45 protein-coding genes and 1 tRNA gene (2 of these 46 running past the window's edge) are annotated in these 57671 nt (G+C 70.2%); 20 read left to right on the top strand and 26 right to left on the bottom strand.

Annotation, left to right across the window (positions count from 1 at the left end):
- The 3 genes from AB0I10_RS07195 to uvrB all read right to left on the bottom strand — a co-directional run.
- Positions 1-920: the start of a TerD family protein gene (locus AB0I10_RS07195; protein ID WP_363151315.1), read on the bottom strand. It extends 1075 nt beyond the left edge of the window; 920 of the gene's 1995 nt are visible here — the first part of the coding sequence; its start codon is at positions 918-920; the stop codon falls past the left edge of the window.
- Between the two features lie 105 nt (positions 921-1025).
- Positions 1026-1604, bottom strand: a complete 579-nt coding sequence (locus AB0I10_RS07190) for a TerD family protein (RefSeq protein ID WP_363151314.1) — start codon at positions 1602-1604, stop codon at positions 1026-1028.
- 217 nt (positions 1605-1821) lie between these two features.
- Positions 1822-3954 (bottom strand): excinuclease ABC subunit UvrB, encoded by a 2133-nt coding sequence (gene uvrB, locus AB0I10_RS07185; RefSeq protein WP_363151313.1) that lies wholly within the window; start codon positions 3952-3954, stop codon positions 1822-1824.
- A gap of 550 nt (positions 3955-4504) precedes the next feature.
- Here uvrB and AB0I10_RS07180 point away from each other — a divergent pair.
- From AB0I10_RS07180 to AB0I10_RS07170, 3 genes are all read left to right on the top strand, one after another.
- Positions 4505-5389 (top strand): glycerophosphodiester phosphodiesterase family protein, encoded by an 885-nt coding sequence (locus tag AB0I10_RS07180; protein ID WP_363151312.1) that lies wholly within the window; start codon positions 4505-4507, stop codon positions 5387-5389.
- A 195-nt stretch (positions 5390-5584) separates the two neighbouring features.
- Positions 5585-6088 carry a methylated-DNA--[protein]-cysteine S-methyltransferase gene (locus AB0I10_RS07175; RefSeq protein ID WP_363151341.1) on the top strand — a complete coding sequence of 168 codons (504 nt, stop codon included), beginning with the start codon at positions 5585-5587 and terminating at the stop codon, positions 6086-6088.
- Positions 6089-6135: 47 nt separating this feature from the next.
- Positions 6136-6678 carry a DUF1697 domain-containing protein gene (locus tag AB0I10_RS07170; protein ID WP_363151311.1) on the top strand — a complete coding sequence of 181 codons (543 nt, stop codon included), beginning with the start codon at positions 6136-6138 and terminating at the stop codon, positions 6676-6678.
- Between the two features lie 56 nt (positions 6679-6734).
- On the opposite strand, the gene AB0I10_RS07165 is transcribed toward AB0I10_RS07170, so the two are convergent.
- The 4 genes from AB0I10_RS07165 to AB0I10_RS07150 all read right to left on the bottom strand — a co-directional run bounded on the left by AB0I10_RS07165 (position 6735) and on the right by AB0I10_RS07150 (position 10335).
- A complete protein-coding gene (locus tag AB0I10_RS07165) occupies positions 6735-7196 on the bottom strand; it encodes a type II toxin-antitoxin system PemK/MazF family toxin (RefSeq protein ID WP_363151310.1) in 462 nt (153 codons plus the stop codon).
- Positions 7197-7333: 137 nt separating this feature from the next.
- Positions 7334-7972 (bottom strand): uridine kinase, encoded by a 639-nt coding sequence (locus AB0I10_RS07160; RefSeq protein ID WP_363151340.1) that lies wholly within the window; start codon positions 7970-7972, stop codon positions 7334-7336.
- 326 nt (positions 7973-8298) lie between these two features.
- Positions 8299-9234, bottom strand: coding sequence for an IclR family transcriptional regulator C-terminal domain-containing protein (locus AB0I10_RS07155; RefSeq protein ID WP_363151309.1), 936 nt, complete (start codon positions 9232-9234; stop codon positions 8299-8301).
- 156 nt (positions 9235-9390) lie between these two features.
- Positions 9391-10335 carry a zinc-binding dehydrogenase gene (locus AB0I10_RS07150; RefSeq protein WP_363151308.1) on the bottom strand — a complete coding sequence of 315 codons (945 nt, stop codon included), beginning with the start codon at positions 10333-10335 and terminating at the stop codon, positions 9391-9393.
- A 716-nt stretch (positions 10336-11051) separates the two neighbouring features.
- On the opposite strand from AB0I10_RS07150, the gene AB0I10_RS07145 reads away from it, so the two are divergent.
- Entirely contained in the window at positions 11052-12599 is a 1548-nt protein-coding gene (locus AB0I10_RS07145) for an FAD-dependent monooxygenase (RefSeq protein WP_363151307.1), read from the top strand.
- Between the two features lie 25 nt (positions 12600-12624).
- Here the strand turns inward: AB0I10_RS07145 and AB0I10_RS07140 are convergent, their stop codons facing one another.
- Positions 12625-13158, bottom strand: coding sequence for a hypothetical protein (locus AB0I10_RS07140; RefSeq protein ID WP_363151306.1), 534 nt, complete (start codon positions 13156-13158; stop codon positions 12625-12627).
- A gap of 223 nt (positions 13159-13381) precedes the next feature.
- On the opposite strand from AB0I10_RS07140, the gene AB0I10_RS07135 reads away from it, so the two are divergent.
- Positions 13382-14458: an RNA ligase (ATP) gene (locus AB0I10_RS07135; protein WP_363151305.1), complete on the top strand. Its 1077-nt coding sequence runs from the start codon at positions 13382-13384 to the stop codon at positions 14456-14458.
- A gap of 32 nt (positions 14459-14490) precedes the next feature.
- On the opposite strand, the gene AB0I10_RS07130 is transcribed toward AB0I10_RS07135, so the two are convergent.
- Genes AB0I10_RS07130 through AB0I10_RS07120 form a run of 3 tightly spaced genes read right to left on the bottom strand, consistent with a single transcriptional unit; the run spans position 14491 to position 20863 of the window.
- Entirely contained in the window at positions 14491-16449 is a 1959-nt protein-coding gene (locus AB0I10_RS07130) for a helicase-associated domain-containing protein (RefSeq protein ID WP_363151304.1), read from the bottom strand.
- Positions 16446-17927, bottom strand: coding sequence for an SWIM zinc finger family protein (locus tag AB0I10_RS07125; protein ID WP_363151303.1), 1482 nt, complete (start codon positions 17925-17927; stop codon positions 16446-16448). Before AB0I10_RS07125 ends, AB0I10_RS07130 begins: the two co-directional genes overlap by 4 nt.
- Positions 17924-20863: a DEAD/DEAH box helicase gene (locus AB0I10_RS07120; RefSeq protein WP_363151302.1), complete on the bottom strand. Its 2940-nt coding sequence runs from the start codon at positions 20861-20863 to the stop codon at positions 17924-17926. Before AB0I10_RS07120 ends, AB0I10_RS07125 begins: the two co-directional genes overlap by 4 nt.
- Positions 20864-21353: 490 nt before the next feature.
- Between AB0I10_RS07120 and AB0I10_RS07115 the strand changes: the two genes are divergently transcribed.
- The gene (locus AB0I10_RS07115) at positions 21354-22973 is read left to right on the top strand and encodes a UvrD-helicase domain-containing protein (RefSeq protein ID WP_363151301.1); all 1620 of its coding nucleotides are present in this window, start codon (positions 21354-21356) and stop codon (positions 22971-22973) included.
- 46 nt (positions 22974-23019) lie between these two features.
- The gene (locus tag AB0I10_RS07110; RefSeq protein WP_363151300.1) at positions 23020-23334 is read left to right on the top strand and encodes a DUF6343 family protein; all 315 of its coding nucleotides are present in this window, start codon (positions 23020-23022) and stop codon (positions 23332-23334) included.
- A gap of 194 nt (positions 23335-23528) precedes the next feature.
- Here AB0I10_RS07110 and AB0I10_RS07105 read toward each other — a convergent pair whose 3' ends face one another.
- The 4 genes from AB0I10_RS07105 to AB0I10_RS07090 all read right to left on the bottom strand — a co-directional run bounded on the left by AB0I10_RS07105 (position 23529) and on the right by AB0I10_RS07090 (position 26231).
- A complete protein-coding gene (locus tag AB0I10_RS07105) occupies positions 23529-23912 on the bottom strand; it encodes a tetratricopeptide repeat protein (protein WP_363151299.1) in 384 nt (127 codons plus the stop codon).
- Between the two features lie 152 nt (positions 23913-24064).
- Positions 24065-24445 carry a cupin domain-containing protein gene (locus tag AB0I10_RS07100; RefSeq protein WP_363151298.1) on the bottom strand — a complete coding sequence of 127 codons (381 nt, stop codon included), beginning with the start codon at positions 24443-24445 and terminating at the stop codon, positions 24065-24067.
- A gap of 23 nt (positions 24446-24468) precedes the next feature.
- Positions 24469-25059, bottom strand: a complete 591-nt coding sequence (coaE, locus tag AB0I10_RS07095; protein ID WP_363151297.1) for a dephospho-CoA kinase — start codon at positions 25057-25059, stop codon at positions 24469-24471.
- Between the two features lie 224 nt (positions 25060-25283).
- Complete coding sequence (locus AB0I10_RS07090) at positions 25284-26231, bottom strand: PAC2 family protein (RefSeq protein WP_363151296.1); 948 nt, start codon at positions 26229-26231, stop codon at positions 25284-25286.
- 413 nt (positions 26232-26644) lie between these two features.
- Between AB0I10_RS07090 and AB0I10_RS07085 the strand changes: the two genes are divergently transcribed.
- A complete protein-coding gene (locus tag AB0I10_RS07085) occupies positions 26645-27622 on the top strand; it encodes a sheath polysaccharide-degrading enzyme (protein WP_363151295.1) in 978 nt (325 codons plus the stop codon).
- Positions 27623-27754: 132 nt separating this feature from the next.
- On the opposite strand, the gene rpsA is transcribed toward AB0I10_RS07085, so the two are convergent.
- A complete protein-coding gene (rpsA, locus tag AB0I10_RS07080) occupies positions 27755-29272 on the bottom strand; it encodes a 30S ribosomal protein S1 (protein ID WP_363151294.1) in 1518 nt (505 codons plus the stop codon).
- Positions 29273-29641: 369 nt separating this feature from the next.
- Here rpsA and AB0I10_RS07075 point away from each other — a divergent pair, with 369 nt between their 5' ends.
- Both AB0I10_RS07075 and hrpB read left to right on the top strand, forming a co-directional pair.
- Positions 29642-30460 carry a methyltransferase domain-containing protein gene (locus AB0I10_RS07075; RefSeq protein ID WP_363151293.1) on the top strand — a complete coding sequence of 273 codons (819 nt, stop codon included), beginning with the start codon at positions 29642-29644 and terminating at the stop codon, positions 30458-30460.
- A 52-nt stretch (positions 30461-30512) separates the two neighbouring features.
- Positions 30513-33131 carry an ATP-dependent helicase HrpB gene (hrpB, locus tag AB0I10_RS07070; protein ID WP_363151292.1) on the top strand — a complete coding sequence of 873 codons (2619 nt, stop codon included), beginning with the start codon at positions 30513-30515 and terminating at the stop codon, positions 33129-33131.
- 22 nt (positions 33132-33153) lie between these two features.
- Here the strand turns inward: hrpB and AB0I10_RS07065 are convergent, their stop codons facing one another.
- The 3 genes from AB0I10_RS07065 to AB0I10_RS07055 all read right to left on the bottom strand — a co-directional run bounded on the left by AB0I10_RS07065 (position 33154) and on the right by AB0I10_RS07055 (position 36424).
- Positions 33154-34158 carry a DUF3068 domain-containing protein gene (locus AB0I10_RS07065; protein WP_363151291.1) on the bottom strand — a complete coding sequence of 335 codons (1005 nt, stop codon included), beginning with the start codon at positions 34156-34158 and terminating at the stop codon, positions 33154-33156.
- Positions 34159-34176: 18 nt separating this feature from the next.
- Complete coding sequence (locus AB0I10_RS07060; protein ID WP_363151290.1) at positions 34177-34311, bottom strand: SPW_0924 family protein; 135 nt, start codon at positions 34309-34311, stop codon at positions 34177-34179.
- 256 nt (positions 34312-34567) lie between these two features.
- Positions 34568-36424 carry a lytic transglycosylase gene (locus AB0I10_RS07055; protein ID WP_363151289.1) on the bottom strand — a complete coding sequence of 619 codons (1857 nt, stop codon included), beginning with the start codon at positions 36422-36424 and terminating at the stop codon, positions 34568-34570.
- A 174-nt stretch (positions 36425-36598) separates the two neighbouring features.
- On the opposite strand from AB0I10_RS07055, the gene AB0I10_RS07050 reads away from it, so the two are divergent.
- Positions 36599-37564, top strand: coding sequence for a DUF4184 family protein (locus AB0I10_RS07050; RefSeq protein WP_363151288.1), 966 nt, complete (start codon positions 36599-36601; stop codon positions 37562-37564).
- 46 nt (positions 37565-37610) lie between these two features.
- On the opposite strand, the gene polA is transcribed toward AB0I10_RS07050, so the two are convergent.
- Positions 37611-40346, bottom strand: coding sequence for a DNA polymerase I (gene polA / locus AB0I10_RS07045; RefSeq protein WP_363151287.1), 2736 nt, complete (start codon positions 40344-40346; stop codon positions 37611-37613).
- A gap of 278 nt (positions 40347-40624) precedes the next feature.
- Here polA and AB0I10_RS07040 point away from each other — a divergent pair, with 278 nt between their 5' ends.
- From AB0I10_RS07040 to AB0I10_RS07010, 7 genes are all read left to right on the top strand, one after another.
- The gene (locus AB0I10_RS07040; protein WP_363151286.1) at positions 40625-42952 is read left to right on the top strand and encodes an FdhF/YdeP family oxidoreductase; all 2328 of its coding nucleotides are present in this window, start codon (positions 40625-40627) and stop codon (positions 42950-42952) included.
- 117 nt (positions 42953-43069) lie between these two features.
- Positions 43070-43543, top strand: a complete 474-nt coding sequence (locus tag AB0I10_RS07035) for a hotdog fold thioesterase (protein ID WP_363151285.1) — start codon at positions 43070-43072, stop codon at positions 43541-43543.
- 478 nt (positions 43544-44021) lie between these two features.
- Complete coding sequence (locus AB0I10_RS07030; protein ID WP_363151339.1) at positions 44022-45227, top strand: branched-chain amino acid ABC transporter substrate-binding protein; 1206 nt, start codon at positions 44022-44024, stop codon at positions 45225-45227.
- Positions 45228-45409: 182 nt separating this feature from the next.
- A complete protein-coding gene (locus tag AB0I10_RS07025) occupies positions 45410-46339 on the top strand; it encodes a branched-chain amino acid ABC transporter permease (RefSeq protein WP_363151284.1) in 930 nt (309 codons plus the stop codon).
- Positions 46340-46344: 5 nt separating this feature from the next.
- A complete protein-coding gene (locus tag AB0I10_RS07020; protein ID WP_363151283.1) occupies positions 46345-48159 on the top strand; it encodes a branched-chain amino acid ABC transporter permease in 1815 nt (604 codons plus the stop codon).
- 7 nt (positions 48160-48166) lie between these two features.
- Positions 48167-49054: an ABC transporter ATP-binding protein gene (locus tag AB0I10_RS07015; protein WP_363151282.1), complete on the top strand. Its 888-nt coding sequence runs from the start codon at positions 48167-48169 to the stop codon at positions 49052-49054.
- Positions 49051-49767, top strand: a complete 717-nt coding sequence (locus AB0I10_RS07010) for an ABC transporter ATP-binding protein (protein ID WP_363151281.1) — start codon at positions 49051-49053, stop codon at positions 49765-49767. The genes AB0I10_RS07015 and AB0I10_RS07010 overlap by 4 nt, the downstream gene beginning before the upstream one ends.
- Before the next feature lie 84 nt (positions 49768-49851).
- Here the strand turns inward: AB0I10_RS07010 and AB0I10_RS07005 are convergent, their stop codons facing one another.
- Complete coding sequence (locus AB0I10_RS07005) at positions 49852-50514, bottom strand: response regulator (protein WP_363151280.1); 663 nt, start codon at positions 50512-50514, stop codon at positions 49852-49854.
- Positions 50515-50603: 89 nt separating this feature from the next.
- Here AB0I10_RS07005 and AB0I10_RS07000 point away from each other — a divergent pair.
- Both AB0I10_RS07000 and AB0I10_RS06995 read left to right on the top strand, forming a co-directional pair.
- Positions 50604-50686, top strand: a tRNA-Leu gene (locus AB0I10_RS07000).
- An 83-nt stretch (positions 50687-50769) separates the two neighbouring features.
- Positions 50770-51558, top strand: coding sequence for a helix-turn-helix domain-containing protein (locus AB0I10_RS06995; RefSeq protein WP_363151279.1), 789 nt, complete (start codon positions 50770-50772; stop codon positions 51556-51558).
- Positions 51559-51610: 52 nt separating this feature from the next.
- On the opposite strand, the gene pyk is transcribed toward AB0I10_RS06995, so the two are convergent.
- From pyk to pepN, 5 genes are all read right to left on the bottom strand, one after another.
- A complete protein-coding gene (gene pyk / locus AB0I10_RS06990) occupies positions 51611-53047 on the bottom strand; it encodes a pyruvate kinase (protein WP_363151278.1) in 1437 nt (478 codons plus the stop codon).
- A gap of 145 nt (positions 53048-53192) precedes the next feature.
- The gene (locus AB0I10_RS06985; RefSeq protein WP_363151277.1) at positions 53193-53936 is read right to left on the bottom strand and encodes an SIMPL domain-containing protein; all 744 of its coding nucleotides are present in this window, start codon (positions 53934-53936) and stop codon (positions 53193-53195) included.
- A gap of 308 nt (positions 53937-54244) precedes the next feature.
- Positions 54245-55708, bottom strand: coding sequence for a SidA/IucD/PvdA family monooxygenase (locus tag AB0I10_RS06980; protein ID WP_363151276.1), 1464 nt, complete (start codon positions 55706-55708; stop codon positions 54245-54247).
- A complete protein-coding gene (locus AB0I10_RS06975) occupies positions 55705-57126 on the bottom strand; it encodes a pyridoxal-dependent decarboxylase (protein ID WP_363151275.1) in 1422 nt (473 codons plus the stop codon). The genes AB0I10_RS06980 and AB0I10_RS06975 overlap by 4 nt, the downstream gene beginning before the upstream one ends.
- Before the next feature lie 192 nt (positions 57127-57318).
- Positions 57319-57671: the 3' end of an aminopeptidase N gene (gene pepN, locus AB0I10_RS06970; protein WP_363151274.1), read on the bottom strand. The gene runs 2230 nt beyond the window's last position; only the last 353 of its 2583 coding nucleotides appear in the window; the start codon falls outside the window, past its right edge; its stop codon occupies positions 57319-57321.

Below are 57671 nucleotides of genomic sequence, written 5' to 3'. Positions count from 1 at the left end.
TAGGCCGCGACCGAACGGGCCAGGTCCTCGAACATGCCCCAGACCTGGTTGTAGAGCCGCTCTTCCATGCTCCATCCGGAGGCGTCGCCGGCCACCGGCGCCGGGGCGCCGTCGGCTCCCCCCGACGGGGCGTTCGCGCCTGCCGGGGCGGGCACCGGCTTGGGCTCGGTGCGGCGCTTCGGGTGCCGGTAGTCGATGGGGCCGCCGTTCGACGGGGCGGCGGATGCCGGGGTGTCCGCGGCGGGACCGTCCGCAACCGGGGTGTCCGCCGGGGCCGGACGGCCCGTGGCGGCCCCGGCCGACGCGCCCGCCCCGGGCTGCTCGGACCGGCTCGCCGCCACGGGGGCCGGCGCGGGAACCGCGCGTGCCTGCCCCAGGCTCACCGCTTCCTCGATCTCCGCGGCCAGCTCCGCCGCCTGCGGCAGGCCCTGATCGCGCAGCATCGCGACGAGGCCGTCGGCGTAACCCTGGCCCACGGCACGCACCTTCCAGGCGCCCTGCCTGCGGTACAGCTCCACGGCGACGACGGCGGTCTCGGCCCCGAGACCGGTGACGGTGTAGCCGGCGATACCGGTGCCGTCCAGGCCGGTGACCACGACGGAGGGCGCGGCGGCCGCGCCGAACCGGGTCAGCCCGCCGATACCGATGGGCAGCGCCAGCAGCACGCTCACCCGGTGCACGGCCTCGGACAGCGCGTCGAGGTCCACCGCGATGCGGTGCTCGGCGGCGGCCTGACGGGGAACCTCGATTCCGGTACGGCGTGGCGCCGCCGGGTGGGCGACGGCCTCGGTGCCCAACAGCCTGCCCTGCTCGTCGCCGAGGGTGACCCCGACAATGACGGGCCCGCCCGCCGCGACCCGGATCTCCACACGGGTCCGGTCCAGTGGATGGTTCTGCCCCCGGACCAGCTCGGCCGTCATCGAAGTTCCCCCTAGTTGTCGTACGTACCGGACCGGGCGACGGGCACACGGCCCGGAGTGCGGCGGCCGCGCGGCCCGGTGCGCGCTGCCGCTACGGCGTGCCTGCTACAGGTACGGCACCATGGCCGGCACGACGTCCTGGAACGTACGGCCGTTGGAGGGCTCACCGATGGCGGTCATCGCCCAGCCGTTGCCCGCGCGGTGCACCTTGGACATGATCTGCGCGGTGTAGTTGCCGCCGCCCGTGAGGGTGTAGCGGGCCAGCTCCTGGCCGTTGGTCTCGTCGACCAGACGGCAGAAGGCGTCCTGCACCTCGGTGAAGCTCTGACCGGTGAACGAGTTGACGGTGAACACGATCTGGTCGATGTGCACCGGCACCCGCGCCAGGTCGACCAGGATCGCTTCGTCGTCGCCGCCCTGGCCCGCGCCGCCGACCACGTTGTCGCCGGTGTGCCGGACCGAGCCGTCATCGCTGATGAGGTGCTGGAAGAAGACGACGTCGATGGGCTTCTTGTCGGCGAACAGCACCGCCGAGGCGTCGAGGTCGATCTCCTGCGTACGCCGCCCGAACAGGCCACGGCGCGGCGCCGAGCGCCATCCGAGCCCCATCCGCACCGCGGTCAGCGTCCCTCCATCGGACTTCTGCAGGCTGATGCCCTGTCCCTTGGACAAATTGACCGACACGCGCCGTCCCCTCTCTGTACTGCTCTGAAACTGTCCCCGCCCGCCTTTTGGCGACCCCCTCGACCCTACGCACCAGGGCGGGCCGACGACGCATCAGCCCCACCGTTTGTGGCGCTTCTGCAACACTCAGGCCGCCCGTCGTGCGGCGAAACCCTCACCCCGGGGGCGGGCGTCTTCCGCCGGACGGACCAACGGACACGCGCGCCCCCGCTGCCCGTCACCTCACCCCGGCCTCCCTCATCTGCCGCAGTTCCTTCTTCAGCTCACTCACCTCGTCGCGCAGCCGGGCGGCGACCTCGAACTGCAGCTCGGCCGCGGCGGCCCGCATCCGCTCCGTCATCTCCTCGATGAGCTCGGCCAGTTCGGCGGCGGGACGGTCCGTCAGGGGCGCGCCGGCCTTGGCGGCCTTGCCCTTCGCCGCCTTCGCACCGAGCGCCGGGACCGGCGCCTTGCCCTTGGCCTCCTTGGCCTCGGTCCCCTTCCGGAATCCCGTGCCCAGCAGCTCCTGGGTGTCGATCTCCTCGCGGGCGATCGTCGCGACGATGTCGCCGATCTTCTTGCGGAGCGGCTGCGGGTCGATGCCGTTCTCCTTGTTGTACGCGAGCTGCTTCTCCCGGCGGCGGTTGGTCTCATCGATGGCCTTCTCCATCGCCGGGGTGATCTTGTCGGCGTACATATGGACCTGGCCGGAGACGTTGCGCGCCGCACGTCCGATCGTCTGGATCAGAGCGGAACCGGACCGGAGGAAGCCTTCCTTGTCGGCATCCAGAATCGCCACCAGGGAGACCTCGGGGAGGTCGAGGCCCTCACGCAGCAGGTTGATGCCCACCAGGACGTCGTACTCGCCCGACCGCAGCTCGCGCAGCAGTTCCACGCGCCGCAGGGTGTCCACATCGCTGTGCAGATAGCGGACCTGGATGCCGAGCTCCAGGAAATAGTCCGTCAGGTCCTCGGCCATCTTCTTGGTGAGGGTGGTGACCAGGACCCGCTCGTCCTTCTCCGTACGCGCCCGGATCTCGTGCACCAGGTCGTCGATCTGCCCCTCTGTGGGCTTGACGACCACTTCGGGGTCGACCAGGCCGGTCGGGCGGATGATCTGCTCCACGAAGCCGTCGCCCCGCGCCAGCTCGTACTTCCCGGGGGTCGCGGACAGGTAGACGGTCTGGCCGATGCGCTCCAGGAACTCTTCCCACTTCAGCGGCCGGTTGTCCATGGCGGACGGCAGCCGGAAGCCGTGCTCGACCAGGGTGCGCTTACGCGAGGCGTCGCCCTCGTACATGGCGCCGATCTGCGGGACGGTGACATGCGACTCGTCGATGACCAGGAGGAAGTCCTCCGGGAAGTAGTCGATGAGGGTGTTGGGCGCGGAGCCGGCCTCACGGCCGTCCATGTGCATCGAGTAGTTCTCGATGCCGGAGCAGGAGCCGATCTGGCGCATCATCTCGATGTCGTACGTGGTGCGCATCCGCAGCCGCTGGGCCTCCAGCATCTTGCCCTGCTTCTCCATCGTGGCGAGGGTGTCGGCCAGCTCGGCCTCGATCCCGGCGATGGCCCGCTCCATACGCTCGGGGCCCGCGATGTAGTGGCTCGCCGGGAAGATGTACAGCTGCTGGTCGTCGCTGATGACCTCACCGGTGAGCGGGTGGAGCGTGGACAGCGCCTCGATCTCGTCGCCGAACATCTCGATCCGCACGGCCAGCTCTTCATAGACCGGGAAGATCTCGATGGTGTCGCCGCGGACCCGGAACGTACCGCGGGTGAACGCCACGTCGTTCCGGGTGTACTGGATGTCGACGAAGCGGCGCAGCAGCTGGTCGCGGTCGATCTCGTCGCCGATCTTCAGCGGCACCATCCGGTCGACGTACTCCTGCGGAGTACCCAGGCCGTAGATGCAGGACACCGATGCGACCACGACGACGTCACGCCGGGTGAGCAGTGAGTTCGTCGCGGAGTGGCGCAGCCGTTCGACCTCCTCGTTGATGGAGGAGTCCTTCTCGATGTACGTGTCGGACTGCGGGACGTACGCCTCGGGCTGGTAGTAGTCGTAGTAGGAGACGAAGTATTCGACGGCGTTATTGGGCAGCAGTTCACGGAATTCGTTGGCGAGCTGGGCCGCGAGGGTCTTGTTGGGCGCCATGACGAGCGTCGGGCGCTGCAGCTTCTCGATCATCCACGCGGTGGTCGCCGACTTGCCGGTGCCGGTCGCGCCCAGCAGGACGACATCCTTCTCACCCCCGCGGATGCGCCGCTCCAGCTCGGCGATGGCCGCCGGCTGGTCGCCATTGGGCTGGTAGGAGCTGACGACCTCGAAAGGCGCCACCGTGCGTTCGATCTTCGATACGGGCCGCATGGGATCCACCGTACGACCCACCACTGACAACCGGCGTGGCAGCTGCTCCGACCAGCGGTTTCGCTGAGGGCTCGGGGCTGCGGGGACGTCGCGGCTTACGCCGGCCGGCTCGGCCGGCGGCGGCCGCGGCCCGGTGACCGGCACCTCGCGTGTCCCCTGCGGTCCCTTCCTTGTCTCTTGTTCCAGTGTCTCCTGTTCCGCGTCTGCCGTGTGCTCCCTGTGCACTCGCCCGCAGCCAATAGCTGCGGCCATCACGGGTCGCAAGTCCAAAACCGGTCAGAAGGGCGATGGGTGACGAACCGTCGGCCGAGATGCGCGGATGCCGTGGCTCCGGCAAGTTGGACGACGTCGGGGCGTACGTCTGTTGCACGGCCATTCCGGGCATCCCGTAACGGCGTCGCTCAAACACGTAACACCGGCCACTTCTTGTTCAATATCTGGCCATCGCACGCCTACCTCCCGCTCCAGCCAGGCTGCGAACCTCTGCCCGTCCGAACGGTTTCACGTCGCTTCACGTCAGCTCACGTCCACGACGTCACGAGGAGTCCGTATGCGTATTCGCCCTGTCGCCACCGTCGTCGCCGGTGCGCTCCTGGGTCTGTCCGCGCTCGTCCCCTCCGCAAGCGCCGCCCAGACCTCCACCGACAAGCACCGAACGGTGACGGTCGCCCATCGCGGTGCCTCGGCGTACGCACCCGAGAACACGCTCGCCTCGATCGACGCCGCCGACCGGCTCGGGTTCCGCTGGGTCGAGAACGACGTCCAGCGCACCAAGGACGGCGAGCTGGTCATCCTCCACGACAACACGCTCGCCCGGACGACGGATGTCGAGCAGGTGTTCCCGGACCGCTCGCCCTGGAAGGTCGCGGACTTCACGCTCAACGAGATCGAGAAGCTGGACGCGGGCAGCTGGTTCAGCCCGGAATTCAAGGGTGAGCGTGTGCCCACCCTTGAGGCGTACATGGACGAGGTCGAGAAGAACAGCCAGAAACTGCTGATGGAACTCAAGTCGCCGGAGCTCTACCCCGGCATTGAGCTGCAGACCCTCGCCGAGCTGTACGACGCGGGCTGGCTGGACAAGAGCCATGTCAAGCGCCGCCTGGTCATCCAGAGCTTCAACGCCGACACCATCAAGAACGTCCACCGCCTGCATAAGGACGTCAGAACGGGCTTCCTCGGCAACCCATCGGTCGCCGACCTCCCCAAGTACGCGGAGTACTGCGACCAGATCAACCCGCACCACCGGGCGGTCACCGCTGACTACATCGCCGCCGTGCACGGACTGAGGGGCCCGCACCGCCGTCCGATGGAGCTCCACACCTGGACCATCGACGACGGTCCGACGGCGGTCAAGGTCGCCGAAATGGGCGTCGACGGCATCATCACCAACAAGCCCGACGTGGTGCGCGACGCGCTGGAGAACAGCGGCCGCTGAGCACGCGGCCGACGCCGAGCGGGCACGGGCGCGTGCGTCCGGCCCGCTCACCGTCGCATTGTCAGTGGTGGGTCCTACGCTGATCACGTGAAGAATTCAGAGCGGGAGCCAGAGCGGGATCCAAGGTCGGCGACACCGACGGACGCGGGTCCGCACGCAGGGCACCCGACCCCGCGCGACTGGGGCTGGACGCAGCTGGAGACCCCCATCGGCCCCCTGCTGCTCGCCGCGACCCGGGAGGGCCTCGCCGAGGTCGTCTTCCATTCCGACGGGCCGACGACCCGCCGCGCACTGACCCGTCTGGAGCAGCTCTTCGGCGCGGCTCCGCTCCCGGAGATACCCCATCTGGAGACGGCGGCCACTGAACTCACCGCCTATTTCGCCGGCGAGCTGCGCGCTTTCACCGTCCCCCTGGACTGGTCGCTGACCTCCGGATTCAACGCCCGGGTCCTGCACGCCCTCGCCGCCGACGTCCCGTACGGCAGCGTCGTCGGCTATCAGGACCTCGCCGACCGGGTCGGGGAGCCGGGGGCCGCCCGCGCGGTGGGCGCGGCGATGGGCTCCAATCCGCTCCCGGTCGTCGTCCCCTGCCATCGTGTCGTGGCGAGCGACGGCGGAATCGGCGGCTTCAGCGGCGGTCTGGAGACCAAGCGCCTGCTGCTGGCGCTCGAAGGTGTCCTCCCTGCGCCCCTGTTCTGACCACTTCCGGTTCCCCGCCGACGTCCGGCCCTACGAATGGCAGTGCCATGTCCCGTCAGATCGCCCTGCTCCGCGGCATCAACGTCGGAGGCCATAACTCCTTCCCCAAGGCGCGGCAGCTCGCGCTGGCCGAGTCCCTGGGGTTCGAGGATGTCTCCGTCCTGCTGCAGACCGGCAATATCGTCTTCGCCGATCCCGGTACGCGGCCGGAGGAGACCGCCCAGGCCATCGAGGACCGTATCTCCGCCGAGCTGGGACTGTCGGTGCCGGTCATGGTCCGTACCCGCGACGAGCTGGCCGCCACCATCGCCGCGAATCCCTTTCCGCAGGCCGTACCGGAGCCCAAGAGCCTGCATGTCACGTTTCTGTCGGCGGTGCCCGCCGACACCGCCCAGCTGGACGCGCTCGATCTCGCCGCGTTCGCACCGGACCAGTTCCGGCTGGTCGGCCGGGAGCTGTATCTGTGGTGCCCCCACGGAATAGGCCGTTCCAAGCTCGCCGGGGTGGTGAGCCGCGCCCCGCTAGGGGTGACGGCCACCGCGCGCAACTGGAACACCGTCACCAAGCTTCTGGCCTTGGCGGACGCCTGAGGTCCCGGTGAGCCCGTGAGCCGCGCCCGGCAGCGGCCGGGCGCGGCGCTGTGCCCTCAGTGCCAGCCGTAGCGCTCGCGGAGCCGGTTGACGACCAGGTTGAAGCGGCCCCGGTCCAGTGCGCAGGCCTCGCGCCGCATCCCGTCGGGATGCACCCGCAGCACCCGGTCCACGTCGACCCACGAGTCGCGCCCCGCGCGGTCCCACGGGCCGGCCCCGATGGCGACCCATTCCCGGTCGTGGCTGTGCCGCTTGCTGGAGAGCTGCACGGCCAGCAGCGTCCCGCCCGTTTCGCGGGCGACGACCAGCACCGGCCGGTCCTTGCCCCGGCCGTCGTTCTCCTCGAAGGGCACCCAGGTCCACACGATCTCGCCGGGGTCCGGGTCGCCGTCGTGGTCGGGTGCGTAGGACGTTCGTATGGTGCCGACGGCGCGGGGCCGGGCTTCCACGGTCGCGGTGGGCCCCTGGCTGCCGGGCGGCGCCGTGGGCTCGTCGGATGCGTTGAATGAAGTGGTCACGCGCCCACGCTAGCCGCCGGTGCGAAGACGCTGATCGGCGGTCAGTGGGCGGCGGGCGGAGGCCGATTGTCAGTGGTCGGCCGTACGGTTTTCAGCAGCGGGGGACTCGGGCAGCAGCGCCGGTCCGGTCCTGGCTCTCAGCCCGGTCCGCTCCAGGCCGGCCGGCGGGGATCGTCGGCCCGTACGACGACATCGGCGACCTCCTCCGGCCGCGTCTCGTCCTCGTAGCGCGCGAAGGCGGGCAGCATCCAGCGCTCGTCCTCCGGGGTACGGCGGGCGAGAGCGGCCGGCGACAGCTTCAGGTGAACGGAGAGATCGAAAGGAAACCAATGGCCGAGCAGCAGGGGACCGTGCAGCAACAGGACGCCGCCGGGCGGCAGTTCCACGTACGGGCTGCGCGTCGCCCGGTCCGCCGCCGGATCCCACAGATCCGGGAGCACCCGCCCGGAGCCGCCCGGATCCAGCGGCTGGAACACCTCGCGCCACAGGGCCCGCCGGTCGAACCACTCGTCGTGGTAGGCGTCCGGGTCCTGGCGGCCGTACTCCAGCCGCAGGGAAGCGGGGCGCAGAAAGCCGTACGCGCCGGCCTTGTGCACGGCCCGCCCCCGGATACGCAGCGCCTCGGCGAGCCGGTCCGCCAGGTCGTCGGGAGAGGCGGCGGGAGCCCCGTCCACGGCCACCCGCAGCCACGGGCTCCCGTCCTTCGCCGTCATCACGTCAATGCGGTCGGCGAGCGTGTCCGTCAGCCGTTCCCAGGTGATCGCTTCGAGCCGCACCCCGCCATTGTGCCCGGCCGGGCGGCGGGCGGCGCAGGGGGTCAACCGGGCCCTCAGTTCGGTCGCGGCGGCCACCACCCCCGCCACCGCGTCCTCGTCGCCCTCCTCCTGGGCCGTTACCGGATCGGCGCGCGAGGCCTCCAGCTCGCCTTCGAGCGCCTCTTCGTCCGCCATGCCCCGGTGCCGGGCGAGGAAGGACGCCACTCTCCGACGGGCCGTCGCCCATCCGTCCGTCGCCATGTGCGTCCTGCGTTCACCGTCCGGTTCGGTGCCACCGTGGAGAAGCGGGCCGGCTCATGACCAGGTGGAAGGCCGGCCGCCGCGGCTCAGGGCTGGTCCGCGGAGGGCCGGGCGGCTCCGTAGCGGCTGAGTTCGGCCGCCGCCTCCTTCGTCGCCTCGATGACGCTTTCGGGGGGCACCGGCATCACGGACTTGAGCTTGAGGAGCAGGACCGCGCCCATGATGGCGCCGTCCCACATGATGGGCGCCGCGCAGGAGTTCCATCCGGCCATGCACTCCTCGTAGCCCAGCGCATGGCCCAGGTCGCGGACCTCCGCCAGGGACGCCAGCAGGGCGTCGTTGTCCCGGAAGACGCCGGGTCCGGCCTGGTCGGGTACGGGCTCGGCCAGCACCCGCTGCTGGAGCACCTCCGGCAGGTAGGCGAGGATCGTCCGCCCAGAGGCGCCGGTCCGCAGCGAACGCGTCACGGACAGCACATCGCGGGGCGTCATGCCCAGCTCCGCGAGGTCGGAGTCGCCGACGGCCATGTCGACGCACTGCCGTTGCGCGCCGGAGAACGGCGCCACCATGTAGAGGAAGGCCAGCCCTCCATCGGTCGCCATCCGCAGTTCGCGGAGCACCGTCTGCGAGGTCGCGCCGTCGAGGCGGTGGTCGAGCGCGGTGAACGCGAGCTGGGCCGCCGAGGTCCGCAGGCGGTAGAGGCCGCGGTCCACCCGTTCGAATATGCGCTGATAGATACCGGACTGCAGGATGCGGTAGACGACGGAGTCGTCCAGGCCGGTGAATTCCGCTATCTCACCAGGTCCGTGGGCAGATCCGCCGAGTTCGGCGAAGGCCGTCTGGACGAGGAAGACCCGTTCAGCATGGCCGGATCCCGACGTCCGGGAGCCCCCGCTCTTGGATGCCTGGCGCGCGGTCTTGGCGCGGCCCGGGGTGCGCTGCGCCGTGCCGTTGGTGCCCGAAGCGGAGACGGAAGCGGCGGCCGAAGCCGAAGATCCCGACGCTGTGGTGCTGTTGCCCATCGTGTGCTCTCTCCCCTGGCAGTGATCCGCGCCCGAAGGCGCACGGCAATTCCGGTGCGGGCCGGCGTACCCGTCGCCCGCGGCTCCCCCCGCGCTGGTTGGCCGACGGCCCCAGGGTGCCCGCCCGGAGCCGCGGTGCCCGTCCCGTGCCCTGCGTTACCGGGCGACGTCGAGGGCGAGTTTCCCGGTCGGGGTGCGTGCGGCCAGATCGTGGTGCGCCCGGGCCGCGTCACCGAGGGCGTAGGCGGCGCCCGTCTGCGGCTTGAGCGAGCCGTCGGTGACCGCGTCGAACAGGGCCCGCATGGAGGTCGGCAGAGCCGTACGGTCCGCGTAGAGCTGGGGCAGCCAGAAGCCCGAGACGGTGATGGACCGCTCCATCAGGTCCCGGGTCGGCACGCTCGCCATCTCGCCGCCGGCGAAGCCGTACACCGCCAGCCGGCCGCGCGGTGCGACGGCGGCGAGGGTCCGCTCGAAGGTGACGCCGCCGGTCATCTCCAGCGCCGCCTGGACGGGGCCGCCGGCCGCCTCCACGATGCGCTCCGTGAGGTCCTCCGCGGTCGAGTCGACGACTGCGTGAGCGCCCAACTCCTCGGCCAGCTTGCGCTTTTCGGCGGAGCCGGCGAGGCCGATGACCTTTGCGCCGGCGTGCGCGGCGAGCTGGACGGCCAGCGTGCCGAGACCGCCCGCCGCCGCCGGTACGACAACGGTCTCGCCCTCGGTGACGCGCAGCGAGGTGAACAGCAGGTGCCAGGCGCTGTTGCCCTGCAGCGCCAGCGCGACGGCCTGTTCATCACTGATGCCGTCGGGCACGTCCCAGGTGACCTTGCGGTGCAGCAGCGCCCGCTCGGCGTAGCCGCCGCCACGGGTGAGCCCGACGACGCGTCGTCCGCCGTCGAGGGTCCCCACGACCTCGTTGCCGGGTATGTACGGCAGCTCGACGGGCGCGAGATAGGAGTCTCCCCGTACGTGCACATCCGCGTAGTTGATGCCGGCCAGAGTCACATCCACCAGCGCATGGCCGGCACGGGGCTCGGGCTCGGGAACGTCCTCAAGTCGCAGCACATCCGGGCCGCCGAATTCTCGCATCACGATCGCGCGCACGACTCTCCCTCTGGTTCTCACGTGCTGTGCCCGCACAGAGTAGGCATGGTGTTCGACTACCCGCGGGAACCCGATCATTTCGCGCCAACCCTGTGTCCATTTGCGGGCCCTCGATCCGCGCCTCCCGAGAAATCCCAGGGAGCTTTCTCTCCTCGCGAGAAAGCCCTGAATCCCTTTCTCCCGATTACAGCGTTTTGCTTCGGATATACCCATCGGTATCCGGTGGGTGGCTCCCGCGCGCCCCTCAATCGAACACGGCTACCGGATGTGATCTGCGCCGCCTACGATCCGGAATCGTGTCCACCGTCGACCGGATGTGACGGCTTCGTTCCCCGGGGCAGGGCGCCTCCGCCAGGCGGACGCGCGCCCGTACCGCCCAGTGTCACGGGGGCTGGAGAGCGCCGCCGTGCATGTGGCGGGGCGGGCATGGCCTGAGGGGGAATCATGATGGGTAAATCGGGGGGCGGCAGGCCGGCGTTCGCGCCGGCCTGCCGGGAGCCACAACGGGCACAACCGGTTCCACCTGCGCCTCTGCGCATCCTGCGGACCGCTTCCGCTTCCCTGCCCGCCTCGCTGGCGGATTCGCTCACGGCCGCCGCCGACGCCGTCATCGCCGCCGCACGCAGACGGTCGCGCCCGTATGCCGTACCCCTTTATCTGGACGCGCCGCGCCCCCGCCCGGGAATCGCGCTCCACCGCCGAGAACGGGACTGCCCATGAACGCGTCGAGCAGTACGAGCAGCAGCAGCCTCCAGTTCACGCACCCGTATCTCGCCGTGGTGCTCGGCGGCGGCTTCACGGGGATGCTCGCCGCCGCGGCGCTGTCCGAGCACGCCGATGTCATCGTCGTCGAGCGGGACCGACTGCCGCGGACTCCCGCTCTGCCCACGGACCTTCCGCAGGCCCGGCACGCCCATCTCCTGGCCACGGGCGGCGCCCGTATCGTCGAGGCCCTGCTGCCCGGCACGGTCGAACGATGGGTGGCCGAGGGCGCCCGCCGCATCCCGCTGCCGTCGGGTCTGGTCGGCATGCCGCCTCAGAGCCGGTTACGCCGCGGCCCGCGGGTGCAGCATCTGATCGCCTGTTCCCGCGACCTGCTCGACCGGGTCATCCGCCAACAGGTGCCGGCCCTCCCCGGGGTGACCGTCCTCGACGGAACCGAGGCGGAGGGGCTGACGGGCACCGCGGAGCATGTGACCGGGGTGCGGGTCCGGGACACCGTCACCGGCGAAACGTATCGGCTGGATGCCGACCTCGTCGTCGATGCCACCGGTCGGAACTCCACCACCCCCGGCCGGCTGACCGGGCTGGGGCTGCCCGCCGTCCACGAAGAGGTCGTGGACGCCGGGGTCGTCTGTGCCACCCGTATCTTCCGTACCCCCGTGGGCGCCGAGAACTGCCCCCCGATCACCGTCCGTTCGGACGCCGGAAGCGCGGCTCCCGGGCACTCGGTTCCCGGACATTCGGCGACACTGGTACCCATCGAGGACGGCCGCTGGCTGGTCACGCTCACCGGCGCCGGGAGCGGCCGCCCGTCCGAACACGCCGACCGGTTCGTGCCGTTCGCCCGCCGCATACCGAACTCCGTCATCGGCGATCTCATCGCCGATGCCGAGCCGCTGAGCGAGGTACGGCTGTCCCGCGACACCGCCAACCGCCGGCGCCGCTATGAACAGCTGCGGTCCTGGCCCACCGGATTCGTCGCCCTCGGCGGGGCGGTGGCCGCGTTCAACCCCGACTACGGCCAGGGCCTGTCCATCGCCGCCCATGGCGCCGCCGCACTGCGCGACGCGCTGCACCGGCACGGTCTGGACGACCCGGTGCTCGCCCGCAGCCTGCAGCGGAGCATCGCCCGCATCGTCCAGGCACCCTGGACGCTTACCACCGGCCAGGGCCTCCCCTCCTCCCCCGTCGCCACCGTGCCAGGTCTCTCCTCGGCCTCCCGGCTCGTGCGCGACACCGCGAACCGCGTCCTGCACACCGCCGTCGCCCGTCCCGCCGTCTGCCGCGCGTACGTCGACATCGCCACGCCCGCCGCTCCTGCGGCCCGCTTCCTTCGCCCGGCGTCCAACAGCTCGCCGGTTCCGGCAACATCGGCGGTATCGCCGGGTTCGCCATCCGAGGCGTCCGGTGCCTCCGCTGCTGTGCCGGCGGTCCCCACTGCCGCGGCGTCCGCCTCCCGGCGTCTCCCCCGCCCGCTCAGCCTCGGCCCGACGGCGCTGAGGCGCATCGGCGGGGGTACCAGACGGAAACCGGCAGGCTGACACCTCCGAGGCCCCGCGATGATCGCTACTCGTCAGGCACCGCGTCCGGTATGAGGGGGGCCACCCAGCTCAGGAAGCGCTCCCCGAACTCCGCCTGCGCTGCTTCCATGACAGCGTTCGGATGATCGGCCGGCGCCAGTCCGAAGTGCTCCTTCAGCCAAGAGACGTACTCCTCGTGGCAGGCGCTGGGTTCGTAGTCGTCGTCGCGGCCGAAGCCGGCGTCCTCCCAATCCACCCAGATCTCGCTGTCGTAGCCGATGATCTGGAACAGTTCCGGAAGGTCGCGGGCGACGAGATGGATTCCGCCCTCGTCCCCGAGCACCACGATCGGCAGCGTGGCGAGGTCAGGACGGTCGTCGAGCCGCCACAGCGCGTAGAGGGAACCGGAACCGTTGGCCTGGGCGAAGGGGATCAAGCGGTGGATGAGCTCCGGATCCTCCAGAAATCCATTGCGCCCGTACTCGGACAGATCAAAGCCGTCGGCATAGAGGTCATCGAGGCGATCCTCGAACTCCTTGAGCAGATTCAATTCGGGGACGGGCGAAAACGCGTGACTCACGGGACCTCCATGAGCATGGGTCGCAAGCGGTTCAGGGCGGTTGGGTGCGGTTGGGCGCGGCATCAACTCCGTACGTCAAAAACGCTACTTGACGCCACTGACAACGCGGCGGCGACGAGCGCCGGTGAAATTCGCTCGCCGGGCCGCTCCGGCGTCGCTCACAGTGGTGGCGGGGCGTCGCACCTGCGGCGACTCGCGGAGTGAGCACGAACGGGGAACTGACATGTCGACGCTGCGCGTCACGGTCGAGCGACTGACGATCCATGAGCATCCGAATGCCGACGCACTGGAGCTCGCGCAGGTGGGCCTCTATCGCGCCGTCGTCGCCAAGGGGGTCTACCGGACCGGCGACTTCGCCGTGTATGTGCCGGAGCAGGCAGTGCTCCCGGAGGACTTGGTGGCTGAGCTGGGTCTGACCGGCAAGTTGGCCGGTTCTGCGGCCAATCGGGTCAAGGCGATACGGCTGCGTGGCGAACTGTCGCAGGGCATCGTCTGCCGGCCGCGCGCCCTGGACGGTGTGGACCTGGCGCGGGCGCAGGCAGACGGCACCGACTTCGCGGCCGAGCTCGGGGTCGTCAAATGGGTGCCGCCGGTGCCGGTTTCGATGAGCGGTGAGGTCGAGGCGGCGCCCGATCTGCTGCCGTGGATCGATATCGAGAATCTGAAGCGGTATCCGGAGATCTTCACCGAGGGCGAGCCGGTCGCGGTCACGGAGAAGGTGCACGGGACCGCGTGCTGCCTCACGTACAGCGCCGAGGGCGAACGCGTCCAGGTGACGTCCAAGGGACTCGGCGCACAGCGGCTGGCACTGACCGAGGACGCGAAGAACCTGTACTGGCGAGCGGTGCGCGGACATGGCGTAGCGCGCGTCGCGGCGGAGATCGCCGGGGAACTGGGGGCATCGCGGGTCGGCGTGTACGGCGAGGTGTACGGCGACGGCGTACAGGACCTCGGGTATGGCGCGGACAGCCGCCGCGGAGACCCCGCGTACGCGGTCTTCGATGTCGCGGTGGAGATCGGCGGGCGGCTGCGGTGGCTGGATCCGGAGGAGCTGACGAAGGTGCTGGACGGGCGGCTTCCGGCGGTGCCCACGCTGTTCAGCGGCCCGTATGACGCGCGGCGGGTGATGGAGCTGGCCGAGGGCCGCGAGACGCTGTCCGGGCGTGCGGTGCACATCCGGGAGGGTGTGGTCGTCCGTCCGCTGAGTGATCGCTACAGCTCTGTGGCGGGCGGGCGCGCCATCGCGAAGGTGGTCGGCGGCGCCTACCTGACGCGTAAGGGCGGCACGGAGTACGAGTAGTCGGACGCGCCGCGCCTTGGTGGGCCTACGGATCACGCTCCGCTGCTCTGCATGGCCTCCTGGTGCTCCAGTGCGAGCTCCAGGAGGCGCTTCGCGAGGGCGAGCGGGGCGCCGGGGTCGCGGGTGGGGGCGGCGGCCTTGGTCCGGTGCGTGGGGAGGCGTTCGACGGTTGTGGTGCCGGTGTCGGACTCCAGGGTGGGGGCGTAGCCCGCTGCGCGGAGGGCTTCCAGGGTGGCGGCCGGAGGGCGGCCGCTGACCAGGACGGTCGGGGCGATGGCCCGCAGCCCGAGGTCGCGCAGGGCGCGGTGCGCGGCGAGTTCGGCGACCAGGGCTGCATCGTCGGAGCGGATGCAGCAGCCTGCGGGCAGGACGCGCATCCGGCCGTGGGTGCGGGCGGTGTCCTGGATGAGGTAGCCGAGTGGCTGTGGCAGCGAGCCGGTCGCCGAGGCCGCGGTGAGGTCGTCGAGCAGGGTGGCTGCGGTCCGGCCGGCGTCCAGGGCACGGCGTACGGAGGCGGGGGTGAAGCGCCAGGTGACGGCGTGGCCTTCGGACTCGCGGACGGCCGAGGAGGCGAGCAGCTCGGCGAGGGCGGCGGCAGGGCGGCCGGGGACGACGGCGGTCAGATCGGCCTGGAAGTGGGCCTCTTCGAGGAGCGGCGGGAGCAGATCGCGGAGCGGTTCGCTGAGGGACCGCGGGTCGGCGAGGAGCGCGTGGCCCAAGGGGGTGAGGGTGCCGTGGGCGGTCAGACCGAGGTAGGCGGCTTCGTGCAGGGTGTGGGCGGCGCGCTCCTCGGCCATCGGCTGCCCCCTGAGGGCGAGGGGCCGGTGCCAGCCGGCCGCCTCCAGAAGCGCCTGCAAGGGGGTGGCCACGCCCTGCTCCTCGTCGGATGCCGTCGGCGGCAGGGGCGGGAGGGGCTCTCCGGCGCTGAGGGGGACGGTGGCCAGAGCGGCCAGGAGCGCGTACCGGACGGCGGGGGCGTGCCGGTCGTGTCCGCGGACCAGTGCGGTCGGGGTCTCGCCGAACGGGGTGTGGGTGGGGACGGCCCATAGGGAGGACCAGGCGGCCAGGACGGGGGCGAGGCGTTCGCCGGGTGGGCGGGCGAGCCAGCCGTCGTAGGCGCCGGTGGGGAGCGCGGTGATGCCGGCCGGCGTGCGGGTCAGTGCGATCAGGTCGGCGGCGAGGGTGAGATCGAGGAGGAGTCGGGTGTGCGGTTCGGTGGCGCCTGCTGCTTTGGCCAGCCGTTTGATCTCGCGGATGGCCAGGCCGCCCGACTTCCGCAGCGCCGCGGGTTGCGTGGCCAGCGTGGCGAGGAGGCGTTCCACTGTGGCGGCCAGCGTCGCCGCGGCGGCCCGGGATTCGTCGTACGGCGAGGTGGGCGCGACCGCGGTCGCGGGGAGCCTGGGGCGGGCGATGGATGCCGCGGTGGCGTCGGGCGTGGGCTGCGGGGCCCGCGCGACGAAGGGGCCGAGGTCGTGGGCGGCCAGGAGCTGCGGGGTGCGCGGCGGGACGACGATGCTGCCGTCCTCGCCCGGGGCCGCGAGTCCGTCCTCGTAGAGGGAGCGCAACGCGGTTTCGGCGGCGGTACGCACGGGGCCCTGTGAGGTGGCGCCGAGCGCGGCGTAGACGTCTTCAGGCGGGACGGGTTCGGTGGCCAGATGCGGAAAGGACAGCCGGTGTGCCATCAGGGACTGGTAGTCGGCGCCCGGGGCGGGGGCGGCGGGAGCGGGGGCGTCGCGCCCGGCTCGGTCCTGGCTGATGCGGGCGGTGGCGGCGAGCACCTGGAGCCGGGGATGGTCGAGGTGCAGCACCAGGTGGTGGAGGGTTTCGTACGACCACAACGCACTGGCCAGGCCGCGGAGTTGGGTGGGCGCGGGCCGGCGGGCGAGCGGCTCGGCATGCCGGGCGAGAAGTGCGGCGAGCTGCTCGGGGGTGCGCTGTGCCAGGGATCGGGTGAGTGTGTCGAGGCCTTCCACGGCCCTGAGGTTAGTCATCGCGCGAGCAGGGTGGTGAGGGCGCCTACGGGGTCGGGGTCGGCCGGCCCGGTGGGCCACCAGTCCTCGGCGCCGGGCTCGGACTCGTAGGGATACCAGCGGTTGTCGTGGCCGAAGCGGAGCTGGATGCCGCGGTCGGGGTCGGTGAGGTGGTTGTGGCGTGGGCGCAGGGCCGGGAGGTCCGCGGCGAGGAGGGCGCCGCGGGCCCGGTCGAAGTCGCCGGCCGGAGGGTTCCAGGGCGTTTCGAGGAGCGCCAGCCCTTCGGGTCCGCCCTGGCGCCAGGCGGCGACGGCCCGGGCCACGTCCGTGGGCGTACGGCCGGTGGCCGCCGCGAGGTCGCGGAAGAGCGCCCGGGTGGTGGAGGTCAGACCGGCGGTGGGGTGGGCGGTGGCCGCCAGGCGGATGGCGTCCTCCCATGGGGGCAGCACCGGGAACGGGCTGGGGGCGGGCGGCTGTTCGGCGCCGGAGGTGAGGATGCCGGCAGCGGATACGCAGGCGTGGGCGCGGGCCGCGGCGTCGGCGGCCAGGAATTCGAGGCCGGCCGGGTCGAAAGGGAGCCCGTCGGCGTCCGGGAGGGCCGGCGGTCTGCCGGCGTGCCGGGGTGCCGGCAGGGGTGGCGGGAGCGGCGGGCGGGGACGGTCTGCGAGGGCCTCACGAGCGAGGACGCCGTGGGGCCTGGGGGCTGTCGGTGATGCGTGCTCTCCGGGGGCGGCGACTCCTGAAAGGACGTCAGGAGCGTGTCTGCCGGTGTTTCCGGTGGGGGATCGGGTGGCCCCGGGGAGGGATCCGCCGGTGCCGGGCGGCATCGTGGTCACGAGTGCCTGGCCGCGGGTCTCGCGGGCGGTGTGGGTGGCGTTGCGGCGGGAGAGTTCGTCGAGGAGTTCGCGTTCGCCACGGCCCCGCATCAGCAGCAGGACGAACGGGTCCGCGTCCAGAAGGCGGGCCGTCTGGAAGCAGAGCGCGGCGGCGTGTTTGCAGGGACGTCCGTTGTCGGGGCACGAGCAGCGGGGGACGAGATCGCCCGGCCCGGGGAGGAGGCACACCTCCCCCTCGGCCAGAGAACTGGGCAGCTTCTTGGCCAGGAGGGCAGTGAGCTGGGCGGGCTCCGCGGCGATGGCGTCGAGGAGGCGGTCCCATTCCTCGTCGGTGAGGGTTCTGAGGCGGACTTCCGCGCTGTAGGGGCGGGGCTTGCTGCCGCGTACGGTGGCGACGATACGGCCCGGTGTGATGTTGATGGTGTCCACGTGGCCGTCCCGGGCGTATGTCCGGCCGCGGGCGAGCCGGGCGCTGTCCAGGGCCGTGGTCTCCAGGGCGTCCAGCCAGGCGCTCCCCCACCAGGATTCGGCGAACAGGCCGCGGGCGCCGGTGCGGGGCGGCAGCGGCGGGAACGTACGCGAACGGTCGGCGCGGGCCAGCCGGTCCGCTGCGGCAGCGCGCCCGGTGGCGGCGGGACGGCCGGGCGTGGGGCGGGGGCTCATGCGGGCCTCCTCAGGGAGACGAGGTCGGCCAGCTCGGCGTCGGAGAGCTCGGTGAGCGCGGTCTCGCCGCCGGAGAGCACCGCATCGGCGAGGGCCCTCTTGGCGGTGAGGAGTTGGGCGATGTTGTCCTCGACCGTGCCCTCGGCGATCAGGCGGTGGACCTGGACGGGCTGGGTCTGACCGATGCGGTAGGCACGGTCGGTGGCCTGCTCCTCCACCGCGGGATTCCACCAGCGGTCGTAGTGGATCACATGTCCGGCGCGGGTGAGATTGAGGCCGGTGCCCGCTGCCTTGAGGGACAGCAGGAATACCGGGACATGGCCCGACTGGAAGCGGTCGACCATCCTCTCCCGTTCGGCGACGGGGGTACCACCGTGCAGGAGTTGGTGGGCGATGCCACGGGTGGTGAGGTGCCGTTCGAGCAGCCGCGCCATCCCCACGTACTGTGTGAAGACCAAGGTGGCGCCGTCCTCGGCAAGGATGGTGTCCAGGAGTTCGTCGAGGAGTTCGAGCTTCCCCGAGCGGGCGACCAGGCCCGGCGCGGCCTCCTTCAGGTACTGCGCGGGGTGGTTGCAGATCTGTTTGAGGGCGGTGAGCAGCTTCATCACCAGGCCACGGCGCGCGATGCCCTCGGCGGTCCCGATCCGGGAGAGGGTCTCGCGGACGACGGCCTGATACAGCGCGGCCTGTTCGCGGCCCAGCGCCACCGGGTGGTCCGTTTCCGTCTTGGGCGGAAGTTCGGGCACGATTCCGGGGTCGGATTTCTTGCGTCGCAGGATGAACGGGCGCACGAGTCTGGCCAGCCGCTCCGCCGCCTCCGGGTCCTCGCCGCCCTCGACCTCGCGGGCGTGCAGCGCGCGAAACGTCTTCAGCGAGCCGAGGAGCCCGGGGGTGGTCCAGTCGAGGAGGGCCCACAGCTCGGAGAGGTTGTTCTCAACGGGGGTACCGGTGAGGGCGATCCGGGCCGGTGCCTTGATGCCGCGCAGCGCCTTGGCCGTGGAGGACCGCGGGTTCTTCACATGCTGTGCCTCATCGGCGACGACCCATGCCCAGGAATGGGCAGCCAGTTGGGCGGCGCTGCTGCGCATCGTCCCGTACGTGGTCAGTACGAAGCCGCCGTCCAGGCCGTCCAGACTGCGGCCGGCGCCGTGGAAGCGTCGTACGGGAATACCGGGGGCGAAGCGCTCGATCTCGCGCTGCCAGTTGCCGAGGAGGGAGGCGGGGCAGACGACGAGGACGGGTGCGGTGGGACGTCGGTGAAGGTGCAGCGCGACGACGGTGACGGTCTTGCCGAGGCCCATGTCGTCGGCCAGGCAGCCGCCGAGGCCGATCGAGGTCATGGTGTCGAGCCAGGCCATGCCCCGCAGTTGGTAGTCGCGGAGGGTCGCCCGCAGTCCGGGCGGCTGCGGCAGCGGGCCCGCTTCGGTGGTCAGGCGCCCGCGCAGGGCGGCGAGGGCTCCCATGGGCACCACCTCGACCTCTTCGCCGTCCACATCTGTGGTGCCACTGAGCGTCGCGGCGAGCGCGTCAACCGGGTCCAGATAGCCAAGTTCCCGTTTACGGGCCTTACGTACGAGCGCGGGATCGACCAGTACCCACTGGTCGCGCAGCCGGACCACGGGGCGGTGCGACTCGGCGAGGGCGTCCATTTCCGCTTCGGTCAGCGGCGTGCCGTCCATCGCCACCTGCCAGCGGAATTGCAGGAGTTCCTTGGTGTCGAAGAAGCCGAAGCCGTCCGCGGCCGACCCCGGTGCGGGGCGCAGCACCGCCGCGGCGGTCAGACCGCGGGCCAGCTCCTTGGGCCAGTGGACGGCCACGCCCGCGGCGCCCAGTCGTGGCGCGGCCTCGCCCAGCAGCTCGTACAACTCGTCCTCGCTGAGCGGCAGCACATCGGGGATGGGCCGCTCCAGGAGGCGGCCGAGCGGGGCCCAGACGCGGGCGGCGCGGCGCAGCGCGAGGAGGGTGTCGACACGGGACCGCGGGCCGAAGTGGTCGGGGCCTTCGCCCTCCCACAGGTGACGGGCGTCGGCAACCAGGGTGGGGTCGGTGAGGCTGTGCACCTGCAGGATGGCGGCCGCTGCACTGCGCTCTTCCGGGCCGCCATCGCTACCTGCGGCGATGTCTTGTTTGGTGTCGAAGAGCCGGTGCGGCGAGAGGTCGAGGCGCAACGACAGCCGGACCCCCGCATCGACGCCGGCCGCGACCTCCGCGGCCCATTCCCGGGCGCGGGGCATGTGCTGCGGCGTACTCGCGGCGAACGGGGCACCCACCACGAGTTCGGCGGCGGGGCTTCGCGGCAGAGCATCGACGACCGCATCCACGAAGAGCCGTACCAGGGACGCCGGATCGTGGACCTGGAGCGGGCGGCTGCCGGGGAGCGGCACCGCGTATGCCTCGGCGGGCATGGCGGCGGCGACGGCCCGGAGGTGTGCGATGTCGTCAGGGTCCAGGGGACCGGCGCGCCAGGCGTCCGTGTCCTCGGCGGTCAGCCCTGGCAGCAGTCTGCCCCGCGCGGCGAGGTGCAAGGCGTGCAAGGTGGCCGCACCCCAGCAGGCCGCCGCTGGGTGGGCGGTCGGGTCGTGCCGGGCACGGACCAGCAGCGGTACGGCCTCCGCCAGCGGGAGCAGCACGGCGGGGACCGTGCGGCTGCGTGCGCCGTTTCCATGGCGACGGACGACGGTCAACTGCGCCGGCTCGGCGACCTGCCCGTCGGCTCCCGTTCCTCCCCCAGGACCGACGCCCGGGAGCGCTCCGCCATCGGGCCGCCAGAAGGCGAGCTTCCCGGCGCGCGGCGGCTGACCGGGCAGGAAGACCACGGCGCAGCGGGCCGCAGCGGTGCCGAAACGGCCGGCGCCCTCTTCGGCCGCCGGCGCGGCCGTGGGCGGGACGTCCGACGCCCGGGACACCTCTGGTGTCGCCTCCCACCGCCTCGCCATGCCGTCCCCTCGCGCTTGATCCTTCACTGTTCGATCCCTCAGAGCTCGGTCCTTCCGCGCCGATGGCGGCGCCGGCCCGGTCTGCCAGGTCTGCCGGGACCGGCTCAGTCTCGCGGTCCCGACCTGCGAGTCTACGGTCGTGCGCACTGCCCCTCTCGCGTCGCGCTCGGCGGCCGACGCCACCTTCGCCGCTGCTGCTGTGCCACACCCCGAAGTGATGCCCATGCTGTCCGCCCCCTGCGTCCGTCCGGCCGTCGGCGGCGGTCCCGCCGCAGCGACCCTGCGTGAGATCGATGGAAGCAGACGGCACTGACAATGCTTCCCGCACGCCGTCTGCCGCTGGTCGCCGACGGCTTGTTCAGCCATCTCAGACCTGGCGGACCGGAGTTATCCACAGGCCGCAGATCACCTCTCGACATCCCTCCACATTCCATTACAGTGAGTGACGGAATCACTCTCAGTGATCATTCGATGTCGTTGAGGAGCTCTCATGCACAACCCCACAGCCGAGCAGACCGCCGCTTCCGACGCCTTCCGAGCCGGCTCGCATCTCGTGATCCAGGCCGGTGCCGGCACGGGCAAGACGACCACCCTCGCGATGCTCGCGCACGAAGCACGGCGGCAGGGCCGGATCGGTCGATATATCGCCTTCAACAGAGCCATCGCGCGCGACGCCACTCGCGCCTTCCCCACCGAGGTGGTCTGCGGAACCGCCCACGCCCTCGCGTACACCGCGGTCGGCAGAAAGTACGCGGCACGGATGCACGCGCCCCGGCAAGCGGGCTGGAGAACAGGCGCCGCCCTGGGCATCGACGACGGGATGTCCGTGCACATCGGAACGCGCAAGGTCAACAACAAGGCGCTCTCCTACGCGGCTCTGCGCACGGTCACCCGGTTCTGCCAGTCGGCCGACACAGAGATCGCGCGCCATCACGTCCCACCGTTACGCGGAGCCGAATCGGAGCCCATGCACGATCAACTCGCCGGCCTCGTCCTCCCCTACGCACGCAAGGCCTGGGCCGATCTGCAACATCCGGACCATGGCGTCGTCCGCTTCGAGCACGACCACTACCTCAAGATGTGGGCCCTGCGAGAGCCGGTCGTCCCCGGGGATTTCCTGCTTCTGGACGAAGCCCAGGACACCAACCCCGTGGTCGAGCAGGTCTTCACGGCGCAGCGCGACCACGCTCAGCTGGTGCTGGTCGGGGACTCCGCCCAGGCGATCTACGGCTGGCGTGGCGCGCGCGATGTCATGACCGGATTCGACGGCCGACAGCTCAGCCTCTCCCGCTCCTTCCGCTTCGGGCCGACGCTGGCGGCCGAGGCCAACCGCTGGCTCACGATCGTCGGCGGACCGATCCGGCTCACGGGATCGCCTCTGCTGGAGACGGAGTTGAGCACGGTCCGCGAGCCACAGGCGATCCTGTGCCGGTCGAGCGTCGGGGCGATGGTGGAGGTGATACGGCAGCTGGAGGCAGGCCGCCGGGTCGCGCTCGCCGGCGGCGGCGAGGCACTGAGCGCACTGGCACGGGCGGCTCACGACCTTGAGGCCGGTCGCCGCACCTCCCACCCGGAACTGATGCTCTTCGAGACCTGGGCGGAACTGCGGGAATACGCGGAGTTCGACCCGGCCGGGCGCGACCTGCTGCCGCTGGTGGAACTGGTCGACGAGCACGGCACGGAAGCCCTGCTCCGTGCCCTGGCCCGGCTCTCACCCGAGGAAGCGGCGGCGGTGACCGTGTCCACGGCGCATCGGGCGAAGGGCCGTGAGTGGGCAAGCGTGCGCATCGCGGACGATTTCACAGGCCCCGACGATCTCGACGAGCACGACGAGGACGGCACACCGCTCCCCGGGGCGATCGATATCGACGAGGCGCGCTTGGCATACGTCGCCGTGACACGGGCCCGGTCACGACTCGACATCGGCGGACTGTCGTGGATCAACACACATCCGGCGGGCGACCCCCGCCCCATCGAAGCGAAGCCCGAGCAGCGAACCGACGAATGCGATCGCGATCACGGGAGTGGCAGCGCAGCGACCAGGGCCGATGGCTGGAGCGGCGCACATCCCGTTGCGGCGAGTGCGCAATCAACACGGAGCGACAGGTGACCGCCTCGTCGATCGGGAGGATCCTGGAGGTGGGAGATGGGTGCCGATGCGTACGGGAAATGAACCCCTTCAAGCACGCAGCCCTCTGAGGATGCGCTGTGGGCTGGCGCTGTTCGGGTTGCTGTGGGCCATCGCCGGAACCGTGGCCTTCGTGATGGCAGGCCGACCGGAATGGGCAGCGGCGTGCGCCGCCCTGGCGGCGGTGGCGGTCACCGACCTGGCCATGGTGATTCGGCACATGCGCCAGGGGCCGCACTACCAGCCGGGCAGGGACATACCGCCCTACGAGCCCGATCGGGGTCGGAACGAAGCCTTCCGCAGAGGCAACGCGGGCTACGGGAGACGGCGAAGCCTGCCCTAGCGACGCAGGGAGCAGAGAGAACCGAGTCGGCAGTCCGGCTGCGGCCGTGCATAACGCGTCCCGAGCGAAGCTAGCTCGCTCTGGTGCGGCCGGCCGGCAGCAGCGAGGCACAACCGTCGATCAACAGCACCTGTCAGTCAACAGCAGCAGAGGTCAACAGCGGCAGAGGTCAGTCAGCGATCAGCAGTTAGTCGTCAGCTCTCGCCGTTGCCCGTGTCGCGGGCGAAGCGGGCAGCTTGGATGAAGTCCGGGCGCGGCTCCAGGGCAGCGGCCAGGCGGAAGTGACGTAGCGCCTCTTCGGGGCGGTTGGCGCGCTCCAGGGTGCGGCCGAGCGCGAAGTGCGCGAAGGCGTTGTCCGGCTCGCGTTCCAGCACGATCTGGAACTCAAGCTCCGCAGGCCGTAGTTGAGCGGAGAGGAAGAAGGCGCGGGCGCGCAGCAGCCGGGCCGCGGTGTTCTCGGGGTGTGCGGCGATGACCGAGTCGAGAAGCCGGATCGCACCCCGTGGGTCGCGGGCCGCCAGCAGATGCTCCGCGGCTCGGAAGTCGATGACATGGGTCTCGGGGGTGCGCTCGGGCACGGCCGTCTCCTCTCCCTCGCCGTCCGGGCAGCATCGGCCGCCCGCCGTACGGCGTCACGTGCGGCACAACAATCCCGACGCCCACCGCATTCCGCCCAGCGGCAAGGCGGCCCCGATCTGCTGCGGATCCGCAGGTGCCACACCACCCACCCCTACGAGCTGATGTGGTACGCCTTGCGCAACGTCTCGTGCACGGTCCACTGCGTGCGGTCGCCCTCGCGCAGGACACAGGCGTCGCCCGGTCCCACCTCAAGCACCGGGCCGCCCTCGACTTCGATCGTGGCGCGGCCGCTGACGACCACGAACAGCTCGTTGGCCTCGGTGTCCATCACCACGCCGGGCGTGATTTGCCAGATGCCGCGGATCTGCCGGCCGTCCGGCGACTCCCACAGCACCTTGCCCGTCACCACGGGCTCCCCGGAGACGATCTGGTCAGGGTCCAGGGGTTCCGGCTCCAGCTCTGCGTCCGCGATGCCGGGAATGTTGACGACGAAGGACTCGGGGGCCTTGGAGTCGAGATCGGTAGCGCTCATGGCGGCGAGGGTACCGCCCGGCCTCACGCGCCTCGCAGGCGCTCCCATACCGCGCGGACCTGAGGTTCCAGTGCCTCCAGAGGTCCGTCGTTGTCGATGACGAGGTCCGCGACGGCCAGTCGCTGTTCGCGGGTCGCCTGGGCAGCCATCCGGGCCTTTGCCTCGTCCTCCGCCATTCCGCGCAGCCGGACCAGCCGCTCCAACTGGGTCTCCGGTGCGGCGTCGATGACGATGACCAGGTCGTAGAGCGGTGCCAGGCCGTTCTCCGCCAGCAGCGGCACATCGTGCACCACCACCGCGTCCGGCCCGGCCGACGCCTCCAGTTCGGCCGAGCGTGTGCCGACCAGTGGATGCACGATCGCGTTCAGCGCCTTGAGCTTCTCCGGGTCGGCGAAGACGATCCCACCGAGTTTCGGCCGGTCCAGGCTGCCGTCCGGAGTGAGTACGCCGTCCCCGAACTCGTCTACCACTGCCGCCAGTCCGGGAGTCCCCGGCTCCACGACCTCGCGTGCGATCCTGTCCGCGTCCACGATCACCGCGCCGTACGACGCCAGCAACCGCGAGACCTCGCTCTTGCCCGCGCCGATTCCGCCGGTCAGCCCCACCTTCACCATGGGCCCACGCTATACGGTCCGCAGAGCGCCGACCTCAGCCACTTCGCCAACGCCAGCAATCCAGCAGCCAGCCAAACCCAGTGGCGCCCCGGCAATCCCAGTTGTGGCGCGGCAACTCCGGCGCCCTGCCCGACTGGCCGGACCGTAAAGACAGCCAAGACCCGCCAAGACCCGCCAAGACCGCCAGGACCACGAAACCGGAGCCGCCCCCCAACCGGCTCAGATCACGCCCCGCCCCCATCCCCCTCCCGCTCCGCCAGGAAGCGCTCGAACTCCCTGCCGATCTCGTCGGCCGAGGGAAGTTCCACCGGCTCGGCCACCAGGTTCCCCCTGGTTTCGGCGCCCGCTACCGCGTCGTACTGGTGCTCCAGCCCGCTGACCAGCGCGACCAGCTCCTCGTCGCCCTCCGAGATCTGTCGTTCGATCTCCTCCTGCGTCCGCAGCGCCTCCGTACGGAGCGAATGCGCCGCGCCGGGAAGCACCAGGCCGGTCGCGGCCGTCACGGCCTCCAGGACCGTGAGCGCGGCATCCGGATACACGGACCGGGCGATGTAGTGCGGCACATGCGCCGCCACGCCCAGGACGTCGTGTCCCGCCTCGGCCAGCCGGAACTCGATCAGCGCCTCCGCGCTGCCGGGCACCTGCGCCTCGTCGAAGAGGCTGGCGTGCCCGGGCATCAGGTCGGTGCGGTTGCCGTGCGGGGTGATGCCTACAGGGCGGGTGTGCGGCACGCCCATCGGAATGCCGTGGAAGTTGACCGAGAGCCGCACGCCGAGCCGCTCCACCATCTGACGCACCGCGGCCGAGAAGCGCTCCCACTCCACGTCCGGCTCGGGGCCGGACAGCAGCAGGAAGGGCGCCCCCGTCGCATCCTCGACGAGCCTCAGCGTGATGCTGGGCGTCTCGTAACTGGTCCAGCGGTGCTTGTCGAAGGTGAGCAGCGGGCGGCGCGCGCGGTAGTCGATCAGCCGGTCGTGGTCGAAGCGGGCGATGACGCGGTGCGTCAGGCCGTCCAGTAGCCGTTCCACGATCTGGTCGCCGGTCTCGCCGGCGTCGATATAGCCGTCGAAGTGGTACAGCAGCACCAGCCCGGCGGAGTCCCTGGCCGCGATGGCCTCAACCGCCGCGAGCCCGCTCGGCTCCCATTCGTACAACCCGTGGGGATCCAACACAGTGTCCGCTCCTCCTCATGTCCGTGTGCAAGAACGCCCTGCGTCGCCCCCGCATTCCCGAGCAGTGCTTACGGTCCTGCAGCGCCGCCTCCAAGCGCCTGCCGCAGAGACGAGATCCCGCCACGTTTATGAGTGACAGCCGCGCCGCCTCACCGGACGTCCTGACCCCGCGCCCCGCCCCAGGCCCCGTAACAGCAGCACAGCAACGGAGGAACCGGTTCATACCACTGAACGGTAGCGAACAGCACTGAACAGTCTTGCTCCGTAAGCGAGTTACGGCTATCGCCCACACGTCCACCCCTCCCCCGAAACCAGCGCAATACCTTGACGCCCCCTCGACCGTGCCTCTAGCTTCACGACCACTCTGGCGATTCACACTTCCGCCCAACGTTCATATATGGAAAGGCAGTTGAATGCGTACCGGATCCCTCCTGACCGTGTCGGCCGCCACGCTGCTGGCAGCCGGTACCGTCCTCACCGTCACGACCACGGCGATAGGCGCGTCCGCGCCCTCCCCCACCCGGGTCATCGACGTGTCGACACCGGCCCAGCTCAAGAACGCGCTCGCCGCCGCCAAGCCCGGCGACACCATCCAGCTCGCCGACGGCACCTACAACGGCAACTTCAAGACCTCCGCCGCCGGCAGCTCCGCGTCCCGGATCACCCTCACCGGCTCACCGAAGGCCGTACTCACCGCGGGCGGCGGCTATGGGCTGCACCTGAACGGCGCCTCGTACTGGACCGTCAAAGGGATCACGGTCACCGGCGGCCAGAAGGGCATCATGATGGATGCCTCGAACGGTGTCGTCATCGACTCCGTCCATGACCTGGACATGGAGGGTGTGCACTTCCGCAAGTCCAGCAAGGACGGAGTCATCAAGAACTCCACCATCCGCGACACCGGCAAGGACGGCAGCGGCATGGGCGAGGGGGTGTATGTCGGCAGCGCGGGCGGGACCGACGACAAGAGCGACAACATCCAGATCCTCGACAACACCATCGGCCCCGGTGTCGGCGGAGAGAACATCGACATCAAGGAAGGCACGACCGGCGCGAAGATCAGCGGTAATACGTTCGACGGCAGCGGGCTGACCGGAGCCAACTTCGACGACTCCTGGGTCGACGTGAAGGGCAATGACGTCGTCGTCGAGAACAACACCGGCGGCCACACCACCAACAACGGCTACGAGACCCACAGTCAGCAGTCGGGCTGGGGCTGCGGCGCCGTCTTCCGTGGCAACAAGTCCGATCTGAGCGATGCGACGGGCACCGGCCGCTACGGGTTCAACATCACCAACTACGACGCGTCGGACTGTCCGGTCACCATCGCCGGCGACAACACCGTCACCGGCGGCCGCGGCACCGCCAACCCGGGTGTGCCGGTGGGCTGACACTGGCCCGCCAACCCGGAAACTCCCCAGTCCCAAGGCCCTGCCACGCCGTCCCGCACACGACGAAGGCCCGCTCCCCCCAAGAGGGAACGGGCCTTCGCCTATCGGCTAGTGCCTAGCGGTGTGAGCCGTTCAGCTCTGGCCGCCGGCCAGCTTCTCGCGGAGCGCGGCCAGGGCCTCGTCCGACGCCAGGGCGCCGGAGTTGTCCGCCGACTCCGAGGAGTACGAGCCGCCGGAGACGTTGCCGCCACCAGCGTTGCCGCCGGCGGTCGCCGCGGGAGCCGCAGCACCCTCGGCCGCAGCCTGCTCGTCGGCCTCGCGGGACTTGATGACCTGGGCCTGGTGCTGCTCGAAGCGCTGCTGCGCCTCGGCGTACTGGTTCTCCCACGCCTCGCGCTGGGTCTCGTAGCCCTCGAGCCAGTCGTTGGTCTCGGGGTCGAAGCCCTCGGGGTAGATGTAGTTGCCCTGGTCGTCGTAGGACGCGGCCATGCCGTACAGGGTCGGGTCGAACTCGACCGTCGACGGGTCGGCACCGAAGGCCTCGTTGGCCTGCTTCAGCGAGAGGCTGATGCGACGGCGCTCGAGGTCGATGTCGATGACCTTGACGAAGATCTCGTCGTTGACCTGGACGACCTGCTCCGGGATCTCGACGTGGCGCTCGGCCAGCTCGGAGATGTGGACCAGGCCCTCGATGCCCTCGTCGACGCGCACGAACGCACCGAAGGGAACGAGCTTGGTGACCTTACCCGGGACGACCTGACCGATCTGGTGGGTCCGGGCGAACTGCTGCCACGGGTCTTCCTGGGTCGCCTTGAGCGACAGGGACACGCGCTCGCGGTCCATGTCGACGTCCAGGACCTCGACCGTGACCTCCTGGCCGACCTCGACGACCTCGGAGGGGTGGTCGATGTGCTTCCAGGACAGCTCGGAGACGTGCACCAGGCCGTCCACGCCACCCAGGTCCACGAAGGCACCGAAGTTGACGATGGAGGAGACGACGCCGGAGCGCACCTGGCCCTTCTGGAGGGTGGTGAGGAAGGTCTGGCGGACCTCGCTCTGGGTCTGCTCCAGCCAGGCACGGCGGGACAGGACCACGTTGTTGCGGTTCTTGTCCAGCTCGATGATCTTGGCCTCGAGCTCCTTGCCCACGTAGGGCTGGAGGTCGCGGACGCGGCGCATCTCGACCAGGGAGGCCGGGAGGAAGCCACGGAGGCCGATGTCGAGGATGAGACCACCCTTGACGACCTCGATGACGGTACCGGTGACGATCCCGTCCTCTTCCTTGATCTTCTCGATCGTGCCCCAGGCACGCTCGTACTGAGCGCGCTTCTTGGACAGGATGAGGCGGCCTTCCTTGTCCTCCTTCTGGAGGACCAGGGCCTCGATCTCGTCACCGACGGCGACGACCTCGTTGGGGTCGACGTCGTGCTTGATCGAGAGCTCGCGGCTCGGGATCACGCCTTCGGTCTTGTAACCGATGTCGAGCAGGACCTCGTCCCGGTCGACCTTCACGATGACGCCGTCGACGATGTCGCCGTCGTTGAAGTACTTGATCGTCTCGTCGATCGCGGCGAGGAAGGCTTCCTCGTTACCGATGTCGTTGACCGCAACCTGCGGGGTGGTGGCGGTGGTCTCGGTGCTGCTCGTCATGTGGGAAAGGGCTCCGGTGCGGACATTGAAGTCGTAGGTACTGCTACGCCGAGAGCCGGTATCGCCTCTGCATAAGCCAGACAGCATCAGGCGCACCCTCCGGAAGCCCCGCGAAAAACCGGAGCAACCCGAAACGCCTCGAAAACCGAGGGGACATACATACAGATGCGAGCGCGGCCTGCTCCGTCTGAGGCGCGCAGGCCCGCAGCGCAACTTGTAGCATACGGGGGCAGCCGGACACGGTCAATGCGCGAAGGCGCACACCAGGGGCAGAACGCCCCATAACCGGCACACGCGATGTTCCGCGAGGCGAATGGCCTCACAGTCCCTGCAGCGACAAGCACAGCGAAGACTACGACGACGGGCGCGATGAACCAAGACCAAGAGCCGGAGGCGACCCGACGTGACGCCTCGGACACCGAGAGCAGCCAGGCCAGTCGCGGCTGGTGGGACCGTAATGCGGACGAGTACCAGAGCGAGCACGGCGCGTTCCTCGGGGACGATCGTTTCGTCTGGGGCCCCGAAGGGCTGGATGAGGCGGAGGCCGGCCTGCTCGGTCCCGTGGCGGAGCTGAAGGGGAAGCGCGTCCTGGAGATCGGGGCCGGCGCGGCGCAGTGTTCCCGGTGGCTGGCGGCGCAGGGCGCGCGCCCGGTGGCGCTCGATCTCTCCCACCGGCAGCTGCAGCATGCGCTGCGGATCGCCGACGGGACGGACGCTGACGCCGAGCTGGTGGAGGCGGACGCCGGGGCGCTGCCGTTCCGGGACGGCGCCTTCGACCTCGCCTGCTCCGCGTATGGCGCGATTCCGTTCGTCGCCGATCCGGTACGGGTGCTGCGCGAGGTACGCCGGGTGCTGCGGCCGGGCGGCCGGTTCGTCTTCTCCGTCACCCACCCCATCCGCTGGGCCTTCCCCGACGAGCCCGGTCCCGAGGGCCTGTCGGTGGCGGCGTCCTACTTCGACCGCACGCCGTACGTCGAGCAGGACGAGACCGGGCAGGCGGTGTACGTGGAGCACCACCGGACGCTGGGCGACCGGGTGCGGGACGTGGTGGCCGCCGGGTTCCGGCTGGAGGATCTCGTCGAGCCGGAGTGGCCGGACTGGAACACCCAGGAGTGGGGCGGCTGGTCTCCGCTGCGGGGGAACCTGATTCCGGGGACGGCGATCTTCGTGTGTGCAGCGGGGGCGTAGCGAACGGTCGGCGGCAGGGCCGTTGTCAGTGGCGGGCGGCACACTTGGGGGCGTGATCGCCCGTGACGCCCTCGCCCAGCTGCCCGTACGTACCGCGCTGCCCGCGCTCCGCGAAGCCCTCGACAGGGCGGGTACCGCGGTGCTCTGCGCGCCGCCCGGCACCGGTAAGACGACGCTGGTGCCGCTGGAGCTCGCGGGTCTGACGGGCGAGGGGCCGGCGCGGCGGGTGCTCGTCGCCGAGCCGCGGCGGATCGCGGCCCGTGCCGCGGCGCGGCGGATGGCGTGGCTGGTGGGCGAGAAGGTCGGCGATTCGGTCGGGTTCACGGTGCGGGGCGAGCGGCGGGCCGGGCCCCGTACGGCCGTGGAAGTGGTGACCACCGGGGTGCTGCTGCAGCGGTTGCAGCGGGATCCGGAGCTGGCCGGTGTGGATGTGGTGGTGCTCGACGAGTGCCATGAGCGGCATCTGGACGCCGATACCTCCGCGGCCTTTCTCCTGGACGTACGGGAGACGCTGCGGCCGGAGCTGCGACTGGTGGCGGCGTCGGCGACGACGGATGCGGAGGGGTGGGCCCGGCTGCTGGGCGGTTCCGACGGGGCCGCGCCGGTGGTCGAGGCGGCGGGCGTGTCGCATCCCGTGGCCGTGGTGTGGTCGCCTCCGGAGCGGCCGGTGCGGCCGGCACATGGGATGCGGGTGGATCCGGCGCTGCTGACGCATGTTGCGGGGGTGGTGCGGCGCGCCCTGCGGGAGCAGTCGGGGGATGTGCTGTGTTTCCTCCCCGGTGTCGGGGAGATCGGGCGCGTCGCCGGGCAGTTGGCCGGGGTGGATGCCGAGGTGCTGCAGGTGCATGGGCGCGCGCCGGCCGAGGTGCAGGACGCGGTGCTGGCGGGCGGCGATGGCGTACGGCGGGTGGTGCTGGCTACGTCGGTGGCGGAGTCGAGCCTGACCGTGCCGGGCGTGCGCGTGGTCGTGGACAGCGGGCTGGCGCGGGTGCCGCGGATGGATCATGCGCGTGGGCTCAGTGCACTCACGACGGTACGGGCCTCGCAGGCGGCGACGCGTCAGCGGGCCGGGCGGGCGGGGCGCGAGGCGCCGGGTGTGGTCTATCGCTGCTGGTCGGAGGGCGAGGACGGGCGGCTGTCGCGTTTCCCTGATCCGGAGATCAAGGTCGCGGACCTGACGGCGTTCGCGCTTCAGGCGGCGTGCTGGGGGGATCCGGCGGCGACCGGGCTGGCCCTGCTGGATGCGCCGCCGGCGGGCGCGCTTGCCGCGGCGCGCGACGTACTGACGGCGGTCGGCGCGGTGGACGCGGACGGCCGGGCGACGGAGCGGGGCGTACGGATGGCGCGGCTTGGTCTGCATCCGCGGCTGGCCCGAGCGCTGTTGGACGGCGCGCGGGAGGTCGGTGTGCGGCGGGCCGCGGAGGTGGTGGCCTTGCTGAGCGAGGAGCCGCCGCGCGCGTACGGGGACGATCTGGCGGCCGCATGGCGTACGGCGCGGCGGGGCGGTGACGCGTACGCCGCCAGGTGGCGGCAGGAAGCGCGGCGGCTGTCGTCGGCAGCCGGGGATTCGGGGTCGCGCGGGGGTGCGGAAGCCAAGGTTTCCGGATCTGGCAGGGGCGCGGGAACGGGCGGTACGGCGGACGGCCGGGCTCCGAGCGACGACGTCGTCGCCGGGCTCATCGCCGCGCTTGCGTTCCCGGAGCGGGTGGCGCGTGCGCGCGGCGTGGGGAGTTATCTCATGGCGTCCGGGACCGGGGCCGAGCTGGCCGGGGCGGGGCCCGGTGCGGGGGCGCAGGCCGGGGACGCCTCGCGGCTGCGGGATGCGCCATGGCTGGCCATCGCGGTGGCGGACCGGCCGGTGGCGGCGGCGTCCGCGCGGGTGCGGCTCGCGGCGGTGATCGACGAGGAGACGGCGTGTGCCGCGGCGCGGGCGCTGTACTCCTCGGGCGAGGAGGTCCGCTGGTCGGGCGGGGATGTGGTGGCCAGGAGCGTGACGCGGCTGGGGGCGGTCGAGCTGGCGGCCCGGCCGCTGACCGCGCCTGATCCCGGTCTGTTGCGGGAGGCGGTGGCGTCGGGGCTGCGGCAGGAGGGCCTGGGGCTGCTGCGGTGGTCGGCGGGTGCCCTGTCGTTGCGGCAGCGGATGGCTTTTCTGCACCGGGAGTTGGGCGCGCCATGGCCCGATGTGTCGGATGCGGCGCTTCTGGAGCGGGCCGAGGAGTGGCTGGGGGTGGAGCTCGGGCGGGCGCGACGGCGTGCCGATCTTGCGCGGATCGACGCGGGGCAGGCGCTGGCCAGGCTCCTGCCGTGGGCGACCGGCGACGCGGCGCGGTTCGATGAGCTGGCGCCGGAGCGTATCGAGGTACCGAGTGGTTCGCGGGTGCGGGTGGACTACGGCGACGAGCAGCCGGTGCTGGCCGTCAAGCTGCAGGAGCTGTTCGGCAGGCAGGAGTCGCCACGGGTGGCTGACGGGCGGGTGCCGGTACTGGTGCATCTGCTGTCGCCCGCCGGGCGCCCGGCCGCCGTCACAGCCGATCTCGCGTCGTTCTGGCGGGACGGATACCGGTCCGTACGGGCGGAGTTGCGCGGCCGCTACCCCAAGCACCCGTGGCCGGAGGATCCTTCGACGGTCGAGGCGACGCGGTATACGACGGCCCGGCTCAAGCGGGGCTGACAACGGACAGCCGCAGATGGTGTCAGGCGGGTGCGGGCCGGGGTTCCGGTTCCGGGGTCCGGTCGTCGCGGCCGGAGCCGGTCCCGGGGCGGCGGCTGCGGGCTTCCAGGTGGAGGCTCAGTGCGAGCAGCGCGGCGCCGAGAAGCAGAAAGCCCCAGGGGAGGTAAGTCGTGAGCAGCAGGACGAGGCTTCGCTGGGATTTCACCAGGGCCACGGTGGAGTCGACGTAGTCGTCGCGGATCTTCACATGGCCGGCGAAGGCGGTGACCTTCCCGCCGCCGGGCAGCAGATCGCCGCCGCGCAGTTCCTCCCTGTGGATCTCCTCGCCGTTGACCGGCGCCCCGGTCACCGGGTCGACCCAGAACATCCGCTTGGTGGTGTACCAGCGGGTGGTTCCCATCTTTTCGACGGACTCCGGGGTGATGCCCTTGACCGGCATCTTCTTGGGGAGCGGGACCTTGGTCCAGGGGATGGTCTGCTCGAAGCGGTAGACCTCCAGGCCGCGGAACGTGCGGGTCCCTTTGTAGTGGATGGGGGCGGAGGTACGGGTCTGGGCGTCGAAGTAGGTGTAGTCGCGCCGCTCGGTGAGGAACGGCCACTTGTACTCGATGCCCTCGCGGCGGACCCGGTCGCCGTCGACCATCTCGCCGGTGGCGTGCACCGGCTCCTGGGAGTGCGCGTCGAAGATATAGCGCTCGGGGATCTCGGAGACCATCTTGCCGTCGGGTCCGGACACGTAGGACAGCGCGTCCCAGACGACGACATCGCGGCCCGCGGTCAACTCGATCCGGTCGGACTCGGCGACATTGCCCTTGAGGGTCTGCACGATGGTGACCTTGGGTACCCGCTTGGCCTTCATCGTCCCGTAGTCGATGAGGGTGGCGGGCTTCGCCTCCAGGACCATTTCCTGGTACTGGCTGGGCGGGATCTTGGCGAGCCGCGGGAAGGCGTACCAGCGCAGCAACGGGGACAGGGCGGTGAAGAAGACGGCGAAGGCGAGGAGGACGAGGCTGGCTTTGCGGCGCATGGCGGTGGCGTCCCTCCCTCAGGGGTGCTCGGGGACGGTGGTCAGCAGCGGCTTGGGGGACGTCCGGCCGCTGGGCGCGCCGGTCGCCGTGATGGTGAAGATGAGGGCCAGCGCCGCGGCGAGTCCGACGGCGGCTGCTGTCAGGGCGCGCATGGTCGGCCTCCCGGTGGTCGGCGAACGGTGGTCGTTGGCCGATGGTCGTTGGTCGTTGGTCGTTGAACAGCGAACAGCGAACAGCGAACAGCGATCTGATACGACGTCAGGGCGGGGGCACCGTAGCAACGGGGGGCTCAGATGAGAACACGTTGCACCGCCGTTCTGCCCTGGGGCGGGCGGGACGGCGGTGCAACGAGCAGCGCAACGAGCAGTGCAACGAGAACTGCGACGGGGACTGTAGGGAGCGGGGGGATTACGAGCCGGTCGGGGCCGTGACGTTCAGTTTGACGGTCAGTACGGCGCCGTCGGCGGTGGTCAGCCGCAGCAGGAACGTGCCCGTGTGCGTATCGGTGTAGATCTTCGGCAGCTTCAGCAGGCCGTTTTCGTCGGTCGTGAGGGTAGTGAGGGTGCGGACCGGCTTGTCCTGGTCGGCGCCGGTGGCCTCGGGGTCCTTGAAGTAGGGGCCCTTGTCGTTCTCGGCGCAGTCGGCCTCGACGGAGTCGGCCTTGGCGGAGTCGGCCTTGGCGGAGTCGGCCTTGGCGGAGTCGACGGGGCACTTCGGGTTGTCGGTGACCATGGTCGCGGTGACGGCCACGCCCGCGGCGGCCTTGCCCTGGTACGTCGCCTTGATGTCGACCGAGTCGTCCGCGAAGGCCTCGCCGGCGGTCGCCGTCAGCTCCTTGTCGGAGGTACGGGCGAGCGCGTCGGCCTTCGGCGCGGGCTTGGCCTGGACGGTCACACCGAAGTCGACGGCGGGGGCGGTGCGGCCTTCGGCCTCCGCCCGGACGGTGAAGGCTCCGGCTTTGTCGCCCGCACGCAGCTTGGGCGCGGTGGCCAGGCCGTCCTTGCCGGTGGCGACGGTGACGGTGCTCGCGTCGTCGGGGAAGCGGGCGTCCGTACGGCCGGTGACCGTGAAGCGGGCGGGGGCGCCCGCCACCGGCTTGCCTGCCGCATCCTCGGCGCGGACCTGCGGCGATGCGGCGAACTCGGCTCCCGCGGTGCCCGTCAGATCCTTGTCGCCGACCCGTTCGAGGGCGGTGAGGGAGGCGGGGGTGGCGGGTGAGGTCGGGGCCGGAGTGGGCGGTGAAGTGGGGGTCGGCTTGGGGGTGGTGTTGCCGCCGGGCTTGCCGGGTGTGCCGGGCAGCTTGCCGGGCTTGCCGGGCTGACGTGGCTTGTCGGCGGGCCGGCCGTGGCGTGCCCCGGCGCCGTCACCCTGGCCGTTGCGGTCGGCGGCGGTTCCCGAACCGCCGCGGCGCACCGGGAGCACGCCCTTGCCGTCCGGTACCTCGTGTGTGCCCTCGCGGTAGAACGCGTACCAGGACAGCACCGTCCGCAGATAGTCCGCGGAGTTGTTGTAGCCGAGGATCGCGCGGTCCAGGTCGCGTTGCGTGGTCAGATCGCGGCCGCCGTTGCAGAGATAGCGGCCGGCGCCGAGCGCCGCGTCGAAGACGTTGTTGGGGTCCTTCTTGCCGTCACCGTTGCCGTCGGCGCCCCAACCGCTGCCGTCGGGGCCGCCGTTGGCCCAGGTGGACGGGATGAACTGCATCGGGCCCACGGCACGGTCATGGGTGAGATCGCCGTCGTAGCGGCCGCCATCGGTGTCGGCGATCCGGGCGAAGCCGTGGCCGTTGAGCTGCGGGCCGAGGATCGGCCGGAAGGTGGTGCCCGCGGAATCGACCGCTCCGCCGCGTGCCTGTCCGGACTCCACCTTGCCGATCCCGGCGAGCAGCTGCCAGGGAAGGCGGCAGCCCGGATCGGACGCGGCGATGCGTGACGCGGCCTTCTTGTACGCGGCCAGGACGGTGGCGGGGATGCCCGCCTCGGCGGGGCCGGTGGCTATGGCGTCCCCGCTGCCGCCGCCGCTGCCGCCGCGGCCCGGCCGGTCCGAACTTCCGGGCGGCACAGGACTGTTGAGGGGCGGCAGGTCGGTGTAGTACGTCGATCCGCCGTCGATGGGGGTGTCGGCGGGTGGCGGGGCGGGATCCTGCTCCCGGGCGGCGCTCCCAGTGGCGCCCGGTGCCTGAGAGGCGGTCAGGGCGGCCAGTGCCAGCGCCGCCACGACCGTTGAGGCCGCTCCCCTCAGGAGCCGTCGCCGGAATATGGCTGCCATACGGTGCCGTCCCCTCCGCGTTGACCCACCGCGCGCAGACGCGGTGGCGCGCTCCCCTGCGCTCCAACTCAGCTCCAACTCAGGCGACACTACGACAACTCGGGCCGGGCAGCTACCGCCCCCAGTGACCGACATACTGATCTGAAACGATCTGAATCGATCAAGGAGAGGCGTATGCCGTTCACACTCAGCCATGCCGCTGCTGTGCTGCCGGCCATCCGCCGGACGGGCGCGGCGCGCGGTCCGCTGGTCGCCTCGGCGCTCGTCGCGGGCTCGTTCGCACCGGACATGACGTATTTCGCGGACACGCTGGTGCCGGGCGCCATGCTCTTCGGCGAGGTGACGCATGGGCTGCCCGGGGTGCTGACCGTGGATGTGCTGGTCACCGCGGCGCTCGTCGGCGGGTGGCTGCTGCTGCGCGAACCGCTGCTGGCACTGCTGCCCAGGGCATGGCAGGGACGGACGTACGCGTTCGCCCGCGGCCGCCCCTGGAATCCGCGCGGGCCCCGCCAACTCGCCGCGCTGGTGTGGTGGTTCTGTCTCTCGGCGGCGCTCGGGTCCGCGACGCATGTCGTCTGGGATGCCTTCACCCACCACGGCCGCTGGGGCACCCGGCTGATCCCCGGCCTGGGCGATGTGGTGGGCGGCCTGCCGGTCTCCACGTACCTCCAGTACGGCACATCGGCGGTCGCGCTGGCGGGGATCGGCTGGTTCCTGTGGTCGGCGCTACGGCAGGCGGACGCGCGGGGCACGGTGGATACGGGAGCCATCCCCGCACTGACCGTCCGGATGCGGCTGCTGCTGACCGCCCCGATCGCGTTGTGCGTACTCCTTGGCGCCATACACCGCACGCTGCGGGCATACGCCGTCTACGACGGCACGGCCGCCTTGTTCGACTATGTGCCGACCGTGCTCTTCGGCGCGGGCGCGGGCCTCGCCATCGGGCTGCCCTTCTACGGGGTGGCCGTACGGCTGCTGCACCGCCGCGCGCGCCGGTCCCGGACGGCCGACGAAGGCGCATCGGAGTGGCTGCCGCGGCCTGCGGCGGAGCAGCCCCAAGCCGTATCCCCGACGGGTGCTGTATCCCCGGCGGGTACGGCGTCCGGCGCGGGGGCGGGGCCTGGGGACGGCCACCGCTGAGTGACCGCCCCCGGTGGGTGACCGTCCCGCCCTCGCGCCCGTTGGTTCAGTGCGCCGCCGACTCCCAGTCCTTGCCGGAGCCGACCGAGACATCCAGAGGGGCGCTCAGCTCGACCGCCCCGGCCATCTCGCGGCGGACCAGTTCCTCGACCTTGTTGCGTTCACCGGGGGCCACCTCGACCACGATTTCGTCGTGGACCTGGAGCAGCATCCGGGATTCCATCTCCGCCCGCAGCGCCGCGTCGACCTTCAGCATCGCGATCTTGACGATGTCGGCGGCGGTGCCCTGAATCGGGGCGTTCAGCGCCATCCGCTCGGCCATTTCGCGACGCTGGCGGTTGTCGCTGTTGAGGTCGGGCAGGTAGCGGCGGCGGCCGAGGATCGTCTCCGTATAGCCGGTGGCGCGGGCCTCCTCGACGACGCGCTGGAGGTAGTCGCGCACCCCGCCGAACCGCTCGAAGAAGTTGTCCATCAGCTTGCGGGCCTCATCAGGCTGGATGCCCAGCTGCTGGGAGAGGCCGAATGCGGACAGGCCGTATGCCAGACCGTAGGACATCGCCTTGATCTTTCGGCGCATCTCCGGGTCGACCTGGTTCTTTTCGACCGAGAAGACATGGGAGGCGACGGTGGTGTGCAGGTCCTCACCGGAGGTGAACGCCTCGATCAGGCCCTCGTCCTCCGAGAGGTGGGCCATCACCCGCAGCTCGATCTGGCTGTAGTCGGCCGTCAGCAGCGACTCGAAGCCCTCGCCGACGACGAAGCCGCGGCGGATCGCCCGGCCCTCGTCCGTCCGCACCGGGATGTTCTGCAGATTCGGGTCCGTGGAGGACAGCCGGCCGGTGGCGGCCACAGTCTGGTTGAAGGTGGTGTGGATGCGGCCGTCCGCGCCGATGGTCTTGATCAAACCCTCGACCGTGGTGCGCAGTTTGGCCTGCTCACGGTGGCGGAGCATGATCACCGGGAGTTCGTTCTCGGTCTGCGCCGCGAGCCAGGCCAACGCGTCGGCGTCGGTGGTGTAGCCGGTCTTGGTCTTCTTGGTCTTGGGCAGGCCCAGCTCGCCGAAGAGGACCTCCTGCAGTTGCTTGGGCGAGCCCAGGTTGAATTCATGGCCCGCGGCGGCATGCGCCTCCTGCACGGCCTGCTGCACCGCGCCCGCGAACTGCTGCTCCATGCGCTCCAGCCAGCCCCGGTCGGCGGCGATGCCCGCCCGCTCCATCCGGGCCAGCAGCTCGCTGGTCGGCAGCTCCACATCGCGCAGCAGCTCGGCGGCGCCGACCTCCGCGAGCTTGGTCTCGAACGCCGCACCCAGGTCCAGGACCGTACGCGCCTGCCCCATCAGGGCGTCCGCCTCGGCTTCCTCGTCGGCGCCGAAGGCCAGCTGTCCGTCGCCGGCCGCCGCCGGGGCCAGATCGCGGCCCAGGTATTCGATGGAGAGGGCGTCCAGCGCGAAGGAGCGGCGGCCCGGCTTGACCAGATAGGCGGCCAGTGCGGTGTCCATGGAGACGCCGTCGATCTGCCAGCCGTGTTCGCCGAAGACCCGCATCAGGCCCTTGGCGTTGTGCATCACCTTGGGCCGGGCGGCGTCCGCGCTCCAGGCCGCGAAGGCCCGCTCGTCGGCCTCGTCCAGCTGGGACGGGTCGAACCAGGCGGCCGGGCCGTCGGCGGCGGCCAGCGCCACCTCGGCGACGCTGCCACTGCCCAGGGTCCAGACGTCGACGGTGGACACCCCGAGGGGGCCCGACCCGTGCTCGACCAGCCACGGGGCGAGCTCGCCCGCGCCGAGGACGGTGCCGTCCACCTCGATGCCGGCGGCCGGCGCCGCCTCATCGGCGGCCTCCTCGGCGCCCGGGTCGACGGCGTGCAGCCGGTCCCGCAGGCCCTGGTTGCGGATCTCCAGAGCGTTGAGGAAGACCTTCAGCGCCTCACGGTCGTACGCCTCGCGGGAGAGCGCCTCCGGGCCGCACGGCAGCTCGACATCGCGCACCATCTCCGTCAGCCGGCGGTTGAGCTTCACGGCCTCCAGATGATCGCGGAGGTTCTGGCCCGCCTTGCCCTTGACCTCGTCGGCCCGCTCCACCAGCTCCGCGAAGGAACCGAACTGGTTGATCCACTTCGTGGCGGTCTTCTCGCCGACACCGGGGATGCCGGGAAGGTTGTCGGACGGGTCGCCGCGCAGCGCCGCGAAGTCCGGGTACTGGGAGGGGGTCAGGCCGTACTTCTCGGCGACCTTCTCCGGGGTGAAGCGGGTCAGCTCCGAGACGCCCTTGGTGGGGTAGAGGACCGTGACGTTCTCGGAGACCAGCTGGAAGGAGTCGCGGTCGCCGGTGACGATCGACACCTCGAAGCCCTGGGCGGTGGCCTGCTCCGTGAGCGTCGCGATGACGTCGTCGGCCTCGAAGCCGTCCACCGCGAACCGCTTCACGCGCATCGTGTCGAGCAGCTCGCCGATCAGCTCGACCTGGCCCTTGAACTCGTCGGGCGTCTTGGAGCGGTTCGCCTTGTAGTCCGGGAACTCCTCGGACCGCCAGGTCTTGCGCGAGACGTCGAACGCCACCGCGAAATGGGTGGGCGCCTCGTCGCGCAGGGTGTTCGCGAGCATCGACGCGAAGCCGTAGATCGCATTGGTCGGTTGTCCTGTGGCGGTCGTGAAATTCTCCACGGGCAGGGCGAAGAACGCCCGGTACGCCATGGAATGCCCGTCCATCAGGAGCAGGTGGGGACGGCCGCCCGCCGCCGCCTCGCTGCCGGTCGCTTCGCTCTTCTTCGCTGCCTTTGCTGCCACGCCCCCGATCCTGCCACGCCCCACTGACAATCCCCGCCGCGGCGGTCGGCCCACCCGTCCCCGTCAGCCCTGCGTGCGGCGCCCCGCCCCACTCCGGCCCCTCTGTCCGCGTCCGCGCACCTCCGGCGGCCCCCCGCGAACGGCACCCGTACTGTCCGGCCCCGGCCCCGCCCCGTACGTGACAGGATCGGATGCGTACGGCAACGATCGCCCCGTACGGCAACACTCCGCCCCGCCCAGGCGGAGACAGCACAGCTCACGGCTCAAGGGAGAGCGTCATGGCAGGCAAGCCGCCCGCGTCGGACCCCGTCCAGGACGCACCCGAGGTCAGCGAACCCCAGCACTCCGCCGTCGGCCTGCCGGCGATCACGCACGCCCTGCGCGTCTCCCAGCAGCAGATGGGCGTGCGCCGCACCGCCCTCACCCTCCTCCGGGTCAACCAGAAAGACGGCTTCGACTGCCCCGGCTGCGCCTGGCCCGAGGAAGACAAGCGGCACACCGCCGAATTCTGCGAGAACGGCGCCAAGGCCGTCGCAGAAGAGGCCACCCTGCGCCGCGTCACCCCGGAGTTCTTCGCCGCCCACTCCGTCGCCGACCTCGCCGGACGCAGCGGCTACTGGCTCGGCCAGCAGGGCCGCCTCACCCATCCCATGTACCTGGCCGAGGGCGCCGACCACTACGTCCCCGTCCCCTGGGAGCGGGCCTTCGACATCATCGGCGAGGAGCTCACCGCCCTCGACTCCCCCGACGAGGCCGTCTTCTACACCTCCGGCCGCACCAGCAACGAAGCCGCCTTCCTGTACCAGCTGTTCGCCCGCGAATTCGGCACCAACAACCTTCCCGACTGCTCCAACATGTGCCATGAGTCGTCGGGCTCCGCGCTCACCGAGACCATCGGCATCGGCAAGGGCAGCGTCCTGCTGGAGGACCTCTACAAGGCCGACCTGATCATCATCGCCGGCCAGAACCCGGGCACCAATCACCCCCGGATGCTCACCGCGCTGGAGAAGGCCAAGGCCGGCGGCACAAAGATCATCTCGATCAATCCGCTGCCCGAAGCCGGCCTGGAACGCTTCAAGAACCCGCAGACCCCGCGCGGCCTCGCCGGCGGCGGCACCCCCCTGACCGACCTCTTCCTCCAGGTACGCCTCGGCGGCGACCAGGCCCTCTTCCGCGCCCTCAACCGCCTCATCCTCGAAGCATCGTCGAGCGCCTCCGGCACGGGTTCAGACGCCGTGATCGACGAAGAATTCATCCGCGAACACACCCACGGCTTCGAAGATTTCGCGGCCACGGCGCGCGCCGGCGACGACTGGGACGAGACGCTGCGCGCCACCGGCCTGACCCGCGAGGAGATCGACCGCGCGCTGGCCATGATCCTCGCTTCCCGCCGCACGATCGTGTGCTGGGCGATGGGCCTGACCCAGCACAAGCACGCCGTCCCCACCATCAAGGAAGTCGTCAACTTCCTGCTGCTGCGCGGCAACATCGGCCGCCCCGGCGCCGGCGTCTGTCCCGTACGCGGCCACAGCAACGTCCAGGGCGACCGCACCATGGGCATCTTCGAACGGCCCGCCCCCGCCTTCCTCGACGCCCTGGAAAAGGAATTCGGCTTCGCCCCGCCCCGCGAACACGGCCTCGACGTCGTCCGCGCCATCCGCGCGCTCCGCGACGGCCAGGCCAAGGTCTTCCTCGCCATGGGCGGCAACTTCGTCTCCGCCACCCCCGACACCGACGTCACCGAGGCCGCCGTACGCCGCGCCCGCCTCACCGTCCACGTCTCCACCAAGCTCAACCGCTCGCACGTGGTCACCGGCGCCCGCGCCCTGATCCTGCCGACCCTCGGCCGTACGGAACGCGACCTGCAGGTCGGCCCGAACGGGAAAAGCACCGAACAGTTCGTGACCGTCGAGGACTCCATGGGCATGGTGCACGCCTCCCGCGGCCGCCTCGCGCCCGCCAGCTCGCACCTGCTGTCCGAAACCGCCATCGTCGCCCGCCTGGCCCGCCGCGTCCTCGGCGACCGCAGCCACACCCCCTGGGAGAAGTTCGAGAAGGACTACGCGACGATCCGCGACCGCATCGCGCACGTCATCCCCGGCTTCGAGGACTTCAACGCCAAGGTCGCCCGCCCCGGAGGCTTCACCCTCCCGCACGCCCCCCGGGACAGCCGCCGCTTCCCCACCGCCACCGGAAAAGCCAACTTCACCGCCGCCCCGGTGGAATACCCCTCGGTCCCCGAAGGGCGCCTGCTACTGCAGACACTGCGCTCCCACGACCAGTACAACACCACCATCTACGGCCTGGACGACCGCTACCGCGGCATCAAGAACGGCCGCCGCGTGGTGCTCGTCCACCCCGACGACGCCCGCGAGCTCGGCCTCGCCGACGGCGACTACACCGACCTGGTCAGCGAATGGACCGACGGCAGCGAACGGCGCGCCCCTGGCTTCCGCGTCGTCCACTACCCCACGACCCGCGGCTGCGCGGCCGCCTACTACCCCGAGACCAACGTCCTCATCCCGCTCGACCACACCGCCGACACCAGCAACACCCCGGCAGCGAAGTCCCTGGTCATCCGGCTGGAAAGCACGCACCGGAGCTGACCGGCCGCGGGCCACCGGGCGGTCACGGCGACCCCGCGCTGAGCGCTTGCTCAGTGGCCTGATAGGAACAGGCACAGATCGACGACGATCAAGCGCGAGCGAACGGAGACGCAGGCCATGGGTGAGCAGAGCACGACCAGGTTTCCGCAGGAGATCCTCGACCAGTGGGCCGGCCTCGGCCTCGACCTGCCCGCCCTGTTCTCCGCCGGGCACCTCGGCGAGCGGATGAGCGTGCAGGTCACCGAAGCCGCACCGGACCGCGTCGTCGGCACCATGCCCGTCGAAGGCAACACCCAGCCCTACGGACTGCTGCACGGCGGAGCCTCCGCCGTCCTGGCCGAAACCCTCGGCTCCGTCGGCTCCATGCTGCACGGCGGCCCCACCAAACTCGCCGTCGGCGTCGACCTCAACTGCACCCACCACCGCGGCACCCGCTCCGGCCTCGTCACCGGCGTCGCCACCCCCGTCCACCGCGGCCGCTCCACCGCCACCTACGAAATCGTCATCACCGACGAACACGGAAAGCGGCTCTGCACCGCCCGCCTGACCTGCATGCTTCGCGACGTGGACACCGACGCCTACCGCGGCTGACCCGCACCGGCACTCACCACCACCACGGCCCCGCCCCGGACACCGGGAGCGGGGCCGTACGCATTTCCGTAACGCTGCGTAACACACACGCAATGCCGTACCACCCCCACATCCCAAGCCCCCCACCGGCCGTGGCCCCACCGCGCGCAGCGCATCCGATAACCGGACACCATTCGTCACTGCGCGCCCACATTCGCCCGCGGAAGTGCAAGTTCGCCCTCCGCACGGCGTCCGCCCCCCGGATGTAAGGACCATGGGGCCAAAACGCTCATCGCATGTCATAACAAGAACGTCACATCCTGGCCAGCGCCACTCCCGGAGCGCCAACCACCGGCCTAAAGTCACCGCCAGTCACCGCGCCGCCGGGCGTGCACCCCAGCACGGACCCTGTACCACCCCCGTACAGCCCGACGAGCGAATCGGCCATGCGACAGCAATGGCCGCGCCAGGGAAAGGACTGATCGTGCGTCACCGTTCCTTGCTCATCCTCACCACCGCGGTCACCGCCGGCGCCCTCACGCTCTCCGCGTGCGGCTCCCGCGGCGACAACAAGAGCGGCGACGGCTCCAAGACCACCGTCGTCATCGGCCTCGATGCCCCCACCACCGGGGAGCTCTCCGCCCTGGGCCTGGGCATCCGCAACTCCGCCCAGCTCGCCATCGACAACGCCAACAAAGCCGGCGAAGTCAAGGGCGTCACCTTCAAACTCGAAGCCCTCGACGACAAGGCCCTGCCCAACGTCGGCCAGCAGAACACCACCAAGCTCGCCGGCGACGAGGACGTCCTCGGCATCGTCGGCCCGCTCAACTCCGGCGTCGCCCAGTCCATGCAGCAGGTGTCCAAGCAGAACAACCTCACCCTGATATCCCCGGCGAACACCACGCCCGACCTCACCCAGGGCCCCGACTGGCGCAAGGACAAGCGCGTCCGCCAGTTCCCCACGTACTTCCGCACCGCCACCACCGACGAGGTCCAGGGCGCCTTCGACGGCCAGTACGCCTACGACAAGCTGAAGGCCAAGAAGGCCTACATCATCGACGACCAGAAGACCTACGGCGTCGGCCTGGCCTCCTCCTTCAAGGACCAGTTCACCAAGCTCGGCGGCAAGATCGCCGGCACCGAACACGTCAGCCCCGACGACCGCGACTTCAAGGCCGTCGTCTCCAAGGTCAAGTCCGCCAAGCCCGACCTGGTCTTCTACGGCGGCGAATACCCCGCCTCCGGCCCGCTCAGCCAGCAGCTCAAGGACGGCGGCGTCACCGTCCCCCTCATGGGCGGCGACGGCATGTACAGCGCCGACTACATCAAGCTCAACAAGAAGGCACAGGGCGACTACGCCTCCTCCGTCGGCAAGCCCGTCGAAGAACTCCCCTCCGCCAAGAAGTTCATCGCCGACTACAAGGCAGCCGGCTTCAAGGAGGCCTACGAGGCCTACGGCGGCTCCACCTACGACGCCACCTGGGCCCTCATCCAGGCCGTCAAGAGCGTCGTCGACGACAACGACGGCAAGCTCCCCGACGACGCCCGCAAGAAGGTCACCGAGGCCATGAACAAGGTCACCTTCGACGGCGTCACCGGCCCCGTCGCCTTCGACAAATACGGCGACACCACCAACACCATGATCACCGCCTACCAGGTGGACAAGGGCGACTGGGTCTCCCGCTACAGCGCCGAATTCAAGTAATTCGACAAGAGCTGACCCACCCGACGAACCCCCTCACCGCCGACACACCCGGGCCGCGCCAGGACGCCACGAATGATCCTGGCGCGGCCCGTGGCACACCGGCACCAGGCACCCGGTACCCCGGAACCGCGTAACTCCCAGCGGTTCCGGACCCCTCACTCCCACGCAACGGAGGCCCTGCGGTGAACGAACTGCCGCAACAGCTGGCCAACGGACTCATCCTCGGCGCGATGTACGGTCTCATCGCGATCGGCTACACGATGGTCTACGGAATCGTCCAGCTCATCAACTTCGCCCACGGCGAGATCTTCATGGTCGGCGGCTTCGGCGCCCTCAGCGTCTACCTCGCCCTCCCCACCGGCATCTCACTCGCCCTCGCCCTGCCGATCATGCTCATCGGCGGCATCGCGGTATCCGTCCTCGTCGGCGTCGCCGCCGAACGCTTCGCCTACCGCCCCCTCCGCGGCGCACCCCGCCTCGCCCCCCTCATCACCGCCATCGGCCTCTCCATCGCCCTCCAGCAAGCCATCTGGAAGTGGTACCCCGACGGGAAACAAGCCCGCGTCTTCCCCCAGTTCAAGGGCGGCTCCTTCGACATCCTGGGCGCCACCGTCCAGCGCGGCGACATCTTCGTCCTCATCGCCGCCCCCGCCTGCATGATCGCCCTCGGCTTCTTCGTCTCCAAGACGCGCAGCGGCCGGGCCATGCAAGCCACCGCCCAGGACCGCGACACGGCGAAACTCATGGGCATCAACACGGACCGCATCATCGTCCTCGCCTTCGCCATCGGCGCCGCCTTCGCCGGCGTCGCCGCCGTCGCCTACGGCCTCCGCACCGGCGAGGTCCAATTCCGCATGGGCTTCATCATGGGCCTCAAGGCCTTCACCGCCGCCGTCCTCGGCGGCATCGGCAACATCTACGGCGCCATGCTCGGCGGCGTCGTCCTCGGCGTCGCCGAAGCCCTCGCCACCGCCTACATCGAAGAAATCCCCGGCATGCAGCAATTCGGCGGCGGAGCCTGGAAGGACGTCTGGGCCTTCGTCCTCCTCATCCTCGTACTGCTCTTGAGACCACAAGGCCTCCTGGGCGAACGCGTCGCGGATCGGGCGTGATAGCGATGACCACAGACATCACCAAGACCACCGCACCGGGCACACCGGGCACTCCGGGCGTGCTCCCCCTCCCCGAACGCCCCGCCCGCATCACCACCGCAGCGGCAGCCCTCGCCACCGCCATCACCACCAGCCTCGCCTGGACCTGGAGCAACGACTTCCCCGGCGAACTCACCTACTACGGATCCCCCGCCGGCCTCCAGATCATCACCCTCATCGGCGGCATCCTCACCCTCCTCCTCGCCACAGCAGGACTCGGCATCCGCGGCCTCCAATGGCTCACCCCCGGCGGCCGCAACGCCCCCGTACTCCTCACCGCCCTCGCCACCTTCGCCGCCACCTGGTTCACCCTCATCTCCATCGCCGTCCAACTCGGCGGCCTCGTCAACCTCGAACCAGGCGGCTTCCTCGCGGGCGTGACCTCCCTCGTCACCCTGCTCGCCGCGCTCGGCCTCCCCGCCGACCGCACCCCGGACGAACCACCCGCCGGCGCCTGGCAACGCTTCACCACGGCCCTCGCCGCCACCCCCGTCAAACGCCGCACCCGCGAAATCCCCGGCTGGGCCGAAATCCTCATCATCGCCGCCGCCTTCGCCGCCGGACTCTTCGCCTTCACCTACGGCATCGACACCGACGACGGCGCCCCCTTCGTCGGCTACCTCCTCTTCATGGTGATCGCCATCCCCGCCCTCAACCGGGCAGGCCTCATCAAACGACTCACCGAACTCACCCACAAACACCGCGGACCGGCCCTCGCCGCCGCCTTCATCGCCGCCGCCAGCTTCCCCTTCACCCAGGACACCGACCAATACACGATCATCGGGGCCAACATCCTGATCTTCGCCACCGTCGCCCTGGGCCTCAACGTCGTCGTCGGCCTCGCCGGCCTCCTCGACCTCGGATACGTCGCCTTCCTCGGCGTCGGCGCCTACGCCGCGGCCCTCGTCTCCGGCTCCGCCGAATCCGCCCTGGGCATCCAGTTCCCCTTCTGGGCAGCCCTCCTCACCGGCGCCGCCGCCTCCCTCATCTTCGGCGTCCTCATCGGCGCCCCCACCCTCCGCCTACGCGGCGACTACCTCGCCATCGTCACCCTCGGCTTCGGCGAAATCTTCCGCATCGCCATGCTGAACCTCAACGGCACCACCGGCCCCGACGTCACCAACGGCGCCATGGGCATCCCCAACATCCCCAACCTCGAAATCTTCGGCTTCAACTTCGGCGAACCCCACGACATCCTCGGCATCCCCATCGCCACCTACGGCAACTACTACCTGCTGATGATCCTCGTGACCGCCTTCGTCGTGCTCGTCTTCCGACGCGCCGCCGCCTCCCGCATCGGCCGCGCCTGGATCGCCATCCGCGAAGACGAAACCGCCGCCATCGCCATGGGCATCAACAGCTTCCGGCTCCGCCTCCTCGCCTTCGCCCTCGGCGCAGCACTCGCCGGACTCGCCGGAACCGTCCATGCACACGTAGTAACGACCGCCACGCCCGAGCAGTTCCAGTTCGCCGGCCCCCAGCCCCCCAACTCCGCCTTCCTCCTCGCCGCCGTCATCCTCGGCGGCATGGGAACCCTCAGCGGACCCCTCGTCGGCGCCGCCCTGCTCTTCCTCATCCCGGCCAAACTCGACTTCCTCCAGGACTACCAGCTGCTCCTCTTCGGAATCGCCCTCGTCCTGCTGATGCGCTTCCGCCCCGAAGGCCTCATCGCCGACCGCAGGAAGCAGCTCGAATTCCACGAGACCGGCCAGCTCGACGTGCCCGATCAGCGCCTCCCAGACGGAGACGCAACCATCGGCGTCACCAAGGCAAAGGCGTGACGACACCATGACCACACCCACCATCAGCACCGCCACCGGCACCGTCCTCGAAGCCTCCGGCGTCACCATGCGTTTCGGCGGACTCACCGCCGTACGCAACGTCAGCCTCACCGTCGGCGCCGGCGAAATCGTCGGCCTCATCGGCCCCAACGGCGCCGGAAAGACCACCTTCTTCAACTGCCTCACGGGGCTCTACGTCCCCACCGAAGGCACCGTCAGCTACAAAGGCACCCGCCTCTCCCGCAAACCCCACCTCGTCACCCAAGCCGGCGTCGCCCGCACCTTCCAGAACATCCGGCTCTTCGCCAACATGACCGTCCTGGAAAACGCCCTCGTCGGCCGCCACACCCGCACAAAAGAAGGACTCTGGTCAGCCCTCCTCCGAGGCCCCGGCTTCAAAAAAGCCGAACGCACCTCCGAGGAGCGCGCCATGGAACTCCTCGAATTCACCGGCCTCGCCCACAAACGCGACCACCTCGCCCGCAACCTCCCCTACGGCGAACAACGCAAGCTCGAAATCGCCCGCGCACTCGCCAGCGAACCGGGACTGCTACTGCTGGACGAACCCACCGCCGGCATGAACCCACAAGAAACCCGCGCCACCCAGGAACTCGTCCTCGCCATCCGCGAAAAAGGCACCGCCGTCCTCGTCATCGAGCACGACATGCGCTTCATCTTCAACCTCTGCGACCGCGTCGCCGTCCTCGTCCAAGGCCAAAAACTCGTCGAAGGCACCGCAGACGTCGTCCAAGCCGACGAGCGCGTCGTCGCGGCCTACCTCGGCACACCCGTCGAGAACGGAAACGGAAACGGCGCAGCCGAGACAGCGGGAGAAACAGCCAAGACAGCACAGGCAGCGGAGGCAGCCGAGGAAGAGACCGGAGAAACCCCATGACCGCACTGCTCGAAGTCGAGGACCTCCGCGTCGCCTACGGCAAAATCGAAGCCGTCAAAGGCATCTCCTTCACCGTCGAAGCCGGCCAGGTCGTCACCCTCATCGGCACCAACGGCGCAGGAAAAACCACCACCCTGCGCACCCTCTCCGGCCTCCTCAAGCCCCTCGCCGGAAAAATCACCTTCGACGGCGAACCACTCAACGGCGTCCCCGCCCACAAAATCGTCGAACGCGGCCTCGCCCACTCCCCCGAAGGCCGCCGCCTCTTCCCCCGCCTCACCATCGCCGAAAACCTCCAGCTAGGCGCATTCCTCCGCAACGACACCACCGGCATCGACAAAGACATCCAAAAAATCTACGAACTCTTCCCCATCCTCGGCGAACGCAGCAAACAAGCCTCCGGAACCCTCTCCGGCGGCGAACAACAAATGCTCGCCATGGGCCGCGCACTGATGTCCCGACCCAAACTGCTCATGCTCGACGAACCCTCCATGGGCCTCTCCCCGATCATGATGCAGAAAATCATGGAAACCATCCAAGAACTCCGCTCCCAAGGCACCACCATCCTCCTCGTCGAACAGAACGCCCAAGCCGCGCTCTCCCTCGCCGACCAGGGCCACGTCATGGAAATCGGCAAGATCGTCCTCTCCGGCAGCGGCGAGGCACTCCTCCACGACGAATCCGTCCGCAAGGCATACCTCGGCGAGGACTGAGACTGTGGCCTTACCCTCCGCACAACGCGAGCGGCCCCGCACCGATCACCGGTACGGGGCCGCTCGCATGCCAGCGGACGCTACTTACTGATCCTTCTGGTCCTTCTTCTGCTGCTTCTCCTCGGCGTCCTCAATAACCGCCTCGGCAACCTGCTGCATCGACAGCCGACGATCCATCGACGTCTTCTGAATCCACCGGAAAGCAGCCGGCTCGGTCAACCCGTACTGCGTCTGCAGAATGCTCTTCGCCCGGTCCACCAGCTTGCGCGTCTCCAACCGCTGAGTGAGGTCCGCGACCTCCTTCTCCAGCGTCTTCAACTCGGTGAACCGGCTCACCGCCATCTCGATCGCCGGCACGACATCGCTCTTCGAAAACGGCTTCACGAGATACGCCATCGCACCCGCGTCACGCGCCCGCTCCACCAGCTCGCGCTGCGAGAACGCGGTCAGCATCAGCACCGGCGCGATGCTCTCCTCGGCGATCTTCTCCGCCGCCGAGATACCGTCCAGGACGGGCATCTTCACGTCCAGGATCACCAGATCGGGGCGGTGCTCGCGGGCCAGCTCGACGGCCTTCTGACCGTCCCCGGCCTCTCCGACGACGGTGTAGCCCTCTTCCTCCAGCATCTCTTTGAGATCGAGACGGATGAGAGCCTCGTCCTCGGCGATCACAACGCGCGTGGTCAGCGGCGGGACGTGCGACTGATCGTCATCGGCGACGGGCTGCTCGGGCTCGGCGGCGCTCACGGGACTCCTCGTTCCAGGCAGGTGGTGCCATTGCAGCCTACCTAGAGGCGGCCACTGTGGCGCACACGGTATGGTTACTCACGCCACCGGCCGGGTTGGTGGAATGGCATACACGGATGTCTCAAACACATCTGCCCGAAAGGGCTTGCGGGTTCGAGTCCCGCACCCGGCACTTCTGAGCAAGCGGAATTTCGCGTTCTCGTGAATCAGAGACATTCCGCTGCGCGGGCACGATTCGTCACACACAGTGATGCCATGAACTTCCACGGCACAGACGTGCGGCACAAGGCAATCGCCCAGCTCCGCGCAGGGGCCAAGAACGCAGATGTCGCCCGCGCGCTGGGCGTCCCCCTCGGCACCATCGGCTACTGGCGGCACATGGACCGCGCCAAGCGCGGAGAGTGTCCGGGCGCCCACAACCCCAAATGCCCGCGCTGCGATGGGCGCGAGCTCGACGCGGCGGCGTACTCCTACCTCCTGGCCCTCTACCTCGGCGACGGCCACATCATCCAATACTCGGAGCATCGCGTCCCCAGTCTCATGATCGCGTGCGGTGACGACTGGCCAGGCCTCATGGACGCCTGCGAAGCCGCTATGCGCGCGGTCTTCCCCGACAACTCCGTGTGCCGGGTCCGCAGGACCGGCTGCCACAACGTGAAGGTCTACTCGAAGCACTTATGGTGCATGTTCCCGCAACACGGCGAGGGTAAGAAGCACGACAGGCCGATCGTCCTCGAAGCCTGGCAGCAGCAGATCGTGGACGCGCACCCCTGGGAGTTCATCCGCGGCCTGATCCACTCGGACGGCTGTCGGATCACGAATTGGACGACACGTATGGTCGCCGGGGAGCGTAAGCGCTACGAGTACCCGCGGTACTTCTTCACCAACAAGTCTGACGACATCCGCAAGCTCTGCTCGGACACCCTCACGAAGGTCGGCGTCGAGTGGACCATTCTCGCCCGCGGCAGCGACCCGCTCAACATCTCCGTCGCCCGCAAAGCCTCCGTAGCCCTCATGGACCAACACATAGGGCCGAAGTACTGACAGGGACGGTAGTCAGGACCTCGGCCCAGCTTCAACTCGCTTGCCTTATTGGCTACTTCGCCGTGTCCGACTCACCGATGTGGTGGACGCGGACGAGGTTGGTGGAGCCGGGGACTCCGGGCGGGGAACCGGCGGTGATGATGACGACGTCGCCGCGTTCGCAGCGGCCGATTTTCAAGAGCTGCTCGTCGACCTGCGCGACCATTTCGTCCGTCGAATTGACGGTGGGGCCGAGGAAGGTTTCCACGCCCCAGCTGACGTTGAGCTGGGAGCGGGTGGCCGGGTCGGGGGTGAAGGCCAGGAGGGGGATCGGCGAGCGGTAGCGGGAGAGGCGGCGGACCGTGTCGCCGGACTGGGTGAAGGCGACGAGGAATTTCGCGCCGAGGAAGTCGCCCATGTCGGCGGCGGCGCGGGCGACGGCGCCGCCCTGGGTGCGGGGCTTGCTCGTCACGGTCAGGGGCGGGAGGCCCTTGGCGAGGATGTCCTCTTCGGCTGCTTCGACGATGCGGCTCATCGTCTTGACCGTTTCGGTGGGGTATTTGCCGACGCTGGTTTCGCCGGAGAGCATCACCGCGTCGGTGCCGTCGATGACGGCGTTGGCGACGTCGGAGGCTTCGGCGCGGGTGGGGCGGGAATTGTCGATCATCGAGTCGAGCATCTGGGTGGCGACGATGACCGGTTTGGCGTTGCGTTTGGCGAGTTTGATGGCGCGCTTTTGGACGATCGGCACGGTTTCGAGGGGCATTTCGACGCCGAGGTCGCCGCGGGCGACCATGATGCCGTCGAAGGCGGCGACGATGTCGTCGATGTTGTCGACGGCCTGGGGTTTTTCGACCTTGGCGATGACGGGGAGGAAGCGGTCTTCTTCGCGCATGATGCGGTGGACGTCTTCGATGTCGCGGCCGCTGCGGACGAAGGAGAGGGCGATGATGTCGGCGCCGGTGCGCAGGGCCCAGCGGAGGTCGTCCTGGTCTTTTGTGGAGAGGGCGGGGACGGAGACGGCGACTCCGGGGAGGTTGAGGCCTTTGTGGTCGGAGACCATGCCGCCTTCGATGACCTTGGTGTGGACGCGGGGTCCGTCGACGCCGGTGACTTCGAGGGTGACTTTGCCGTCGTCGACGAGGATGCGTTCGCCGGTGGTGACGTCGGCGGCGAGGCCGTCGTAGGTGGTGCCGCAGAGGCGGCGGTCGCCTTGGATGTCGGGTTCGACGGTGATCGTGAAGTCGTCGTCGCGTTCGAGAAGTACGGGGCCTTCTTGGAATCGGCCCAGGCGGATCTTCGGGCCTTGAAGGTCGGCGAGGATGCCGACGCTGCGGTGGGTTTCTTCGGATGCTTTGCGTACCCGCTCGTACCGTGCTTCGTGGTCGGCGTAGGTGCCGTGGCTGAGGTTGAAGCGGGCGATGTCCATTCCGGCGTCGACGAGTGCTTTGATCTGCTCGTACGTGTCGGTGGCGGGTCCCAGTGTGCAGACGATTTTTGCTCGGCGCATGTTTCGACCCTATGACTTACCCGTTGGTAGGGAACTGTGGGAAAGCGACTGCTCAACGTCCTTTTGGTGAAAGGCTGTTGACAAGTCTTGGAATGGGCGCGGGGTTGCTCCGATGAGCAGAAATTCGCCCTGCCGGGGTGCGGTCTCAGAGTGCGGGACGGGTCATCGTAAAGCGTGCGTTGACGTTGGCGTAGACGGTTTGGCGCTGGGGTTCGAGGTCGAGGGCGGGGGCGGCTCCTTGGGGGGCGGGGGCGCCGCCGTAGCCGGCGAAGGAGCGCATGGCGCCGGGTGGGGCGGGCATGGGGGTGCTTTCCGCGCCGAGGTCGGCGAGTTCGACGAGGGCGTCGAGGCGGGCGCCGAGTGCTTCGGCGTATTCGCGTGCGCGTTGGACGGCTTCGTGGACGGCTTGGGTGCGGGCGTTGCGGTGGGCGGGTGAGTCGGGGCGGAGGGCCCACCAGGGGCCGTCGACGCGGGTGAGTTCGAGGTCGGCGAGGCGGGTGGTGAGTTCGCCGAGGGTGGTGAAGTCGTTGAGGGTGGCGGTGTGGGTGACTCGGCCGTGGTAAGCGCGGATGCGTTCGTTGCGGCCTTTTTCGGTGAGTTGGGGGGTGAGGCTGAAGGCGCCGGTTTCGAGTTTTTCGATGGTGTCGCCGTAGCTCTTGATGAGGGTGAGGGCTTGTTCGTTGCGGCGGGTGAGGTCGGTGAGGGCGGTTTTGCGGTCGGTGCCGCGGGCGCTGACGGTGATGGCGATGCGGGCGATTTCGGGGTCGACTTCGAGGCGGGCTTCGCCGCGTACGGCGAGGCGGGGGGTGTCGGGGGTGCCGTAGGGCAGGGGGGCGGAGTGGGCGCTGTCGGGGGTGTTTTCGGTGAAGTCTTGGGCTGGGTCGGTCATGGTGGGGCCTCTGGGGTTCGGTGAGTGGGGAGTTGGGGTTAGCAAGTTGGGGGTGGGGAGTTTTCGGTGTGCTCTTGAGGGTGGCATACGGGGGCGTGGGGAGGGGCGGGTCGCCCGGCGGCCGTGTGGGGCGCTCGCGGGGGTGGGCGCGTCGGTCGCGGAGGATGCGCGGATCACGGGGTTGCTGCGGGTGAGCAGAAGGAGGCCGTGGCGCAGGTGAACCCGAGACCGATGTCGCGAAGCCGGCGGGGCAGCGGGGTTGCCCGGTAAGCGCCTTGCGGGGGTTCGGGGTTGGGGCTCGGTGTGGGTCAGTGGCGCGGGACGAGGGTGGAGCCCTGGTGGGGGACGGTGCTGGGCTTTGTGGTGGGGGGTTGCTGGAGGCCGAAGGTGGTGAAGGCGGTGCGGGTGGGGAGGGGGTAGGGGGTGGCGTTGGTGAGGGAGTTGAGGATGGTGGCGCTGCGCCAGGCGGCGAGGCCGAGGTCGGGGGTGCCGACTCCGTGGGTGTGGCGTTCGGCGTTCTGCACGTAGAGGGAGCCGGTGACGGAGGGGTCGAGGACGAGGCGGTGGTGTTCGTCGATGCGGGGGCGTTCGTCGGCGTCGCGGCGCAGGTAGGGGTCGAGGGCGGCGAGGAGGGTGTCGAGGCGGCGTTCGCGGTAGCCGGTGGCGAGGACGACGGCGTCGGTGGTGAGGCGGGAGCGGGTGCCTTGCTGGGTGTGGTCGAGGTGGAGTTCGACTTTGGTGGTGCCGACGCGGCCTGCGGTGCGTACGGAGACGCCTGGGGTGAGGGTGGTGTCGGGCCAGCCGCCGTTGAGGGTGCGGCGGTAGAGCTCGTCGTGGATGGCGGTGAGGGTGTCGTGGTCGATGCCCTTGTAGAGCTGCCATTGGCCGGGGAGGAGGTTGTCGCGGACGGATTGCGGGAGGGCGTGGAAGTAGCGGGTGTAGTCGGGGGTGAAGTGTTCGAGGCCGAGTTTGCTGTATTCCATGGGGGCGAAGGCGGGGGTGCGGGCGAGCCAGTGGATGCCTTCGCGGCCGGTGGGGCGGGCGCGGAGCTGGTCGAGGAAGATTTCGGCGCCTGATTGGCCGGCGCCGATGACGGTGATGTGGTCGGCGGCGAGCAGGGTTTCGCGGTGGTCGAGGTAGTCGGCGGAGTGGATGACGGGGACGGCGGGGGCTTCGGCGAGGGGGCGTAGCGGGTCGGGGACGTGGGGGGCGGTGCCGATGCCGAGGACGAGGTTGCGGGCGTAGGTGCGGCCGAGGGCTTCGGCTTCGCCGTCGGTGTCGAGTTGGGTGAAGTCGACTTCGAAGAGGTCGCGTTCGGGATTCCAGCGGATGGCGTCGATGTGGTGGCCGAAGTGGAGTTGGGTGAGGGATTCGCTGACCCAGCGGCAGTAGGCGTCGTATTCGGCGCGGTGGATGTGGAAGCGCTCGGCGAAGTAGAAGGGGAAGAGGCGTTCGCGGGTTTTGAGGTAGTTGAGGAAGCTCCAGGGGCTGGTGGGGTCGGCGAGGGTGACGAGGTCGGCGAGGAAGGGGACTTGGAGGGTGGTGCCGTCGATGAGGAGGCCGGGGTGCCAGTGGAAGGCGGGGCGCTGGTCGTAGAAGGCGGTGCGGAGGTGGGTGAGGGGCTGGGCGAGGGCGGCGAGGGAGAGGTTGAAGGGGCCGATGCCGATGCCGGCCAGGTCGAGGGGTTCGTCGGGGCTCGTGGCGCTGGGGTCGGTGTCGGTCTCGGTGTCGGTGTTCGGGGTGGGGTTGGCGTCGGGGGTGGGGGTGCTCATCGGGGGGTGTGGCCTTCCACGAGTTTGAGGAGGGTGGTGAGGTCTCCGGGTTGGGTGTGGGGGTTGAGGAGGGTGGCTTTGAGCCAGAGGCCGGTGGGGGTGGTGGCGCGGCCGAGGACGGCGTGGCCGTCGGCGAGGAGGGTGCGGCGGATGGTGGCGAGGGTGGTGGCGTCGGCGCCGGTGGGGCGGAAGAGGACGGTGCTGAGGGTGGGGCGGGAGTGGAGTTCGTAGCGGGGGTGGGCCTCGATGAGGTCGGCGAGGGTGTGGGCGGCGGCGAGGGTGCGGTCGACGAGTTCGCCGAGGCCGTGGCGGCCTAGGGCTTTGAGGGTGACGGCGATTTTGAGGATGTCGGGGCGGCGGGTGGTGCGGAGGGAGCGGCCGAGGAGGTCGGGGAGGCCGGCTTCGATGTCGTCGTCGGGGTTGAGGTAGTCGGCGCGGTGGGCGAGGGGGGTGAGGGTGGTGGGGTCGGGGACGGCGAGGAGGCCGGCGGCGACGGGTTGCCAGCCGAGTTTGTGCAGGTCGAGGGTGACGGTGTGGGCGTGGGCGAGGCCTTGGAGGACGGTGTGGTGGGTGGTGCTGAAGAGGAGGGGGCCGCCGTAGGAGGCGTCGATGTGGAAGCGGGCGCCGTGGTGGTCGGCGATGTCGGCGAGGGCGGGGAGGGGGTCGATGGCGCCGGAGTCGGTGGTGCCCGCGGTGGCCACGAGGAGGGTGGGGCCGGGGTGTGCTGCGAGGGCGGTGAGGGTGGTGTGGACGGTGTCGGGGGTGAGGGTGCCGTTGGGGGTGGGGATGGTGACGGGTTCGGGGAGGCCGAGGAGCCAGGCAGCGCGGTGGATGCTGTGGTGGGCGTTGGCGCCGCAGACGACCTGGAGGGGGGCGGTGGGGCGGGCGCCTGGTGGGCCGTGGGGGGCTTCGCGGGCCAGGAGGACGGCGAGTTGGTTGGATTCGGTGCCGCCGGTGGTGACCAGTGCGTCGGGGGCGGTGGCCTGGGGGTAGACGAGGGCGGCGAGTGCGCGGCTGGTGAGCGCTTCCAGTTCTGAGGCGGCAGGTGCCTGGTCCCAGGAGTCCATGGAGGGGTTGAGGGCGCTCGCGGCGAGGTCTGCGGCGGTGGCGAGGGCCAGCGGCGGACAGTGCAGGTGCGCGGCGCAGTGCGGGTCGGCGGGGTCGGCGGCGCCGGCGGCGAGGGTGTGGACGAGGGTGCGCAGGGCGTCGTGCGGTCCGGTGCCGTGTTCGGGGAGGACCGGGGTGCAGACGGCGCGTACGGCGCGGGCGACGGCGTCGGGGCCGCCGGGCGGGAGGGGGCCGGCGCGGTCTTCGGCGCCGGTGGTGAGGGCGTCGAGGACGGTGTCGAGGAGGGGGCGCAGCGCGCGGGGGCCGTTGGTGCCGCCTGCGAGGGCGGTGCCGGCAGGGGGCACGGGCATGAATGTGCTCTTCTTCGCGGGAAGTTGGGGTTCGGTCCTCTCGGGACCTAAGGGCGCCCTAAGTTACTTTCCCGGCATGCTGCGTATCAACTGGTTGGGTGGGTTATACCCATTCGTGGTACGGGTCTGCCCGCACGTGTTCGGGTGCCGCCGGTTTCTGCTCCCGGCGGCACCCGTGCCGTCAGGTCGTGATCATGCCGTGGCGTTGGCGTCGCGTACGGCCAACGCTCGCCGTAGATCATCGAGTTGGTCGACGAGTTTGCGGCGGAGGGCGGGGGTCGGGTCGGCTGTGGCCAGGCAGGTTTCGCCGAGTTGGAGGGTTGCCGGGTCGATGAGGGTGGGGAAGGCGTAGCGGCCAACGGCTTCGGCGAGGGCGGGTCCGCGGTGGGCGGCGAGGGTGGGGGCGTCGGTGAAGTAGCGGGCGGCGTAGGGGCGGAGTACGTCGTGGTGTTCGGGGTTCCAGAAGCCGGATGCGGTGGCGGTGAAGAGGTGGTTGGAGAGGGCTTTTTTGTCGTCGGTGGTGAAGAGGGCGTCCCAGGCGGCTT

This window comes from Streptomyces sp. NPDC050636 (genome assembly GCF_040654775.1).
In the GTDB taxonomy this organism is placed as follows: domain Bacteria; phylum Actinomycetota; class Actinomycetes; order Streptomycetales; family Streptomycetaceae; genus Streptomyces.
The sequence above is the reverse complement of the archived record's forward strand: the minus strand, read 5'-3'. Positions and strand labels throughout refer to the sequence as shown.

Coding starts and splice junctions, on each gene's coding strand:
- AB0I10_RS07110 (WP_363151300.1), top strand. CDS start 23,020: ATGCGTACGGGAAATGAACCCCTTCAAGCACGCAGCCCTCTGAGGATG.
- AB0I10_RS06980 (WP_363151276.1), bottom strand. CDS start 55,708: ATGAGCACCCCCACCCCCGACGCCAACCCCACCCCGAACACCGACACC.
- AB0I10_RS07125 (WP_363151303.1), bottom strand. CDS start 17,927: ATGAGCCCCCGCCCCACGCCCGGCCGTCCCGCCGCCACCGGGCGCGCT.
- AB0I10_RS06995 (WP_363151279.1), top strand. CDS start 50,770: ATGAACTTCCACGGCACAGACGTGCGGCACAAGGCAATCGCCCAGCTC.
- AB0I10_RS07075 (WP_363151293.1), top strand. CDS start 29,642: ATGAACCAAGACCAAGAGCCGGAGGCGACCCGACGTGACGCCTCGGAC.
- AB0I10_RS07130 (WP_363151304.1), bottom strand. CDS start 16,449: ATGACTAACCTCAGGGCCGTGGAAGGCCTCGACACACTCACCCGATCC.
- AB0I10_RS07060 (WP_363151290.1), bottom strand. CDS start 34,311: ATGCGCGCCCTGACAGCAGCCGCCGTCGGACTCGCCGCGGCGCTGGCC.
- coaE (WP_363151297.1), bottom strand. CDS start 25,059: ATGGTGAAGGTGGGGCTGACCGGCGGAATCGGCGCGGGCAAGAGCGAG.
- AB0I10_RS07020 (WP_363151283.1), top strand. CDS start 46,345: ATGACCACAGACATCACCAAGACCACCGCACCGGGCACACCGGGCACT.
- AB0I10_RS07115 (WP_363151301.1), top strand. CDS start 21,354: ATGCACAACCCCACAGCCGAGCAGACCGCCGCTTCCGACGCCTTCCGA.
- uvrB (WP_363151313.1), bottom strand. CDS start 3,954: ATGCGGCCCGTATCGAAGATCGAACGCACGGTGGCGCCTTTCGAGGTC.
- AB0I10_RS07135 (WP_363151305.1), top strand. CDS start 13,382: ATGTCGACGCTGCGCGTCACGGTCGAGCGACTGACGATCCATGAGCAT.
- AB0I10_RS07050 (WP_363151288.1), top strand. CDS start 36,599: ATGCCGTTCACACTCAGCCATGCCGCTGCTGTGCTGCCGGCCATCCGC.
- AB0I10_RS07155 (WP_363151309.1), bottom strand. CDS start 9,234: ATGGGCAACAGCACCACAGCGTCGGGATCTTCGGCTTCGGCCGCCGCT.
- AB0I10_RS07035 (WP_363151285.1), top strand. CDS start 43,070: ATGGGTGAGCAGAGCACGACCAGGTTTCCGCAGGAGATCCTCGACCAG.
- AB0I10_RS06975 (WP_363151275.1), bottom strand. CDS start 57,126: ATGCCCGTGCCCCCTGCCGGCACCGCCCTCGCAGGCGGCACCAACGGC.
- AB0I10_RS07010 (WP_363151281.1), top strand. CDS start 49,051: ATGACCGCACTGCTCGAAGTCGAGGACCTCCGCGTCGCCTACGGCAAA.
- AB0I10_RS07065 (WP_363151291.1), bottom strand. CDS start 34,158: ATGCGCCGCAAAGCCAGCCTCGTCCTCCTCGCCTTCGCCGTCTTCTTC.
- AB0I10_RS07100 (WP_363151298.1), bottom strand. CDS start 24,445: ATGAGCGCTACCGATCTCGACTCCAAGGCCCCCGAGTCCTTCGTCGTC.
- AB0I10_RS07015 (WP_363151282.1), top strand. CDS start 48,167: ATGACCACACCCACCATCAGCACCGCCACCGGCACCGTCCTCGAAGCC.
- rpsA (WP_363151294.1), bottom strand. CDS start 29,272: ATGACGAGCAGCACCGAGACCACCGCCACCACCCCGCAGGTTGCGGTC.
- AB0I10_RS07040 (WP_363151286.1), top strand. CDS start 40,625: ATGGCAGGCAAGCCGCCCGCGTCGGACCCCGTCCAGGACGCACCCGAG.
- AB0I10_RS07120 (WP_363151302.1), bottom strand. CDS start 20,863: ATGGCGAGGCGGTGGGAGGCGACACCAGAGGTGTCCCGGGCGTCGGAC.
- AB0I10_RS07085 (WP_363151295.1), top strand. CDS start 26,645: ATGCGTACCGGATCCCTCCTGACCGTGTCGGCCGCCACGCTGCTGGCA.
- AB0I10_RS07170 (WP_363151311.1), top strand. CDS start 6,136: ATGTCCCGTCAGATCGCCCTGCTCCGCGGCATCAACGTCGGAGGCCAT.
- AB0I10_RS06985 (WP_363151277.1), bottom strand. CDS start 53,936: ATGACCGACCCAGCCCAAGACTTCACCGAAAACACCCCCGACAGCGCC.
- pyk (WP_363151278.1), bottom strand. CDS start 53,047: ATGCGCCGAGCAAAAATCGTCTGCACACTGGGACCCGCCACCGACACG.
- AB0I10_RS07145 (WP_363151307.1), top strand. CDS start 11,052: ATGAACGCGTCGAGCAGTACGAGCAGCAGCAGCCTCCAGTTCACGCAC.
- AB0I10_RS07055 (WP_363151289.1), bottom strand. CDS start 36,424: ATGGCAGCCATATTCCGGCGACGGCTCCTGAGGGGAGCGGCCTCAACG.
- AB0I10_RS07180 (WP_363151312.1), top strand. CDS start 4,505: ATGCGTATTCGCCCTGTCGCCACCGTCGTCGCCGGTGCGCTCCTGGGT.